The sequence below is a fragment of the Brevibacillus sp. NSP2.1 genome (genome assembly GCF_000470975.2).
GTDB classification, from domain to species: Bacteria; Bacillota; Bacilli; order Brevibacillales; family Brevibacillaceae; genus Brevibacillus; species Brevibacillus agri.
Map to the genome: position 1 here is coordinate 1103701 of NZ_CP048274.1, position 55618 is coordinate 1159318.

The following is a 55618-nucleotide window of genomic DNA, read 5'->3' on the forward strand; positions in this document are numbered from 1 at the left end:
GACATGGGTAAGCCGCCATTTGTGGGGAGTCCGGCAGATGCCGAATTGGTACAAGTACACAAATGGCGGGGCGTTTTTGCCTGCCTATCCGCTGGCGAAGCGCATCCAGGAAGCGTGTCTGGACGAGGGGATTATCAATCTGGCAAAAGCAGAGTTGCACAGTTCGATGATCCCGTCGCTGTCCGCAGAAAAATTGGGTGGGCTACAGCACATGAACCTGGAGCTTGGATACGCCCAGCCAAAAGGCGACCCGGCGCTGCGCGAGGTGCTGGTGGCGCATTTGGCGGAGAACTACGGGATCGAGGCATCGAGCGAAGAGATTTTGGTGACCTCGGGTGGGCAGCAGGCACTGCACCTGATTTCGCAATGCCTGCTGAATCCGGGAGATGCCATTGCCATGGAGGGGCCTTCTTACTCGTATTCGCTTCCGCTGTTCAGCTCCGCGGGCTTGCGCCTGTATCGCCTGCCGCAAGATGAGCAGGGCATCATCACAGAGGCGGTTTCGGCGCTGCACCGCGAGCAGCGCATTCGTATGGTGTTTGTCAACCCGACCTATCACAATCCGACCGGGATCGTGATGAGCGAAGCCAGGAGAGCGCAGCTTCTGGCCGTATGCCAGGAGCAGCGGATTCCGCTGGTGGAGGACGACGCCTACGGGGCGCTTACGCTGGCGGGCCAACCCCGGCCTCCCAAGCCAATCAAGGCAATCGACCAGTCCGGCAACGTGCTGTATGTAAACAGTTTGTCGAAGACGATCGCGCCCGGGCTGCGCATCGGCTGGCTCGTCGGGCCGCGCTCTGTGGTAGAGCGGCTGGCCGATGCCAAGCAGCAGATGGATTTCGGCACGAGCAGCATTTCCCAGCAGTTGGCGCGGCATTTTTTGCAGGAAGCATGCTGGCGCGGCCAGTTGCAAAAGCTATCGGCCTACTTGCTGCAGCAGCAAAAAGCGATGCACACCGTACTCGAAACCGAAATCAAACAGTTTGCGGCATGGAACAGGCCAGGCGGGAGCTATCACATCTGGTGCCGACTGCACGAACCGATCGAGGAAAAAGAGCTGCTGGATGCGGCGATCAGAGAAGGAGTCGTCTTTACACCGGGCGGCGTGTACGGCGCCGAGCCAGGCTGGCTGAGGCTGACCTATTCGTGGGAGGACGCGGAAAAGATCGAGGAAGGGATTCGCCGCCTGAAAAAAGTGCTGCAAACAAGCAGGCGTTAAGGAGCGCTTCCCTGGACCATACTAGGAAAATCACACCGGTATGGAAATGGGGGAGTTCCATGGGATTTTCGCTCATCATCGGTTTTATCGAATCCTGACCTCGTATTATTTGGCGCTTCTGCTTTGGTAATCGGACTGATCCTGCGTTTCGCTACTATATCGCCTACCGCAATCGGCAACTGACCCGCGATGCGGCCTTCGCAAAAGGGGGAGGCTACGCGCTCATCATCTTGTCAGGGGTCGTGATTATCCCCCATATGATCGTTATTTGCATTGGCCGAAGCGGCGGAGGTACGTTTGCACATGTACGCGGATTTCCGCCTGCGCGAACAAGTCATCCCACTCGTCTTTGTGCGCTTTCCAGTAAGCGTACTGATGCCTGCGAAATTCTTCGCCAAAGCCGAAGATGTCGGTCGCGTATTTTTTTTGCATCATGGCAATCAGATTTTCCGCCCGATGCTTGAGCGTGTGGTTAATTTGTTCTTCTTTCTTCCTGATTTTTCCAGAGTAGGGCGATGGTCGAAGCTGTTTTCGGCCACGTTGCCCTCGCCGCGAATCAACAGCGTAATTACCGGCTTCCCGTTTTCGACCGATGTTTTGACGGTAGAGCGGGCGCCCTTTACTTCCATCGTAATGAAATGGGGCCTCTTGTCTTTGTCCAGTTGCTTGACGATCACTTCATCGCCTGCCAAAAACGTTCCGTTAATCCAGCGGAGCGTTTTTACTTCCTGATCGCTCAGCCAGCCGATGAGACGATCTCCTTTCAGGATCGCGCCCCCTGCACAGGGCTGACGATGCCTGCTTCTACGGCAGCTTGTCCGATGACGAGACCGCCGACGATGCCGATCGTCTGGCCCATGATCTTAGGCAAACGCAGCCCGGCTTCCCACAACATTTCCAACGTTACCTCCATGAAGAATGCCTCCATAAGTGAAGGAAACGGCACTTCCGCTCTGGCGGAAGAGATGGTGAGCGCAAGCTGGGTCGGGATCATTCCCGGGTGGTAGGAAATAAGCGCAATGTACAAGGAAGGCAAAATGAGAGCGATACTGGCTCCGAAAATGCGGACGAGGCGGATGGCCGAGCCGATCATCCACCGTTCGTAATAATCGTCGGGCACCTGAAACAGCATCGAAAATGTGACAGGGACGATCAGCACAAACGGGGTGCCGTCTACCATGATGGCAATGCGCCCCTCCAGCAGCATGTGCAAGACTCGCGCCGGATTCTACGAGTATTGCGTCTGCGGAAAAGGAGTATACCAGCTATCCTCAATCCACTGCTCCACTGTTCCGCTGTCCAGCACCCCGTCGATCTCCATGGTCGAGAGACGGGTTTTCACTTCATCGAGAATGACCGGGTTGACGATGCCGTTTATGTACAGGAGCGCGACTTTTGTTTTCGTTCGCCTGCCGATTTGCCGAATGTCCACTTTCAGTTCCGGGTATCTGCGCCGGACGAGCGAAAGGTTGGTGCTCAACGATTCCACGAATGCGTCACGAGGGCCACGGAGCGTACTTTCATTTTCCAACTCTTGCACGCTGCGCTGCTCCATCCCGGTTCCGCTTGCCCGATACCATTTTTGATCTGCACGACTGTAGATCGCGACATTGCCGTATAAAACCGCTTCTATGGCCTCCTGGGCTGTTTCCAAAGAGCGAAAAGGAAACGGGCAATCCGGAACCGCCAGTTTTTCCACAATTTTATCCTGAATATAGTTGCTATCGACCAAGCACTCTAAAAAAATAAGCTGTAGTCATTTTCCCCGCACTGTAGCTGCCGCTTTACATAATCAAAGCTGCCATTCATTTTCTCTGTGATTTCTTGTTCCCAATTCAAAGCAAAACCTCCTGAAAAGGAATACGAGTAGTGTTTTAACAAGCGTCCAAATATATGCAGGAGAAGAAAAAAGACGCAAGCAGAAATGAACCGCAGCCATTGCAAAAGGCCACGATCGGAGTATAATGAGAAATATAATTTGCTAGGTAAATATTTGCGTCGAAGGCTCGTGCCTATATTTTTTTGTCGAAAAGTTGCCTTCGGGCAAAAAAAGTGACTTGATGCACAAATTGGGGTGAGGACATATGCTAACCAGATCAAATTCGAGCGAAGCGGCCCAAAATCAGCAAGGCTGGAGAAATGAGGCTGCTGCGCCATCGCTGCCGGAGGTCCACCGCTCCATGAAAATCCCGGCCAAAGGCTCCTGGATTCGCAAGTTCCTTGCTTTTGCCGGCCCGGGCTATCTCGTGGCAGTCGGCTACATGGACCCGGGAAACTGGGCGACGGACATTGCAGGCGGCTCGCTTTTCGGCTATTCGCTGCTGTCGGTCATCCTGCTGTCCAACCTGATGGCGATCTTGCTGCAGGCATTGGCCGGCAAGTTGGGGATTGTGACCGGACGGGACTTGGCCCAGGCGTGCCGCGATCACTACAGCAAGCCTGTCGCCATGGGGCTGTGGGTGCTGTGCGAGCTTGCCATTGCGGCGTGCGACCTCGCGGAAGTCATCGGCGCCGCGATCGCGCTCAACCTGCTCTTCGGGATTCCGCTCGTGTACGGGGTGCTCATTACAGCTCTCGACGTGATGATCGTGCTGTTTTTGCAAAACAAAGGCTTTCGCTACATCGAATCGCTCGTAATCGCCCTGATTGTGACGATTGGCGCCTGCTTTGCGTTTGAGATGATTTGGTCGCAGCCGGATATCGCAGGCATTTTCGGGGGCTTTATCCCGACGGCCGAGATTGTGAAAAATCCGGAGATGCTCTACATCGCCATCGGGATTTTGGGAGCGACGGTCATGCCGCACAACCTGTATCTGCACTCGTCCATCGTCCAGACGCGCCAGTACGAGCAGACGACATTGGGGAAAAAAGAAGCGATCAAATACGCGACGCTCGATTCGACGATTGCCCTTGTGTTCGCGATGGCGATTAACGCCGCGATTTTGATCTTGTCGTCCGCGACCTTTCACAAGGCAGGCATGACGGACGTGGCCGATATTGCCGATGCATACCATTTGCTGGCGCCGTTGCTCGGAACTACGCTCGGAAGCATTTTGTTCGGCGTCGCGCTGCTTGCGGCGGGCATGAACTCGACTTTGACCGGGACACTCGCCGGACAGATCGTCATGGAAGGTTTTTTGAACTTGCGGATTACGCCTTGGCTGCGCAGGCTGATTACCCGCCTGATCGCGATTGTGCCAGCCGTCATTGTCACCGCGCTGTACGGCGAGAGCGGGGCCACTGACTTGCTGATTTTGAGCCAGGTCATCCTCTCCTTGCAGTTGTCCTTCGCTGTTGTGCCGCTGGTCCAGTTCACTAGCGACAAGGCGAAGATGGGCGAGTTTGCCAACGCCGGATGGCTGAAATGGCTGGCCTGGATCGTGGCCACAGTCATCATGGGGCTGAACCTGTATTTGCTTTTTCAAACGTTTTTCGGATAAACAACGGAAATCCTCTCTGTTTGCCAGGGAGGATTTTCCTTATTTACGCAACCTTTTCCCGGCTGGCTCGTATGAAAAATAGAAGCATTTTTTGAAAGGAGTGACAGGATATGGACGTGCTTGAAACCGTCTACATGGTTTGCCTTGTGAGTGGCATTATTTATACCGTCATATCGCTTTTATTCGGCGATACGGTCTCGGATTGGCTCGACCAGCTTCATCTGCCGCTGTTTCAGCCAATCACTTTTGTAAGCGGCCTCACCGCTTTTGGCGGCGCCGGGTATATTATGTCCCGGTTTACCTCCTTGTCTGATCTGGTCGTGTTTGCTTTGGCCGTGGTCATTGGGGCGGGGCTTGCGGTCTTCGCGTACTTCCTCTGGGTGAAGCCGATGAGCAAGGCGGAAAACTCGACGGGCTATTCGATGGCCCAGCTAGGCGGAAAGCTTGGCGAGGTAGGGACGACGATTCCGGCAGAAGGCTTGGGCGAAGTGTTGCTGCCCATGATTAGCGGGACGACCTACCACATGGCAGCCAGTCTGGAAGGAAAAAGCATCCCGCAAGGAACCCGTGTCGTGGTGGTCGAAGTGCGCGACCATGTCCTGTACGTAATCCCTTTCTCTACTGACTCATAAAAAGGAGCTGAGCGAACATGTTTGAACCTGGCATTTTGACAACGGTCGGTGTCGTCGTCGCAGTCTTTCTCGTGTTAGGTATCGCGTTTTGGGCGCGGTATAAAACGGTTGGCGCCGATGAAGCCATGATCGTGACGGGAAGCTACCTGGGCACGAAAAACGTGCTGAGCGACGAATCCGGCCGCAAGATGAAGATCGTCCGCGGGGGCGGCGCGTTTATTCTTCCGATTTTTCAACAGGCCAATTTTTTGAGTCTTCTGTCTCATAAGCTCGATGTGTCCACTCCGGAGGTTTACACCGAGCAGGGCGTACCCGTCATGGCGGACGGCGTGGCGATCATCAAGGTAGGCGGCTCCATTGAGGATATTGCCACCGCAGCCGAGCAGTTCATGGGCAAATCAGACGAAGCGCTCCGCGCAGAGGCGCAGGAGGTGCTGGAAGGCTACCTGCGTGCGATTCTCGGCAGCATGACCGTAGAGGAAATTTACAAAAACCGTGAGCGCTTTGCCCAGGAGGTTCAGTCGGTCGCGGCGAAGGACCTGAAAAAAATGGGACTGTCCGTCGTCAGCTTCACGATCAAGGATGTTCGCGACAAAAACGGCTACCTGGCGGCGTTGGGGATTCCGCAGATCGCGGCCGTGAAGCGGGACGCGACGATTTCCCAGGCCGACGCAGACAAGGAAGCGCGGATCAGACAGGCCCAGGCGGAGGAAGAAGCGCGCAAGGCCGAGCTGTTGAAGGAAACGAACATCGCCGAAGCGGAAAAAGAAAAAGAATTGAAGGTGGCCGCCTTCAAGCAGGAGCAGGACAAAGCGCGTGCCAGTGCGGACCAAGCCTACAAGCTGCAGGAGGCTGTCGCCAAACAGCAGGTAACGGAAGAGGAAATGAAGATTGATCTCGTGCGCAAGCAAAAAGAGATCGAGCTGGAGGAAAAAGAAATTTTGCGCCGCGAGCGGCAATATGACGCGGAAGTGAAGAAAAAAGCCGATGCGGACCGCTACTCGGTGGAGCAGGCGGCAGAAGCGGAAAAGGCGAAAAAGCTGAAAGAAGCGGATGCGCTCAAGTACCGGATCGAGGCAGAGGCAAAAGCGATGGCGGAACAGAAGCGACTCGAAGGTCTGGCGATCGCGGAAGCCGAAAAGGCGCGAGGAAGCGCCGAAGCGGAAGTTACCCGTCTCAAGCTGGAAGCCGAAGCGGAAGGGAAGGAAAAGCTGGCGGAAGCATTCGAAAAGTTCGGGCATGCGGCCGTCCTGGACATTATCGCCAAGATGCTGCCTGAGCTGGCTGCGAAAATTGCCGAGCCGATGAAAGCGATCGACAAGGTGACGATTGTGGATGCAGGCGGCGGCCAGGGCGACGGCGTCAACCGGCTGAGCGGCAACGTCACCAAGCTGATGGCGCAACTGCCAGAGATGCTGAAAGACGTCTCCGGTCTAGACATGAACAAAATGATTAGCGATTTCATGCAAAAGGGCGGCTCTGCCCCAGCCAATCCTGCTGCCGCTCCTGGCCAGCCATCCGCTCCATCCGTCTCTAACCTGCTGGCGGGAAAAGCCGCAGAAGACAAGGCGCAAGCAGCCAAACCGACGGATCATCAAGCATAGAAACCAAGGCATAACCCAAGCATAGAGAGCCACATCAAAATGCATCAAAACGCATCGCAAAAATCCCCCTTCGCTTACAAGGGGGATTGCTGTTTTTAATCGGCCCTGTCCACCTGCTTCAAGTTGCCGGAGTGCTTCATCAGCTCACTGACGGTCACGAAGCGGTAGCCGCGTTTTTGCAGCTCGGGCAAAATCTGTTCCAGCGCCTGTACGGTCTGCTTCCGGTTTCCGCCGTAGTCGTGGAACAGGACGATGTCGCCATTGCGGGCGTTGCCCAGCACCTTGTCGACGATTTTTTTGACGCCGGGGTCTGTCCAGTCGCGCGTATCCTGGTGCCACGACCACATGACAATCAAAAAGCCGGCCTGCTTCGCGGTATGGACGACAGACTCGCTGTAGTATCCCCCAGGCGGACGGAACAGTGTAGGCCTGACTCCGGTTGCGGAGAAAATCGCCTCCTGCGTTTTTTCTACCTCGTCGCGCAGCCGTTCGGGAGTGAGCTTGCGAATGTCGGGGTGGTTGAAGGTGTGATTCGCGATCTCGTGCTGATCCTGGGCGAGCGAGCGAACCAATTCCGGGTATTGGCTGACGCGCGAGCCGACTACGAAAAACGTCGATTTTGCCTCATACTTTTTCAACAGGGCAGCGATCTCCGGGGTGTACCTCGGGTCGGGGCCGTCGTCAAAGGTGAGGGCGATCACCTTGCTGTTTGTCGGCACCTCCCAGACGATTTCGCCGCGCGTCTCGTAGTATTCGCGATTTTTTTCACGCAGCGCCAAAGCGGACTGGCTATAGGTAGTAACGAGCAAGACGGCACAGGTGATGAGCCAAAAGCGCATATGTTTTTTCATCGGTGGCACCTCTCATTGAATCTATCTCCCGTTACTATGCGCCAACCGTTCGGGAATATTCTTTTCAGTCCTCGCGGAAAAGACACTTGTACTTTTTGGGTGGATACATTAAGCTAGTAACAGACTTCCTGAACGAAAAAGAACGGACAAGAGCGGATAGATGGAGGAGTAGAGATGAAAGTAGCAAAATTTGGTGGCACTTCCCTGGCGAATGCCGAGCAAATAAAAAAAGTATGCAGCATCGTTTTGGCTGATCGAAAGCGGCGGATTGTCGTCGTTTCGGCACCTGGCAAAAGACATAAGGACGACACGAAAGTAACCGACCTGTTGATTCGCTACGCCACCCGTTTTTTGCAGGACGGACAGGCGGACGCGGAAAAACAGGCTGTTTTTGAGCGCTATCGGGAGATCGTGGCGGAGCTGGGACTGGGAGAGGAAGCCGGGCAGCAACTGGAAAGCGAGCTTGATGCGGTGCTGAGCAACCGAAAGGGGCTGTCGGCTGAACGGTTTATGGACGCGGTCAAAGCCGCAGGAGAAGATACGTGCGCGAAGATCGTGGCGCACTACTTGCGGAGCCTGGGCGAAGAGGCCAGCTATGTGAATCCGAAAGACGCCGGAATGCTGGTGACAGATGAAGCGGGCAACGCCCACGTCTTGCCGGAGGCGTACGAGCAGCTTGCCGCGCTGCGGGAGAGAAAGGGGATTACGGTCTTTCCGGGCTTTTTCGGCTATGCGGCGAGCGGGGAGCTGGTGACGTTTTCGCGTGGAGGCTCGGATATTACCGGCTCGATTCTCGCTGCGGCGGTGACTGCGGACGTGTACGAAAACTTCACCGACGTAGATTCGGTGTACGTCGTCAACCCCAATCTGATCGCCAATCCGCGAAAAGTGAAAGAAATCACGTACCGCGAGATGCGCGAGCTGTCCTATTCGGGCTTCAGCGTCTTTCACGAGGAAGCGCTCATTCCGGCGTACCAGGCGGACATTCCCGTTTGCATCAAAAATACAAACAACCCGTCTGCGCCGGGAACGATGATCGTAGCCGAGCGGCCCTACGCGACAAACCGGGTGTCGGGGATTGCCAGCGACAGCGGCTTTTGCAGCATCTACGTCAGCAAGTTTTTGATGAACCGCGAGATCGGCTTTGGGCGCAAGCTGTTGCAAATTTTCGAGGAGGAAGGCATTTCCTACGAGCATACCCCTTCTGGCATTGACAACATTTCCGTCATCCTGCGCGAAAAAGACCTGACGGAAGACAAGGAGAAGCGGATTATCGAGCGCATTTTCCGCGAGTTGGAAGCCGATGATGTCGCGGTGCAGCACAGCCTCGCGCTCGTCATGATTGTCGGGGAAGGCATGCGTCAATCGGTCGGCACGACCGCCAGAGCGACGACTGCGCTCGCGGCGGCGAAAATCAACCTGGAGATGATTAACCAAGGCTCGTCTGAGGTCAGCATGATGTTCGGCGTCAAAGCGGCCGAAGCGAACCGCGCCGTCATCGCCTTGTATCAGGAGTTTTTTGGAGACGACGCGGAGTCGGCAGACGAGGTGTCTGCCACTTCTGTTGCGTCCGTAAGCGTGTAGTCGCGCGCAACGAATCTGCCGTCCTGCCATTGATAGACGCGCCAATCGGGAACATCCGCGGCCAGGCCGACAATCCAGTAGGACAGCGATGGGTAGTGCCAGCCCGCCGCATCCCGCGCGGAAGGGATGGGAGCGGTGTGCGGATGGGTGTGCAGGACGCCCAGCCATTGCAGATGGCGCTTGCGAATGTCGCCAACCGCCTGGAGAAACGCAGGGCCATCCCAGGAAAAGGCGTGCTTGTCCAAAGAGATCGGCATGGAAATGAAATCGGTAATCGCTGCCCCTCTGCCAACGAGCAGGGCAGAATATTCATAGGGAAACGCCTCTTGTGCAGCATACAGGAGGCGTTTCGCTACTTTTCGCTCCAAACATATTTTGTTATCCTTAGACGCAAAGGGTTCACCTAACCAGTCCGTTGATTGCATGAGGAATCGTCCTCCTTCTGCTCTATTCCATTAAAATCCGGAGGTTTTTTGTGCCATGAGTACGATACATGTGGGAGTCTGCGGGTGGGGCGACCATGACACATTGTACGGCCAGGGTGTACGGAGCCGTGACAAGCTGGCTGTTTACGCCAGCCACTTTCCGATCGTGGAGGTGGACAGCTCCTTCTACGCCATTTTACCACAGCGCAATTACGAGTCGTGGGTCCGGGATACGCCGGACCGCTTTGGATTTATCGTGAAGCCGCATCAAGCGATGACCGGCCATCTGCGAGGGGATGCCCCTGTCAACCGCCGCGAGCTGTTCGCGCAGTTTGAAGAGAGCATCCAGCCGCTGGTGGAGGCGGGCAAGCTGAAGGCGCTGTTGTTTCAGTTTCCGCCGTGGTTCGATTGCACGCGCGAGCACGTCCAGTACGTCCAGGCTTGCCGTCAGGCGCTGGCCGCTTATCCGTTTGCCGTGGAGTTTCGCCACCAGAGCTGGTTTGAAGCGTGTTTTGCGGAGCGCACACTGGACTTTTTGCGCCAGATCCATGCGGTGCACGTCCTGTGCGACGAGCCGCAGGTGGGAACAGGTTCGGTCCCGATCGTGCCAGCCGTCACGCATCCTGCTCTGGCGATTGTCCGGTTCCACGGGCGCAACAAAGCAGGGTGGCGCGATCCGGGCGAAGGCCAAAACTGGCGCGACGTGCGCTACCTGTACCGCTACAGCGAGCAGGAGCTGACAGAGTGGCTCGTCCACATTCGCAAGATCGAGCAGGAAGCGGATGAAGTTTGCATTTTGTTCAACAATAACTCTGGAGGCGATGCGGCAGCGAATGCCAAGCAGTTTTCAGACATGCTCGGACTCGATCCGAGCGGTTTGAACCCTCGACAGATGGAGTTGTTCTAAAAGGAAGAAAGAAGGGGAGCCATGCTTGTAGCTATCGCTGCGTTGTTTTTGCTAATTGGGGTAGTCGCTGGCGTGATCGGCAGTATCGCCGGGCTGGGCGGCGGCATCTTTTTTGTGCCGGCGCTGATGTTTTTCGCCAACTGGTATGAGCCGGGTTCGATGCCTCCGCAGGTGGCGGCTGCGACTTCCTTGCTCGTGATTGCGGTGACGGCCTTGTCGTCATCCATCTCGTACATCAAACAAAAAAAGGTCGACATGCAGAGTGCCCTGCTTTTTTTTATCGGCAGCGCACCGGGTGCTATCGTGGGTGTCTACCTTAATACATTACTAGCAACAGAAGATTTTACACTGCTGTTTGGCCTGTTTCAGTTGTGCATGTTCGTGGTCCTGATGGTCAAGGACAAACTCCGGCCGCGCCAGATCAACTGGGAAGTGAAGCGGCAGTTCGTCGACAACGAAGGCAAGGAATACGAGTATGGATATAGCAGGTGGAGCGTCATTACGATCGCCTTTTTTGTCGGGATCACGTCCTCGCTGTTCGGCGTGGGTGGCGGCGTGCTGATGGTTCCGGCGATGATGCTGCTGTACCGTTTTCCTCCGCATATCGCCACAGCTACCTCCATGCTGGTCATTTTTTTCTCGGCGGTGGTTGGCTCGGTGACGAACATTTTCCACGACCATGTGAACTGGCTGTACGCCGCCATGCTTGCCCCAGGCGCATGGGCGGGCGGAAAGCTGGGCGCCATCGTGGCGAGCAAGCTGAAAGGGCGCACAATCGTCCTGTTTTTGCGCATCTTGATTTTGGCGATTGCGGTACAAATGATAATAAAAGCGGTTATCGGATAACGAAGAGAGACAAAGGGAGGGGAAAGTCGTGGCGGACACCTGTACCTTGCATTTGCTGCACACCAACGATTTGCACAGCCATTTCGAAAAAATGCCGCAGATTGCGACTTGCCTGAAAACGCGCCGCGAGCAGTGGGAGAGCCAGCAGGAGCATGTGCTGACCGTCGACATCGGGGACCATATGGACAGGATGGACGTCCGCTCGGAGGCGAGCTTCGGGAAAACGAATGTGAGCGTCCTGAACAGATGCGGCTACCAGTACGCGACGATTGGCAACAACGAGGGGATCACGCTGCCGAAAAGCAAGCTCGATTCGATGTACGAGCAAGCCGGCTTCACCGTCATCGTCGGCAACCTGCTGGACAGAGCGACGATGGCCCCTCCGGCCTGGGCTGTCCCGTATGCGATCCACACGTTTGGGGAGCTGCGCATCGCCTTGCTCGGCATGACCATCCCTTTTTCCTCCTATCAGAACATGGGCTGGGAAATCCGCGAGCCGCTGCCTGTTTTGCGTGAGCAAGTGGCCGCCTTGCGTTCTTCTGTCGATATCGTCATCCTGCTGTCTCACCTCGGCTACCCGACCGATTGCCGGCTTGCGCAAGAGGTCGAGGGACTGGATGTGATCCTCGGCGGACATACCCATCATACGCTGCCGCATGGCGAACGGGTGGGCAACACGCTGATCGCCCAGACGGGCCGCTTCGGCGAGCACGTCGGCCACATCAGGCTCGTCTGGGACCGCGCGGCCAAACAGATCGCAGACGTTTCGGCAGAGCTGTTTGAAACCGGGCAGTACGAGCCGGACCAGCGGCTGCTCGCTTTTTTGCAAAAAGAACACGAGTGGGCCCATGCGAGCCTGATTCGGCCGATTGCCAGGCTGGAGCGGGATTTGCGCGTCAACTGGACGGAGGAGACTCCGTTCGGCTCTTTTTTGGCAGCCAGCATTCGCAAGTGGACAGGGGCTGAAGTGGGAATTGCCAACGGCGGGCTTTTGCTGTCTGACTTGCAGCGCGGCAGCCTGACTTTTGCCCAACTGCTGAAAAGTGTGCCTCATCCGATCAACGCCTGCGCCGTGACGCTCACCGGCAGTCAGCTCGCTGCCGTGCTGGAGCAGGCGATCCAGCCGCAGATCGTGCATCGCGAGCTGCGCGGCTGTGGTTTTCGCGGCAAAATCGAAGGCTGGATGGCGGTGGACGGGCTGCGCATTCGGTATGAGGACTCCGAGGAGCCGCATATCGTGGCGATCGAGGTCAACGGCCAGCCGCTGGCAAGGGAGCGGGAGTATCGGGTCGGAACGGTCGACATGTTCATGTACAACCGCCTGTTCCCCGATTTGCTGCAGGGCAGGGAGATCGAGTATTTTCTTCCGGAAATGCTTCGCGAGGTGATCGCCAGCACGATTACCGACACAGCGCTTGTGCAAAACGCTTTTTTGCCGAGATGGGAAAAAGTGCCCTCGCCCGGTTCTGGGCATGCTATCGAGAGAAGCAAGGGGGATGAGCGATGAGGTTTATCGACGAAGTTTACGAACTGTACAAAGGACATTTCAATGGCGACGAGGAGGATATTACGGCAGTGGTTGTCGGCGTTTTGCACGAGCAGACGCGCGACGACCTGCTTGAGCTGGTGGAGGGCATGGACGAGGAAGAGCTGTTTCACATGCTGGCTACGTACATGATCGAAGTGATGAAGCGCAAGGTCGCGATGGAGGATGAACAGTTCCCGGCACCGCTCGTGCATTGAATGCGCCGCTTGGCGGCACACACTTTTGGCTCCTGTGTCATAGGATGGTAACGCAAAAGCAGGAGAGAAAAGGAGGGAGCGGGATGGTCGAAGTACAGCCTATCCACTTTCCGGAAGGGACGGCGATCGCAGTCACCGTGCGGCTGCCCAAGACGACATTGCTTGCGGTGACGACAGACAAAGGCTACATCATGTGCGGGGCATTGGACGTGGGCTTGCTGAATGAACGGCTGGCCAGCCGCGAAATTATTGCGGGCAGAGCCGTCGGCGTCAAGACGATCGACGAGCTGCTGGACGCGCCGCTGGAATCCGTGACGACGACAGCAGAGGCGCAAGGAATCACGGCCGGCATGATCGGGCGGGAAGCCGTCGTCAAAATGCTGTAGCATACACAGATAACGATACACGCTGAAACAAGGACGCCTTTGTCGATGAGACGAAGGTGTTTTTTGTGGGCGCGATTTCTTGGGAGCTAGAAATTTTTTCATGTAGAATTACGTCGAATCACGCTATAATAGGGGGTACTCTGATGAAAGGCGAAGGTTGGAAATGAGACTGAAATCCATTCATAAATGCCAGCCGGGCGACAAGCTTGCCCGTTCCATCTACGCAGAAAACGGAACGGTACTCGTTGGGGCGGGAGTAGAGCTGACCCAGCGAATGATCGAGCGCCTCAAGAGCAAGAACATCAACAGCCTGTACATAGAAGATACTCGCACGGACGATATCATGGTGGATACAGTCATTTCCGAAGGCACGCGCAGACAGGCGATGTCCATTATTCACGATACGTTTCGCAGTGTTCAGGAAGTGCCGCAAAAATGGCAGCAACTGTTAACGGACAAAAATCTGGGCCGCCAGTTGAGGCAAGTCATGTCGGCTGTCGCTGACGAACTGAAAGGCAGCAAATCAGCCATGAACCTGCTCGCCGACGCATGCGCCTTCGATAACTACATTTTCAGCCATTCCTTCAACGTCGCGCTCTACAGTACGGCACTGGCGATCAACACAGGCTGTACGGAAAGAGAGATTTTGGATATCTCCATCGGCGGCATGCTGCACGACATCGGCAAGATGCACATTCCGGATGAAATCCTGAAAAAGCCGGGCCGCTTGACGACAGAAGAGTTTGAAGTGATGAAAAAGCATGCCGAAATCGGCTTCGAGATGCTGCGCAGGCAGGACGACATCCCGCTGCTCGCCGCGCACTGCGCCTTCCAGCACCACGAGCGCTGGGACGGCTCCGGGTACCCGCGTCATCTGAAAAAAGAAGAGATTCACCCTTTTGGCCGCCTGATGGCCGTCGCTGACGTATTCGACGCCTTGACCTCGCATCGCGTCTACCGCCGGGGGATGCTGCCGCACGAAGCGATGGAAGTGCTCTATTCCGGGTCAGGCGTATTGTTTGACCAGTATTATGTCGAAGCTTTGCGCGACACGATTGCGCTCTACCCGGTAGGCTTGAGCGTGACGCTCAACACAGGCGTATCCGGCGTGGTTGTGGATTCCAACAAAGGCATGCCAAGCCGCCCCATCATCCGCATCTTGGTCAATGAAGAAGGGCAGGATCTGGCGCAGCCGTATGAATGCGATTTGTCGAAAATGCTTTCGCTGATGATCGTGGCGTGTGGCGACCTCGTCTAGCCAGTTCACAGCCACTCTTTTTTCTTGAACAGGATGAACATCGTCAAGCCGATCGCCGCCATGCAGCCAAGCACGATGTAGTAGCCGTAAGGAGAGTGCAGCTCCGGCATGAAGTCGAAGTTCATGCCGTAAATCCCCGTGACGATCGTCAGCGGCATGAAAATCGTGGTCAGGGCGGTAAACACGCGCATGATGTCGTTTGCCCGCCCGGCGAGAGCTGCCTGGTAGGCTTCGCGCAAGTTTCCGATCAAGTCGCGAAACGTCTCGAAGTTTTCCACGATCTTGCTCGCATCCTCCAAAATATCGCCAAAGTACTTCCGCAGCTTCGGCCGAATCAGCGGGAGTTCTTTTTTGTGCAAGGCATCAATCAAATCCCGTTGCGGCACGAGCATTTTTCGCGCGTACAAAATCTCGCTGCGCAGCCCGATGATCTGGTCGAGGTGGGATTTGCGGGTGTTCATCAAAATTTCCTCTTCCAGCGCTTCAATCAAGTCCTCGATTTTTTCCGTCACATCAAAATACCGATCCACAATCTGATCGACGAGATGATACAAAAAAGTGTCCGGGTGGTTCACTTCTTTTTCCCGGACGATGGGGAGCATGGAAGCGAACTCTGGCGCTTCCTGCTTGGTCACGGTAATGATCGCATGGCTGCCGAGAAAAATATTGATCTCCCGCAGGAAAATGTCCTGATTGTGGAAGGCGATGCCGTTTAGCACCATGAAATAATGGTCGTCGTATAGTTGCAGCTTGGGCCGCTGCTCTTCTTCGTCGATGCAGTCCTCGACCGCGAGCGGGTGAAGCCCGAACAGCGGCTGCAAAATATCGAGGTCGAAGGGAGAAGCGTCAATCCAATAGAAGCCTTTTCCGGGCACTGCGACAGCTTCCTCCACGTCATCTATTTCCGTTATGAGGCCGTTTTCGATCAGTCGTATCTTCATGCGTGCATCTCCTGCCAGTAGAGTGAGGGGATGGTGGCAGACGTGGCAAAATACGTGTGAGAATCAGCTCATAGGCAGAGCGCAGCGCTTCGCGGCTGGGGGGAGCCTGTGCGGCCCGCCGTTTTTTTGGCGTATCCACCCTTGTCTCGCCTCCTTGTTTGGCTGTCATTCTCATACGTATGACAATCGGCTCGTCTGCTTGCCAGAGACGGTCAACGTTCTTTGGAATAGTGTACCGCACTTTCCTGCATCTAGCCATTTTGGAAACGGGGCAGTTTTCGCAAAAATAACGGCATGGCCTGGCGATTTTTCTAACATACTACGAACGATAGCGAAAACGTAAAAAGGTGGATGCATATGTGGAAGGGTAAACGAGTAGGGATGGCAGCCGTGCTGGCGTGGGGGTTGATCGCGGGAGCAGCAGGGCAACCGGTTAGCGCTCGGGAAGCGCGCCAGGTTCAGCCGCCGCCGAGCGTGTATGAGGAAATTCAGATCAAACGGCAAGATGTCACAGGAGACGGGCGTCCGGATGTCGTGACGCTGCTCGGCCACCGCTTTGCCGCTGACAGCCCGTACTATGAAAAGCTGAAGGTGATGGTGCAAGATCCGGTGGCGAAAAAGACGGTGTTTTTTACGACGCCGTATGGCGGGTATCAGCCGGACGTGGCTTTTTGCGATTTCATCGGAAACGGCACGAAACAAATTTTGCTCCAGGCGCCGACGGGCGGCAGCGGCGGAACATCGGAGTTTTACCTGTTTGGCAACAAGGACAACAAGCCTGTCGTTTTGCCGGTGCCGCAGCCGCTGACGATCACCGGTTCGTACCAGGACAACTACAAAGTGCCGATTCACATCAAGGAGACGAACCATACCACCGTTCTCGACCTGACTGACCGCAAAAAAATATACGACGAAAACGGGGTGTACAAGGACGGAAAGCTGCTGACGCCGACCGAGGTGATGCCGAACAGCTTCAGCGTGCTTACGCCTGTGGACGAGAACCGCGACGGCGTCTGCGAGCTGAAAGGCGTGCAGCGGGTGAGCGGCGTAGCCAACGCCGACACGATTGCCTACGTCGAGTCGCTGTGGAAATGGGACAAGACGGGCTGGAAGCTGCAAAAGGCAGAAGTGAAAAAAGCAGAGATGTAGAGCGTGGAGGGGGCCTTCCTTTTCAAGAGAAAGGGCGCTCTCTTTGTTTGGGGCGTGGTTTACACGATAGAAGAATCGGGTATATAATTAAAAGGATATGCCAATTGGAAATTATTCGTTTACTCTACCTAATATGGTTAGTACAGCCATTTTTTATTCGGTAAAAAGGAGTTCGGCGTATGAGTACATGTCCATTTTCCAGCCTGTTTGGATTGAAAGGAAAAGTCAAAAAGGAGTCGTTTTTCCAGGAGCGCAAGGAACAGGGAAAAGTACAGCTTCACGGGCAAACCACCCTCTCCAGGCAACTGGCGCTGATCCATCTGACAGAGGAGGACTTGTCGATTGTCAAAGCGCTTCAACCGCTTATCGTTCGCAATATTGACAAAATTGTAGACTTCTTTTATTCGAATATTGAAACTGAACCACTGCTCATGAGCATTGTGGACAAAAACAGCACCATTGCCAGACTGAAGGGCACACTGACCCGCCATATCACAGAGATGTTCAACGGCTGTATCGACGCCGCGTACATCGAGCAGCGCAGCAGGATCGCCATCATTCACATGCGGATCGGACTGGAGCCGAAATGGTACTTGAGTGCGTTTCAAAATTTGTTCATATCCATTATGGATATTCTGCATAAAAACATCGCGGACAAGGATGAGTTCGTGCTGGCGCTCACTGCGGTGAGCAAAATTCTCAACATCGAGCAGCAAATCGTGCTGGAAGAATACGAGAATGAACATGAGCGTGTTCGTCGCGCCGAGCAGGCCAAAAAGGACGAACTGCGGGTTTTGCTGACCAATTCCGCGCATGAGCTGGCAGCCGTCTCGGAGGAAAACAGCGCGTCCGTCGAGCAACTGACGGAGCAGTCGCGCGAAGTGCTTCGCTACGCCGAAAACGGTACGGATTTTTCCAGCAAGGCGCAGGAGCTGTCCCGGGAGGGCAAGGAAAAGCTGGAGAAGCAGCAGGAGCAGATGGGGCTGATCCAGCAGAGCGTGAAGCAAATTTCCGAAGAAATGAACACGCTGGAGGACAACGCGGAAAAAATTCGCGGAATTGTCGACGTGGTGACGGCGATTGCCGAGCAGACCAATCTGCTGGCGCTCAATGCGGCGATCGAAGCCGCGAGAGCCGGAGAGCAGGGGCGAGGCTTTGCGGTCGTAGCCGACGAGGTGCGCAAGCTGGCCGAGCAGACGAAAAAATCGGTATTCGGCGTGCGGGAGCTGATCGAGAAAACGAATCAGCAAACGACTGTCCTGTCATCGGTCGTGCTGGAAATCCAGGGGCTCGTGAAGTCGAGCACAAAAATGACGGACGAGACGAATGCGTTTTTCGAGGGCATTATCAACGCTGTCTCCGACAGCAAGGAGCAGAGCTCGCACATTCAAAAAGAGCTGGAAAACTTCTTCAAGGTCATGGAGGATATGAACCAGGCTGTGGCGCAAGTAGCCAGCTCCGCGGACGAGCTGTCGGAGATCACGGAAAATTTGTAGGCGAAGAAAAAACAGTACGGCCGTCGGTGGGGGGCGTACTGTTTTTTTCATGAGCGTGTGTTCGTTGCGTCAGGTCGCAGAAGTGGTCGGGTGATACTGCCGGGAGTTTTGCAGCGGCGGCGTGTAGACGTTGAGCGAGTACACCGGCGCGTCTGTGTTGTTGCGGATGGCGTGAATTTCGCCGGGGGCGACGTAGTAGCAGTCTCCGGCGCTGACATGGGTTGTCTGGGCGCGAAACACCTCTCCCTCGCGATCGGCAGGAAGGTAGACGACATTGGTGAGCGTCCCGGAAATGATCCATTCCCAGCCAAAGGAATCGCCATGGTTGTGCGGGACAGACTCCTGCATGCTGGGCAGATGGATCAGGACGACTTCGACGTGCGGCGTCTGGTACAAAATTTTGCGTCCGTAGGGGAGCTGTTCAGGCTGGGGAATGTGGGACGCGATATCTTCTGGGCAGAGCGAAAGGGAAACGAGCGCCTGCCTCAGCTCAGCGTGACTGGGGAAAACGAGGGAGCCAAATGCTTGTTCCAAACGTTGCAAATTCATGACAAACCTCCTGAGGCGAAAAAAGATCTTCCCCTTACCATATGAGAAACGGTTGCAGTCTGACGTAGGGGAAGCGCGTTTTTTTGCGAAGGCCAGTCAAACGATTTGGCGTGACAAGGCAGCTTGCCTCGCTCTATCATGGGGATACGGCAGTTGGTGCCGCACGAAGACGGTGAGGGGACGGCCCCCGTCAAAAGTGATTGTCCAAGTTCAACAATGGTTTGTACCCAACTCAACACATGAGGAGGCATGCGCATGTCAACTGCCACAATCAGTGTACGCACCCTGTAGCGGGGGGCGTCTGTCCGAACCGCCTGCGACTGACAGGAGGTTTGGCACACATGAACGTAAAACATTACTTGTACGTCAATGCGCTGTCTTCGCTTGGCTCGCGAATGGATTTGATCGCGTGCAGCGCGTTGATTTTCACATTTGAGCATAGCGCCTTTTGGCTGACGGCCTTTTTTGTCGCCCGTCAGGTAGGCGGCATGCTGTTCAGCCCGTTTGCGGGCATGCTGGCTGACCGGATGGACCGCAGGCATGCCATGATCGCAAGCGATATCGGAGCAGGACTTGCGCTTCTCGCAATCATCGCTGCTCCGCATCCGTATGTCGTGGTTGCCGCAGCGTTTCTCAAAGGCATGCTGTACACGCTGTTTACGATCAGCTTTCAGGCTTCGCTGCCGCAGATGTTCGGGATGGAGCGGCTGGTGTGGGTGAACGGGCTCAAGGTGCGCCTGGAATCGCTCGTAGGCATGGCGGGCTTTGTGCTGGGGGGCTTTTTGACTGACCGTGTTGGCTACGCGCTCGTCATTGGCGCAGATGCAGCCAGCTTCTTCCTCTCGGCTTTGCTCTTGACCCGGATGCGCTGGGAGAGCCGGGCATGGCCGAAAAGCGGGGCGGCTGGCGAGCGCTCTGCCGGAGACAGCGGGGGGAAGCAAAAGGAGCGTGGCATGCGGGCAGCCGTCAGGTACTTGCAAAGAGCGCCCGTATTGCTTGCCATCAGCCTGCTGGCTGCGCCGCTGTCGATCAGCACGGCTTCGCATAACTACGGTTTGCCGTTTTTGGCAGATCAGATTAGCCACGGGGACGCGACCTTGCACGGGATGATATGGTCAGTCATGAGTGTCGGCGGCCTGCTCGGCGCTTATCTGGTGGCGCGCATTCCCGTTGCGCCTTGGCCTGGGATGCTGGGGGCGCATTGGCTCCTGGCTGTGTTCATCGTGCTTGCGTTTGCCGCCGACGGTGCGGTTTGGGCGCTGCTTTTGCTCGCGGGCGCGGGGCTTTTTGGCGGAGCGGCTCAAGTCTTGGAGAGCACGCTGTTGCAGCAGGCCAAAAACGAGGTGCGCGGCAAGGTGCTGGGGGTACAGGGCTTGTTTAGCCGCAGCGGGTTTTTTGTCGGATTTTTGGCGGCGCCCGCGATTTCCGCTGTCTTAGGATTGGCAGCGATGGTCGCCGTCGCGCAGGCGCTTTTGGCTCTGGCACTGCTCGGTCTGGGATGCTATGTGCGCAAGGCACAGCAAGCGGGTGGCGCTCGTCGCGGGTAGTCTTTTTTCCCGTCACTTACCATAGGATGTACCAATTGGGAGGTGACGGGAGTGGCTATATTTCGACCCCGTCGGCGTTGGAGAAACCCGCTTTCCCGAACGAAAGCGTTTTTGATCGCGCTGGTGATTTTTTTTGTGCTGTCGATTCAGACGCTCGTTTTTTTGCAGCATCGGCTGGAGCCGACACTGTTGATCCTGGCTACTCAAAAAGCAGAGCAATTGGCGAAGGAAGCGATTACGGATGCGGTCACCAAGCGGATTTCCCAGCAAGGCGTCGACTTCAACCAGATCGTGAAGATCGAAAAGAACAACGAGGGGCAAATTCAGGCGTATCAGTTCAACTTCAAGGAGTACGCAAGAATTGTCGGCGAAACCACCTCGCGCGTCCAGAACAAGCTCCAGGAGTTCGAGACGGAAAAAGTGGACCGCACGATTCCGCTTGGCCTGGCGACAGGGAATACGTTTCTGGCGCAAATGGGGCCGAACTTGCCCGTGACCTTCGTGCCGATCGGCTCTGTGAAAACGAAGCTGGAGACAGAGCTGAAGGAGGCGGGCATCAACATGGTGCTCGCCACGGTCTACATTTTCGTAGAGGTCGACTTGCGCATCGTCATTCCGTTTGCGACCGAGGAGCAGACGGTTACGACGAAAATCCCGATCACGCACTCCCTCATCATCGGCGACGTGCCGCAGTATTTGTACAACAATCCGGAAGGCAAGCCGGATGTGCCGCGTGCGCCCATGGAAGGTATGGACGACAGCCCGTAGAAGGCGCGGCGGAAACGAAAAAAAGCGGCAGCGTGCGAGCTGTCGCTTTTTTCATGGAGATGGCTGCCCTTGCTTACTGCTCCGCCCAGGTGACAGTCAGCTCGATGACGCCTTCCTGGCCGCTGAGCGGGCCGCCGATCATCGACCAGGACTGTTTTTTCTCGATGTTGCCTCCCTGAATAATGATGTTTTAGTCGTCGATGGTTTGCCCGGAGTCAGAGAGGTTTTGCGTCTTGAAGTAGTCTTTGTACAGCTTGGTTACGGCTGGCATGCTTTCCTTTGTGCTGAAAATGAGCAGGACAAACTTTTTGCCGTCTTTGATTTCGGAATGCGAGGTGCTAATTTCGGCGACCTCCGGGAGCGGGAAATCGGCTGGGAGATATTCCGGCCGCTTCTGTTCAGAGGCAGGCTGGGCAGCAGTGTCGCCGGAAGTTTGCTGGGTCGGCTGTTGCGCAGTCTGCTGTGCTGGTTGCTGCGCTGACTGTTGCGGTGTTTGCTGTTCCGCTTGCTGTGCCGGTTGATCCACTGAAGCTGGCTGGCTGCACGCACTGATCGCCACTGCTGCGAAGAGCGACAGAGCGACGTGCGCCCACGCTTTCTTTTTCATCACGTATCATCAGCTCCTCTTCATCATACGTAGAAAATATTCTATGTCATTTTTGGTTCTCCATATGGAAAAAGTCCTGTTTCCAGCATTCGGCAATCGGGGGAGCAGCTTGTTTGCTATACTGAAAAAAGCGGCTTGCGAGCGCAAGAGACGGGAACGGACCGAAGACGAGGGGGCTGGAAAGGAAATGAACAGACGCTTTGCAACAGGCATCATTTTTGACATGGACAATACGCTGCTGCACTCGAAGATCAATTTTGCGGAAATGAAGCGGGCAATTTTTCAGTTGTGGACGGAGCATGGTCTGATAGAGCCGACCTTCGACTGGCACAGCCATACCGCCTCGCAACTGATCGAGCTTGGCCGAAAGTCGGGCAGGCTGACCAGCCAGCTCGAACAGGAGATGTGGGGAGCCGTCACGGCAATCGAAAAGGCGGGAATGCACGAGGCTGTTCTCGAGAACCATGCCCAGGAAGTACTCGCGCAGCTCATGGAGCGGCATCATTTGTTCATTTTGACCAACAACGCCTACGCTGCCGCAGAGGAAGCGCTGCACCAAACCGGTATTGCGGGCTGCTTCGAGAAGATTGTGGCGCGCGAGCAGATGACGACCTTGAAGCCGCACCCGTCCGGGATTCATTACATTCGCAGGCAGTATCCCGATATGCCTGCTTCGGCCTGGACGATGGTCGGGGATTCCTGGATTGACGGAAAAGCCGCGCAGGACGGGGAGGTGGCGTTTATCGCCTACCAGGGACATGCGCAAGACATGGAGCGCCATGACGTGGCACCGCAAGCGTACATTGCGGATTTGCGCGAGCTGCTGACTATGTTGTAACAAAGCTTGCAGGCAGGAGAAAAACACTTCTGCCTAAAAAAATGACAGCGAACGTGAAAAATGTGCTATACTTTGCCTAACTGAATACCAGCCTTCAGGGTAGGGTGAAATTCCCGACCGGCGGTAATGACGAACGCACGTCTGAGCCCGCGACTCGCTATCGCAGTTGGATAGCGACTGACTTGGTGCAAATCCAAGGCCGACGGTAAAGTCCGGATGGGAGAAGGTATTGGCATAACCTCAGAGCTGTTTTTTCAAAAACAGGCATTTGCGAGGTTTCTTTCCCTACGCCCTGAGCATGTTCTCACGGGCGTTTTTTATTCCGCAACTTCATAGCGAAAATCTTCAGGGCAAGGTGAAATTCCTGACCGGCGGTAATGGCGATGGCGAACCATCGTCTGAGCCCGCGACTCGTGGACCGTGACGGTTTGCGACTGATCTGGTGCAACTCCAGAGCCGACGGTAAAGTCCGGATGGAAGAAGAGCTGACTGCGCTTTTTGGCATCGTTATTTTTGCAAAAAACGAATGCGAGAAGGCTTCTTTCCCTATGCCCTGAAACGCTTGAGGTTTCGAGGGCTTTTTGTTTTGGCTGGAATCCAGGCAGGAAAAAGGAGGTTTTACATGGAGCAGGACAAGCGGTTCATGGCATTGGCGCTGGAGCTGGCGCGCTCGGCCCACGGCCAGACCAGCCCCAATCCACTGGTCGGTGCAGTCCTGGTGAGCAACGGAGCAGTTGCAGGCATGGGCGCGCATTTGCGTGCCGGGGAGCCGCATGCGGAGGTGCATGCGCTGCGCATGGCAGGGGAAAAGGCGGCTGGCGCTACTTTGTACGTGACGCTGGAGCCGTGCAGCCACTTCGGAAAAACGCCCCCTTGCGCCGATGCGGTAGTGGCGGCGGGGATTCGCCGGGCTGTGATTGCGACGCTGGACCCGAATCCGCTCGTGGCTGGAAAAGGCGTGGAGAAGCTGCGCGCCGCAGGAGTGGAAGTGCTCGTCGGGGTAGGCGAAGCGGAAGCGAAAAGGCTCAACGAGGTGTTTTTCCACTACATCACGACGAAGCGCCCGTTTGTGACGGTGAAAACGGCGAGCACGCTGGACGGCAAAATCGCTTCGGTCACAGGACACAGCCGCTGGATCACGGGCGAACGGGCGCGCGCGGAGGTGCACGAACTGCGGAGACAGCACGATGCGATTTTGGTCGGGGTAGGAACCGTTTTGGCGGACGATCCGCTTTTGACGGCCAGACAAGGGGAGCAGTTGTATGGACGGCAGCCTGTGCGGATCGTCCTGGACAGCGAGCTTCGCACGCCACTTGCAGCGCGCGTGATCGAAAATGCGGATGCGCCGACCTGGATTTTCACGACAGAGGCGGCTCCGCCAGAAAAGCGTGCGGCATTGGCGGCAAAAGGCGTCAGGCTGTTTGTGGCAAGCGGACAAATTTCGGTGGAAAACGTACTGGATACGCTGGGCGAGTGCGGGATTACTTCGCTGCTGGTTGAAGGCGGGCAGGCAGTGAACGGGGCGTTTTTACAGGCGCGCGCGATCCAGAAGATCGTCAGCTACGTGTCGTTGAAGCTGATCGGCGGAAGCGGCGCGCCCACGCCATTTGGCGGACCGGGCTTCGCCACGATGGATCAGACTGTCCGGCTTGCGGATGCAACTGTCGAGCTGCTGGATGAGCAGGACGTGCGCATAAGCGGTTATCCGCTATGGGAAAAGTAGCTGGAAGCAGGTTTTCCGTTTTCTGCGCATTCGCGCCAGAGAGCAGCAGTCGCCAGACGACGGGAGCAAATTTTTGTTCAGCAAGCACAAAGAGGAGGAAAAGGCCGATGTTTACCGGACTGGTGGAGGAAGTCGGAACGTTGGAATCCAGCACAGGCAACGGGCAGGCGAGTCGGCTGGTCATTCGGGCGCAGCGGGTGCTGGAAGGCGTCAAGCTCGGCGACAGTATCGCCGTCAACGGGATTTGCCTGACGGTCACGTCTTTTTCGGCTCGGCATTTTAGCGTAGATGTCATGCCGGAGACGATGAAAAAGACAACCCTCCGTCACCTGCGCACAGGCCAGCGGGTCAATCTGGAGCGGGCGATGCGGCTGGGCGACCGCTTTGGCGGGCATATCGTCTCCGGGCATATCGACGGAACGGGCACGATTTTGTCCCGAGAGCCGCACGCCAACGCTGTGCTGTTTCGCATTGAAGCCGCGCCGGAGCTGTTACGATACGTCATCAGGCAAGGCTCGATCTGCGTCGATGGCATCAGTCTTACGGTCGTGGACGTTGCCGATGCGCATTTTTCGGTGTCGATCATCCCGCATACGCTGGCAGCGACCAGCCTGCACGATCGGCGCGCGGGCGATCAGGTGAACCTGGAGACAGATATTATCGGCAAGTACGTCGAGCGGCTTTTGGGCTATCGCGGCAAGCCAGCAGGCGGCAATCAGACCGAAGCAAAAGGCGCGAAAATCAGCATGGCTTTTTTGCAGGAAAACGGATTCGTTTGAACGAGGAGGGACAAGCCCATGTTTCATCGCATAGAAGAGGCGCTGGAAGATTTGCGCCAAGGAAAAGCCATCATCGTCGTGGATGACGAGGATCGGGAAAATGAAGGGGACTTCGTCTGCCTGGCGGAAGCGGCTGCGCCGGAGATGATTAACTTTATGGCGACGCACGGGCGCGGTCTTGTCTGCGTCCCGGTGACGGAGGAACAGGCCGCGCGGCTTGCGCTCACCCCAATGGTCAGGCACAACACGGACAAGCAAGGGACGGCGTTTACCGTGTCGATTGACGAGGTGAGCACGCATACAGGCATCTCGGCGCAGGAGCGTTCGCAGACCGTGCTGGCGATGCTGGACGAGCGGAAGACGGCAGAGGACTTTCGCAGGCCGGGGCATATTTTTCCGCTGATTGCGAGAGCCGGGGGCGTTTTGCGGCGGGCGGGCCATACCGAAGCGGCGGTGGACCTCGCCCGGCTGGCGGGGAGCGTGCCCGCAGGTGTCATTTGCGAAATCATGAACGAGGATGGCTCGATGGCGCGGTTGCCGCAGCTCGTGGAGATCGCTCGCCGCTTCGACTTGAAGCTGATTACGATTGCCGATCTGATCGCCTACCGGATGCGCACCGAATCGCACGTGCGAAAAGAAATCGAAGTGAGCCTGCCGACGAGCTATGGCGATTTTCGGATCGCCGCCTATACGAACGAGCTGGACGGCAAAGAGCACGTGGCGCTCATCAAGGGCGAGATTGATTCGGCCAAGCCCGTTCTCGTCCGGGTGCATTCCGAGTGCCTCACAGGAGATATTTTCGGGTCCCACCGCTGCGATTGCGGCCCGCAACTGCATGCTGCGCTGGAGCAGATCGAGGCGGCGGGCTCCGGCATCCTTTTGTACATGCGCCAGGAAGGCCGCGGCATCGGGCTTATTAACAAGCTGCGCGCCTACAAGCTGCAGGAGGAAGGGCTGGATACGGTGGAGGCGAACGAAAAGCTCGGATTCCCCGCCGATCTGCGCGATTACGGCATCGGGGCGCAAATTCTCCGCGACCTGGGCGTGCAAAAAATGCGGCTTTTGACCAATAACCCGCGCAAAATCCGGGGGCTGGACGGCTACGGGCTGAAGGTGGAGGAACGGGTGCCGCTGCAAATGCAGGCACATCCGCACAACAAACGGTATTTGTCGACCAAACAGGAGAAGCTGGGACACCTGCTTCATTTCAAAGGCTAAGGAGAGTGGAGAAGATGAGAACATTTGAGGGACATTTGGTAGGAACGGGCTTGCGCGTAGGGATTGTAGCAGGAAGATTTAACGAGCTGATCGTCAGCAAGCTGGTAGGCGGTGCGCTCGATGCGTTGAAGCGCCACGGCGTAGAGGAAGACAACGTAGACGTGGCCTGGGTGCCGGGCGCTTTTGAAATTCCGTTGATCGCGAAAAAAATGGCCGAGTCGGGGCGCTATGACGCGGTTGTGACATTGGGCGCGGTCATCCGCGGAGCGACTCCGCACTTCGACTACGTCTGCAACGAAGCAGCCAAAGGCGTCGCCTCGCTGTCGCTTTCCACCGGGATTCCGGTCATTTTTGGCGTGCTGACGACGGACAACATCGAGCAAGCGATTGAGCGCGCCGGCACAAAAGCGGGCAACAAAGGCTGGGAAGCGGCAACGGCAGCGATTGAAATGGCGAACCTGTCCAAACAGTTCGCCTAAACGATACGAATCGCTTGTCTAGGTGAGGAAGCGGGGGCTGCGGCTCCCGTTTTTTCGTTTGCCCGAAAGCACACATAGATCCCATTCTTGATTCATGTTATTTGGCTGATATTTTTTGTGAATGAAGTGCTAAACCAATGAAGGAAAGTAAAGGGAATGCCTGGTAGGAAGAGTAATGTAATTTTTTTTGTGTAAATGGGTTTTTAACAGGTGAATAGTTACGTCAACGGCTTTACATGGAGGAGCGGGCATGATAGATTCGTTAGCCATGCTATGCATGGTTGACTGGCATCGCCCAATCGCAAGGAATCATGCCCGCAGAGGCTCCATGTCAGGCCGACCTAACAGCCTCTTTATGCGGACAGTTCCCCTTGCAAGCGGCTTCCAAAATGGATGGCCAGTTGCGATATACATTCTTTCCAGCACCGAAGTGGCATGGTTCATTTATTTGATGCCTCCATGGTTGCCAGTTAGATAATTTTCCGTAAGGCATCGTCAGCATTATGTTTGGCATAGCCTAAATGATCGTCCATTTCCGCTTCAAACAACTGCTGGATGGTGTCACAAAAGAGGTTCTTGAGCATCTCATGAACGTCCTCGATGGCTCGGCAATCTTTCGCTAATGCTTTGATCGTCATGGTTAACGCCCGATGTATTCAAAAATAATGATATAGAGGACAAGGAGAAGTAAGAAACTAATTATGGATACTGTTTTAGCGGTTTTAAATCTTGTATTGTTTTTTTCAGTTAATGCTTTCATTACTTCAATAAGATTCCATATGAATGATAACGCTACGATAACCATTATTGATAGGTAGAATGATAAGTAGAAAATTTTCAAAAGTAATCACTCCCCAAAAAAGTTGGCCAATTATTGTTTCTGATTGTAATAAATTCACCATAACTAAAACTAGATCCTCTCTTACTTTGGGGAGGATCTAGTTTTAGTTATATAGATTAGTATCGAAACACAATACCGAAGTCTTCAACCTTAGTAACTGATGCCGGTTCAATAGCAAAACCTGCTGGATAGACAGCAAAGGCAACAGATCCCAAAGTCCAAGTTTGATGACCATATTCAAATTTTATGTTTACTGTACCAGACTCATTTTTTTCGACGTATACATATTGTGATATATACCCTTTGTGAGCATTATTACTTGGCATTGCTTCCAAATCAATTTTCGATCCTACGCCAACACCAGGATCCCAATCATCAGGGGTAGTATAGGTTGAACAACTCCATTTAGCTGAAGTATTGTTGTCAGGTCTATAACAATATCTGTATTCATGCTGCTGAACTTTTCCACGTGATGACATCGGGAGGAAGCATTTTGATGTAACTGGAAAACCAATACTCAAGCCGTCTGTAAGTTCCCATTCAGGACTTTTTGACCATTCGTAACTTCCCACTAGCGTTGCATTAATCTTTTCCCATCATTCAAAATACACATAATCTTTGGTATTTGGTTGTCTAGGGAACAAAAAAATCCTTTACACTGGAAAGGTCAGGTAGTTCCTGTCCAAATCCAACGCAAAGGATAGCTCATGGACAAGAATACCCTATTTTCTTCATTTGGTAAATGGGTTGCACCCATCAATATTATGAAACTTCAACAACGAATTGACGAAACGGATCAAGACAAGTACGTGAAGAAGCTGACGACAAAAGCGTATCTTCTCCTATTTTTACATGCCCAACTTCAGCAACGCGAAGGGCTTCGAGCCATTGCTGACGATGTTCTATCAAAGAAATTTCAGCAAGAATTAGGACTGTCATCGATCAGCCCCGCACAGCTTAGTCGAAAAAACAATCGGGTAGAACCTGCTTTGCTTGAAGAAGTTTTTGTCGACCTTGTCCAGCAAATTCAACGCGTTTCTGGAAAAGCCTGCTCTCTTCGAAAACACATAAAGATCATTGATTCCACTACAATTGGATTATGTTTGCAAAAGTATAAGTGGGCAACCTTTCGCGAAACAAAGGCAGGAATCAAAATTCATCTTCGTCTCGTTTTCGCAAGCCAGGAGGATGTCTATCCTGAAAAGATTTCCCTAACTTGTGCCAAATCCAATGACCGCACCCAAATGGAGTCGCTGATTGATGAGATCGGAGCCATGTACGTCTTTGATCGAGGGTACGTGGATTATGAAAAGTTCGATGAGTATACCGATCAGGGCATCTTTTTTGCTTCACGTCTCAAGGATAACGCGGAAACTCGTCATTTGTATACTTTCAAAGTACCACCAGAAAGCTCCGTTTTATCTGACTCCATGATCCTTCTTGGAACGCCACAAAAACGGGTGGATAATGTGTTACGACTGATTGAAACGCATGATTCGAAAGGAAATCGTATTCGAATCATCACCAATCGGTTCGACTTAGAAGCAGAAGAATTGAGCGACATCTACCGTTGGCGCTGGCAAATAGAACTGTTTTTCAAATGGATGAAACAACACGCAAAGATCAAGACGTTCTATGGAACAAGTGAAAATGCGGTCTGGAATCAAGTTTTTCTCGCTCTCATTGCTTACTGCTTGTTGCTTCTTGTAAAGCTGGAAAGAAACAGTCAGCACAGTCTGCTGCAAATCAGTAGATGGCTCAAAGTGTTTCTCTGGCAGACCTTTGAACAATGGATAGGCAGAATGGATTACCAATCCAAACGAACATCCAGAGGGCGACAGAAAAGGAAGTAAGTGTTGTTTGTTGTTGTCGATGTTGTAATAAATGTATAAAACTACCAAATGGATAGTGGCTACCTTTTGCTTGGCTGTTCTCGTTTTTGGTTGTGAAGTTGAAAATGTCATTCAGAATAATTTGACAATAGATGGATTCATTTTTTATGCAACGCTAATGGTAACTTCCATATAAATAAAACTTTTTATAACCAGTCATGTCACTATTTACCGAAAATGCGGTAGCGTTTAAATCTAGTATTCCACCATCTAAAGCTACTTGAGGTGTGATTGTATTCTTATCCATAAATTCTTCTTCTCTTACAGTTTTACTATTAGATGCCAACTTTTTAGCGTTGTTTTCAAGTAATTCTTTGAGTACATCATCTGGGAAATTCGCAAGTTCTTCTTCATGTTAACCCTATATCGTCAACTATACGATTGATTTCTTTTTTTGTTAAAGTAGTTTCTTCTTCCCATGACGGCGTTTGTTTAGCAGTAGAAGGAGCAACGAAAGTTAATAGGGATAAGCTCAAAGCCAAAACACTTAAGTAAAACTTTTTCACTTCCAACACCTCCATATTTGTAATTTGTTTGCAATATAACAAATATAGGTAAAAATTGCAATTTAAAGATTCATCACCATAAATCCGTGATAGACATTGAAAAAACGTAGATGTTCCTCCATCGTGGTTGTTGTCGAGACAAACCATTGAAAGAGAGGAAATCTAACGTTGTCTAACAAGTTTACCACAGGAGCGTCTTGCGCCTACCATGGTCTGCTTGGACGAATTTGCTCTACCAATAGGACACAAGTACGGTGTCAACCTCATGGATGCACAAAGTGGACATATCTGACAGGTCACAGAAGGTCGTTCACGTAAACAGGTTCGTAACGCTCTCATGAACTGGCCCTTTGCTACGCCTCCACAAGTTGTTGTGACCGACTTGGCTCATAGAATGGCTGAGATAGTTCGAAGCGTTTGGAAGGATGCAACTGTAGTAGCAGACAAGTTCAATGTTATTCAACTTTTCTCCAAATCACTAGAAGCTACGCGAAAACGTACCCATTCGCGGGCAACTCATCGCCGGGGTAGACATGAACAACGTCTGCTCCACACATCTCCCGATAAACGAAAACCTGAGGAACAAGAGGAATTGAAAGCCTGGTTCAGTCGATTGCAAAAACAATTGTCCATTGGCGCGAGCCGATTCAGAATTATTTTTCGTTTCGGATCACGAATGCCTCTTACTCCACTCCCTTCAAAAGCACACGCCAATGGATAAAATCACCACGTATCGGTCAAAGTAAGAAGGATTTTCCTGCAGATCGAGGGGATTCAACATGAGGCCGACAGATTGGTGGAGAGAGCAAGTAACCAAGAGAAGGCACGAGCAGCCGTCTGGTCGCGGCGAACGCATCACGCCGCACATGGTAAAAGAACAATTGGCGAACGTGGATGACCTCAGCAGTCTGTCCTTGACGATCAATGAGGAAGAGGTACACGTTTTTTTTCTAGATACGATGGTAGATTTGACGCAAGTGTACGAAACCGTCTTTTTGCCGTTGCAACGCTCGGATGGAAAAGACCCGTTGCGGGTGTTGCCTTATGCGCAGCCGTGCCAGTCCGATGACATGGGCAGGCTGATGAACAATTTGCTGCGCGGCCATACGATCCTGTTTTTCCTGGACAGGGAGCTGATTTTGCACGTCAATACGTTTCAGGTCGAGCATCGCTCCATCACGAAGTCGGAGAGCGAGGCGACTGTGCTCGGGCCGCAGGATTCGTTTGTGGAGATGCTGGAAATCAATCTGTCGATGCTGCGGCGCAGGCTGACCACGCCGAATCTGAAAATACTCGCCTACACGATCGGCACCGAGACGAAGAACAGGGTAGCCGTGCTGTACCTGGAAAATATCGCGAATGACGAAAACGTGGAGCGGGTAAAAACGCGGATTCAAAACGTCGAGTACCAGGGCTTTGTCGGGATGCCCGTGTTGAAGCAGATGCTGGAGGACAAGCCGTACTCGCCGTTCCCGCAGTTCGGGCTGACGGGGCGGCCTGACAATGTGACAGCAGCGCTGTTGGACGGCCGCATCATCATTATGCTCAACGGCAGCCCGGATGCGGCGATTTGTCCCGCCTCCTTTCTGGAGATGTTCAGCAGCCCGGAAGACTTTTACAACCGCTGGTCGACCGCCAGCCTGCTGCGGATGATCCGCTTTTTCGGACTGTTTGTCACGATTTTGCTCACATCGAGCTACGTATCTGTCCTGACCTTTCATCCGGAAATGCTTCCTCCCGCTTTGTTGACGATTTTGTCCCAGTCGCGCAGCCAGGTTCCGTTTCCTCCTGTGATCGAAGTGCTGTTCATCGAGCTGGTCATCGAAGTTTTGCGGGAAGCCGGGATACGCATGCCGACGAAAATCGGGCAAACCATCGGTATCGTCGGAGGTATCGTGATCGGGACGGCCTCTGTGCAGGCGGGTCTGGCGAGCAACATTCTGATCGTTCTCGTGTCCATCTCAGCGCTGCTCTCGTTTGTGCCGCCGAATTTTTTGATGAGCAACGCCATTCGGCTGGTGCGATACGGCTTTATTTTGATGGCTGGCTTGATGGGGATGTACGGGCAGATGCTCATGCTGGCCTTTTTGTTCGCGCATCTGCTCAACCTGACCTCGCTCGGCACTCCGTACATGGCGCCCGGCGTGCCGCGTCAGTGGACAGACTTGTTGAACGGCCTCGTGCGCGCACCGATGAAGTTCATCGTCTATCGCAACCGCATGTCCCGAGCAAAACGCAAACAGACGCGTCCCATTGGTGAGGAGTAGATAGATGGACAGAGGAAAGATTCACAGCCTGCGTCCGGTTCTTGTTGTAGGACTGGTAATCAATACGATGGTGGGGGTCAATTTGCTGTCCCTTGCCCATTATGCCAGCAAAATGGGATACAACCTGTGGTGGTCGCCGATTTTGATGGGGCTGATCGTCACGCTCACGATTTTTCCGATGATCGCTTTGTGCAGGCGCTACCCGGAGGACACGCTTTTTCGGATTCATGAAAAGCTGCTCGGCAAGTGGCTGGGCAGAGGGATCAACGTCGTGGTGATTGTCTACGCCATCTTGAACGCCTCTACCGCGAACGAAGGCTATGTGCGGCTTTTGCAGACGTCGATGCTGAACAACCAGACGATCACCGTGCCGCTGCTCGGCCTGACGCTCGTGATGTTTTACATTACCAACGGCGGAATCAAGCTGGTCGCCAGGTTTTGCCTGCTGGCGCTGTTCTTTACGGGCTGGATGCTCTTGCTGCTGCAATACGGCTTTCAGGAAGGGGGAATCACGCACATCTTTCCGCTGTTCAATACGGATCTGGCCAGCGTGCTGGACGCGCTTAACCAATCGTTCGGGAGCATGCTCGGATATGAGGTGCTGCTGATTTACTATCCGTTTATTGTCGAAAAGAAAAAGGCGTTGAAGCACGTGCTGATCGGCGTATGGTCAGTGGTTTTGTTTTACGTGTTGGTGCTGATTACGAGTGTGGCCTACTTTTCCGAATGGCAGATGGCGAATCTCGTCTATCCGATCCTGAATCTGTTCAAGGCGGTGGAGCTGTCTTTCATGGAGCGGATCGAAAATCTCGGCATCGGCTTGTGGGTGTTTCTCATTCTCAGCACGTCCACGACGTATTTGTGGATGGCTCGCACGGGGATAGAAGACATGGCAAGAAAACAGCGGCTCTGGCATCTTCTGTTGCCGACGGCGATCTCCTACTACATGATTCGCGGCCCGCTTGCGGTGGAAGACCAACGGTTCATTTATGACTATGTGACCGTTTATTTGGGGTATGGCTTGATTTTGTGGCCGATCTTTTTATTGCTGCTGCACGCCCTGCGTTCGGGAAGGGGAGAGGGAGCATGATGAGGTGGATCTGCTGGTATTTGATATCGACGGTTTTTTCCCTGGCGCTTGCCGGATGCACGGGAGAGTTCGAGCGGCCAGCCCTCGAAGACATGGCGATGATCGGCGTCATGGGCTTTGACTACATCGACGACAAGCAAATGAACGTCGTTGTCGCCATCCCCGTTCCCGCCAGAGGAAAGGAATCGACACAAGTTTACTCGACCAAAGCTTCCATGACGAGCGAAGCGATGTTGAAGCTCGCCACAAAATCCGAACGGACGATGACGCTGTCACAGCTTCGCGTCATTTTGTTCAGCGAGGAGCTGGCGCGCAAAGTCGGCATCGGCAAAGTCGTGCTCGACCTGTACCGGAATCCGATTGTGGGCGAGAACGTATTCATCGCAATTGTCAAAGGCAAAGCGGAAGATATCATCAGGGGCGAGTACCGAAACAAGCCGGAAGTGAACACGTATTTGAACGATTTGCTGCGTCCGCGGGTGGAAACGGCTTTTTCGTCTTTTTCTACGATCCACGACTTTGTGTTCATGATGACCAGCAAGACGGGCGATCCGAACTTGCCCTATTTAATCAAGCAAAACGGAAACATTCAGATCGCCAAAGTCGCTCTGCTGCGCAAAGACAAGCTGATCGGCTTCTACTCGCAGCGCGAAGGCAAGCTGGTGCAATGCTTGCTCGGACAAAAGCGGCTTCCCCGCGTCAAGTTTGAGCTGACGGAGCAGACGAACGAAGGCGAGCGTCTGGAAGAGATCATTTTCGATTTTGTCTGGTCCAAGTCAAAAGTGCGGAGCAACGGCAACCAGAAAAAGCCCGTCATTGACATCAACCTCGAACTGCGGGGAGTGGTGGTAGGCTACGATGGCAAGAAAAATTTGGACAAACGACCGCAAATGGAAAAGCTCGTGAAGCAGATGGAAGCGCTGATTAAACGGGAGACCACTGTGATGCTGAAAAAATTTCAACAAGAGGGCGTTGATCCGGCCGGAATCGAAGAGAGCCTGCGCCAGAAATACTACGGAAAATGGACGCGGGAAAAAGGGCTCGCGCTCTATCAGCAGGCCGGATTCAACATCAAGGTCAAGCTCGATATACTCGGCTACGGCACGATCAAGTAAGCGTGGCCGCTCGCGTTATCGCAACCGTTTCAGCTCCCGCCAGATCGCTTTCAGCGTCGGGCGGTCCCATTTTGGCCGCTTTCCGTACAGAAAACGGGTCAAGCCGCTGAACATCAACTGCTGGTCTTCTGTGTACGGGTACCAGTTGAACTCGCGTTTTTTCGAGCCGGGGTCGTGAATGACCGAGATGCTGTGCGTGAACGCTTGCAGCCCGGCTGGCCCGCGGTAGCGGCCGATGCCGCTCTCTTTGACCCCGCCGAACGGGAGGTGCGGATTGGCGTAGCTGATGATGACGTCGTTAATGCACACGTTGCCGCTCAACAGCTTTTCTGCTACGCGCTGCGCTCTTTGTTTGTCAGACGACCAGACAGACGCATTCAGGCCGTAGGGCGACTCGTTTGCCAGGCGGATAGCTTCTGCCTCGTCGGAAAACGTCATGATCGGCAGGACAGGGCCGAATGTTTCTTCCCGCATGATCTTCATGTCCGGCGTGACGTCTGTCAGGATGGTCGGGGGGATGAACATGCTGTCGGTTTGCGGCAGCCCGCCTGTGACGGCTTTGGCTCCGGCGGCGAGCGCTTCCTCGATATGCGCCCGGACGATGCCGAGCTGCTCACGCGAAGTCATCGAGCCGACTTCCGCCTGAGCGGGAAACCGTTGGCGCAGCGCTTTCGTTTTTTCCGTGACCAACCGCAAAAACTCGGGGTACACACGCTCGTGCACGTACAGCCGCTCAACGGACATGCACACCTGGCCGGAGTTCGTAAAAGCGCCCCAGATCGCTCCGTTTGCCGCCCTCTCCAGATTCGCGTCTTCGAAGACGATCATCGGGTCTTTTCCGCCCAGCTCCAGCGAGACCGGAATCAGATGCTCCGCTGCTGCGGCCATAATTTTTTTGCCTGTGGCGGCCGAGCCTGTAAAAAAGATTTTGTCCGGGCGGGCCGCCACCAGCCGACTGCCGACCTCGCGTCCCCCGTGCAGGACGGTGACGACTCCTTCCGGCAGCCCGGCAACGGCAAACAGCTCTTCGATGAGCAGGCCAGTAGAAGGGGTGACTTCGGACGGTTTGAGAATGACCGTATTTCCCGCGACAAGCGCGGACAGCATCGGGATGATCGCCAGTTGAAACGGATAGTTCCACGGCGAAATGACCGCGATTACCCCCATCGGCTTGTAGTGAATGTACGATTTTTTCGGCCAGAGCACGAGCGGGGTCGGCACGGGCTGGGCAGCCAGCATTTGCGGCGCGTGCTTCTCGTAAAAGCGGATCGTATCGGCAGTGACAAAAATTTCGGTCATGTACGCTTCGATGGTCACTTTTCCGGTGGCCTGGCTGATTTTTTCCGCCAGTTCTTCGCCGTGCTCGACGAGATAGTGGCGCAGGCGCGTCAAGTAGCGCAGCCGTTCGGACAGGGAGGTAGCGGACCACGCTTCAAAGGCGAGCCGGGCTTTGGCGACTGCCGCGTCTACCTGGGCGGGACTGGCTTCAGTCACGGAGCCGAATGTCTCGCCAGTGGCCGGATTGCGCAGAGGGAGTACGGACATTATCAATCACCTCGTTCGACAGGATGGGTGGCAGGTGAACCAGAAGAAAAAAGCGACTCGAGAACATGGTGGAGAGCAAGCTGAAAGCGGCTGATCGCTTCTGCGGCCGTCCGGGATTCGTCCAGCAAGCTTTGCAAGATCATGCCGTCGATCACGGAATAGAGGATCGAGCTTGCCGCGCTCACGTCCACGGCAAGCGCGGCTCCACGCTCCGTCTGCAGCCGCTTGAGCATGCGGGCAATCAGGTCGTGCAGCCGGTTTCGCGTGTGGTGCACCTGCTCCAAAAAGACAGGGGTGTACAGCGCCTGCGCCTGCAAATCGTACCAGAGCCGATGCAGCTTGCGGTCTTCCAGCAGACTGCGGCCGAGAACGGCAGCGAGAGCCGGGAAAAAGTTGTCCAGGGGAGCGGCAACCACTTCGCGCTCCAGCTCGGCGATGAAGCGTTCCTTGTAGCTGGCGATCACTTCGAGCAGCAATTCTTCCTTGCTGGCAAAATAATAGTGCAGAATGCCGAGCGAGACGCCGGATTCCTTGGCGATATCGCGCAAGGAGACGTGGGCATAGCCTTTTTCCGCGAGGCAGATCGTCGCCTGCTCGATCAAAAAGGCCCGCTTCGCTTCGGCTTTCGCCTGGCTTTTCGAAGGGGGAGTCATGCTGTGCACCTCGTTTTTGGACGATCGTCCAAATTTTGATTTGATTGTAATGCGTCCGTCTTGCTCCTGTCAACGCCCGAATGGGCACACAAAAAAGAAGCGGCTGTGCTACCGCTTCCTTTGTCGTTCCCAGCGCTTTAGATACGGGTAAGGGTCGAAAGCCCAGTCAGCTCCCCCAGTCTCCCGATACATGCCGTAGTGCAGGTGGGGCGGGAATTTTCCGGCGGTGCCAGGCTTGCCGTAGCCGGAGCTGCCGACGTATCCGATCACTTGCCCCGGCTCCACGATGTCGCCGGGCTTCAGTCCCTTTTTGAACGACGACAGGTGGGCGAAGTAATGATACACATTGCCCATGTCGCGCATGCCGATCCGCCAGCCGCCATAGCGGTTCCAGCCGATGACCTCGATCACTCCGTAAGCTGTGGAGAGCACGGGCGTCCCGTGTCGGGCGAAAATGTCGGTGCCTTCGTGAATCCGCCGCCCTCCCCAGCCGCGCGCGTCTCCCCAGGTGCTGCGGTAGCTGTAATCGTACCTCGCCGGGATGGGAAAATGACGCTCGTCCAACTGTAGGTGCTGGTATTTTTCGTACACCTGCGCGAACTGCCGGATCGTTTTCACCGAGCGATCCCGCTGGTAGTAAGACCAGACGCCGATTTGCCAGTCATCCGCAGAAAAGCCGTACTGCGCCAGGTAATGAATGAGAGAAGTGAGTGCGTCGAGATCGTTGTTGCGGTCGGCGAGTCCATCCCCGTCGCCGTCCATGCCCATCCCGCCGAAAAACTGGATCGACACCGGATTCGTGTCCTCCTGGTCGGGGTTCATGCTGCCCGTCCAGCGATCACTCGGGATATCAACGGCAGTCAGCCGCGAGGACGATGCCTGGTTGTCCGTTTGCTTTTTGCGTATTTTCATCGTGCGCTCGTACTGATCGATAGCCGCCAAATAGTTCCAGGGAATGCCGTACAAAGACTCCATGCGCCAAAAAAGCTGCAGCCGTTCCCGCAGGAGAGGGTCTGCCTGGTTGGCAGAGGAGCCTTTGGCGAAGGCAGATTCCAGCGGCGAAATGACTGCTGCCACGCATAAGCTGATCTGAATGATGAGGCGGAAAACTCGCATGCCGACTCCCTCCAGCCCGGGTAGTTTCCGTTGTAGTTTCTGCCAGTCTCTGCGGATTATCCGCGAGACTTTTTGGAAGCGGCCGCTGAACTTCTCCGCGCAGCGCAAGCTTCTGGTGTATGATGCAAGGAAGAAATGCTTTTTCAAAAACGGAGGGAGAAAAAATGAAGCTGGTCATTCGGGCAAATGGCCCGCTCTTCCTGGAGTCGCTCGTGAAGCCGCTGCAGCGCATTGCAGGCAGACAGTGTGCGGGATCGTCTGCGTGTTCGGCAGGTGACGCGGTGGACGCCGGGCGCATTTTGGACATGGCGGAACCGTATCGCCCGTATATGGAGGAGGAGCGCTGGCAGCGGGAGACGGCTGCCTTGCGCGAGCTGATGGCAGACCATGGCGCCGGCTCGTGCGGGGGAGAGCTGTATGTGCAGCCGCTTGCGGTGCCATTCGGCCTGTCGCCGCAAGTTTTGTCGCTCGCATCCGGGCTTGTCGTGCGGGAGACGGATGGATTGGACGCAGCGCGAGACTTTTCGGCAGTCGCCATGCTCTGGCTGCAAGTGATGGGCGCAAAGCCGCTGCGGACGCTGGAAGGCGAGCTGCTACAGGTGGAGCATGACGAAGACGGCACAGCGGTGCTTTTGCTTGCGTCAGACGGCAGGAGTGAGGGCGAGGACGCGATCCCCGTTTTTCGCGAGCGCAGGCAGCATGCCGATGAGCATATCGACGAAGGCATGCTGCTGCTGCAAGCGAATGTGGACGACGCCAGTCCGGAGTGGCTCGCCTACCTCATGGAGCAATGCTTCAAGGCAGGGGCCAACGACGTTCATTTTTTGCCAGTCACGATGAAAAAAAGCAGGCCGGGGACCATGGTGCAGGTCATGTGCTATGCAAGCCAGTTGGACGCGATGAAAACGCTGTTGTTCGAGGAAACGACGACGTTTGGCATCCGCTACTTCCCTGTCGCCTGCCATCGCCTGGCGCGACGCCATGTCCGCGTAGAGACGAGCTGGGGCGAAGTCGCGGTCAAGCTCGGCTACCATCGGGGTCAGCGGGTGCAGGTCGCGCCGGAGTACGAGAGCTGCGCGGCGGTTGCCCGAGCCAATGGCGTTTCGTTGAAGCAGGTGCATCAGGAAGCGCTGGAATTGGCGACCCGTAAAAGTTCTGTTAAAAAATGGACAGACAGGCAGGAGCGAGACGTGCCTCCAAAGAATTGAAAACATGGAGTATCCAACCAAACATGTATGGAGGAGGCTCGTGTGATGAGCAAAAAAGTGTTGATCGTGACAGGGGATGCCGTAGAAGCACTGGAGGTGTTCTATCCGTATTACCGTTTGCTGGAGGAAGGCTACGAAGCCGTGATTGCCGCGCCCAGCGTGAAGACGCTGCACACCGTTTGCCATGACTTTGAAGCACACAGCGAGACGTACACAGAAAAGCCTGCTTATCAGTTGCCTGCGCACGCCGCGTTCTCCGACATCAATCCGGAAGCTTTCGACGCCTTGATTATTCCCGGCGGGCGAGCGCCTGAGTACATCCGGCTGAACGAAAGCCTAAAGCCGATCGTCGCCCATTTTTTTGAGGCGAACAAACCAGTTGCGGCGATTTGCCACGGCTCGCAAGTGCTTGCGATCGTGTCCGAGCATCTCGCCGGTCGCAAGCTGACCGCCTACCAGGCGTGCAGACCGGACGTAGAGGCGATGGGCGCGATTTACGAAAAAGAAACGCTCCACGTAGACGGCAATCTCGTGTCTGGTCATGCATGGCCGGATTTGCCCGGCTTCATGCGCGAGTTTCTCCGCCTGCTGCGCTAACGGATAGACAAACCAAAAACTTCCGCCGAATGTCGACGGAAGTTTTTTTACGTTTAGCGGCGTCCGACCAAGAGCCGCAGCACATTCGGCTGGTCGGGCAAGTCGCGGGTTCCTGCGCCGTAGCCGATAGCCTCGACGGTCATGGACGGCAGCGGGCCGAACTGCTCGACCAGCGCGGCGGCAACACCCGCTCCGGTCGGAGTGGTCAGCTCCTTGTCGATCCGCGTCTCGCGCAGCGGGATGCCGACCAAAAGCTCCATGGTAGCGGGGGCCGGAACCGGATAAAGACCGTGGGCGCAGCGCACGTAGCCGTTGCCTGTCGGGATCGGCCCGCAATGCAATTGCCCGATGTCCAGCTCCTCCAGTCCGAGCGCGATGCCTACGACGTCGACGATCGAGTCGAGCGCCCCTACCTCGTGAAAATGGACAGTATCGACTGGGACGTTGTGAATTTTCGCTTCGGCGATCGCGATTTTTTCAAAAATAGCCAGCGAGCGGCGCGTTACGCGCGGGGCCAGCCCGGCTGCCTGAATCATGTCCACGATGGCTTTGTGGCTGCGGTGCTCGTGATCGTTGCCGAGCACCTTCAACGGCTTGAGCGGAAGGGCAGGAGCCTGGCTCTCGTCCACGACGTCCAGCTTCAGCGCGGAGACGCCTGCTTTGACGACCTTTTTCCACTCCAGACGGAAATCTCCTACGGGAAGCTTCCGCAACTCCTGCTCGATCCGGTCGCGATCAGCCCCGGCGTCGACGAGCGCGGCCAAAAGCATGTCGCCGCTTATTCCCGAAAAGCAGTCCAAATACGCAATGCGCACGAGAAACACTCCTTTTCAACCAGTCATTTCCTCTGTATCATATAGGGAAAGTATGTTCGTCTGTTTACTGATTCGTTGTCCAAAGTGTACCATTTGCCGATTCGGTTTGTCATGCGAGGAGTTGATCGGTTCGTGTTGTCATTCATTCATACGGCGGACGTCCATCTGGACGCGCCTTTACATATGCTGGCGGATCTTTACGAGCTTCGGCAGGATGATTTTCGCCGCACCCTGCAAACGATTCGCGATCTGGTTGCAGAAAAGCAGGCCGACTTTTGGCTGATTGCCGGAGATTTGCTGGAATATCACGGGGGCAGGCGCTCCACGGCCATGTTTTTGCGCGACCTGTTTGCGAGCATCGCCCCGATCCCGGTCTGCATCGCGCCGGGAAACCACGATCCGTGGCGGCCGGATTCGTTTTACCAGACGTTGGAGTGGCCGGGCAACGTGTACTGGTTTACGCCGGAGTGGGGCGCTTTTGAGTTTCCGGAAAAGTCATGCGTCGTCTACGGCTGGGGATTTGGGCAGCCGCATGTCTACGAGTCGCCGCTCGCCTCTTTTCCAGGCAAGCTGGACGGCTATCGGCACCACCTGATGGTGCTTCATGCCAGCGTCCTGAACAGGGCAGGGGACGAGCACCAGCCGTACGCTCCGGTTACGTTGCAGGAGCTGGTCGAAACCGGAATGGATTACGTGGCGCTCGGCCATATTCACAAGCCGGAGCAATTTGTGCACCCGCAAACAAGGCAGCCGCTCGCCGCCTATCCCGGCTCGCCGGAAGGGCTGACGAGCAAGGAAGCGGGAGAGCGCTCTGTGCTGTACGGCGAGCTGGATGACGCCGGGAGGTTGACGCTGCAGGCGCTTCCGGTCTGCCAGCGCCAGGTTCGCAAAGTGACGATTCACGCCGCCGGGGCGGAAACGACCGAGCAGCTCGTCGAGGTGATGAACGCGCAGCTTGCGGAAATCGCCAGCACGGATCTTGTGTACGTGACCTTGACCGGAGAGCGGGCCGCTCATTTTGTGCCGGCGATTTCCGTCTTGGAGCAGCGCTTTTCGCGATTTTTTTCACTGGCGATCACAGACGAGACGTGGCCTGACATCGACGCAGACAAGCTGGTGGCAGAAGGCGGCGTATGGGGCAAATGGCTCGCCAAGCTGGCGGAGGCCGAGGCGAGCGCCAGAAACGACGAAGAGCGCGAAATTGCCCGGCTGGCGAGGCAGGAGGCGCTCGCGCGGATTGGGGGGAGCATGCGTTGAGGATCGAGGAAATATCGCTTACGGGGTTTGGAAAATGGCAAGGAGCTGACTTTCGCTTCGCTCCCGGACTGAACCTGTTTTACGCTCCCAACGAAGCGGGGAAGTCGACGCTGTTGCAAGCCATTTTCGCCGCCCTGTACGGGATGAAGCGCGATTACGTCAAAACGGCGCGCTATTTGCCTGCCTATGAAAAATACCGCCCCTGGCACCAGGGGGACTACGAGACGATCGTCACCTATCAGCTCGGGGGCAAGACGTACCGCTTGCACCGGACGCTGGCGAAAGAAAGGGAGCAGGCACGCCTGTTTCTCGACCCGGAGTGGACGGAGCTGACAGACGTGTACATGGAGGATCGGCGCAAGGAGCGGAACTTTCTGGAAAAGCATCTGGGGCTTACCCGCAGCCTGTTTACGGATTTGACCTGGATCAGACGGGAGCCGCTGGAAGCTGCCGAGCATCTCATGCCTGCTTTTGCAGATGCACAGGAGGCAAGCCCGCACGTCCACGCCGTTTTGGCGGAGCTGGACCGGGAGCTTGTAAGCATCGGCAAAAAGGAGCGGGCGGAAAACACGCTGTTGGGCAAAGCGGCGTCGCGCGCAGCGAGCAAGGAGCAGGAGCTGGCTCACGCCGAAGCGGCATGGCGCCTGATCCGGCAACTGACGCAATCGATCCAGCTCTGGGAGGAGGAGCGCGAAAGACTCGAACAGCGGCGCATCCGGCTGCGGGAACGTATGCAGAAGTGGCAGGAGCAGGACCAGCTTTGGCAAGAAAGCTGGCAGCGAAGCTATTCGCCCATCGACGCGCAAGATTGGCAATGGTGGCTTGCGCGGGCTGCGAGCGAAGAGGAGCGGCAACTGCACGAAAAAGCGCGCAGCTCGATCATGGCATGGGACGAGCAGACGCCAGACGGTGCGCAGGGAACAGCGGCGAGTCAAGCGCTGGGCGAACTGGAAGCGGATTACGAGCGCGGCACTTCGCTGCGCAAAGCGCGGGAGCAGCGGCATATGCGGCTGGCCGAGCTGGCTGTGCTTGCCCTGTCCACCGGGACGCGCAGCCAGGCGCGGACGCAGCGGCAAGGGAATCGGGCCAAGCGCAAAAAGGGAGCCGTACGCCTGTGGGGCGGCGCTGGGCTATTTGCTATCCTCGGCGCCGTCGGCCTGGCGACGGGGCATCCCGTCCTTGGCGGCAGTTCGCTCGGCTTGAGCTTGCTGTTGCTCGCACTCGGGATTTTCGTGCTGCGGGCAAAAGGGAGCGGACATGCTGTTGCGCCTGTTGCCGCCAGCGAGCAGTTGCAAGAAAGCGAGCGGCTGCAGCAGGAGATCGCCGCCATCGACGCTGAATGGGCGTCCCTTTTGGAGCGCTGGGATGTTCGGGATTGGGATACTTTTCTGGCAAAAAGGGAAGAGCTACAAAGAAGCGCGCAGGAGCAGCGGGCCGTCCGGCTGGAGAGCGATCTGGCCAAAGCAAAGCGGGAGGAAATGCTGCAAGCCGACTGGGGCGAGGCGGTGCGAGCGATTTTGCGGCAGGAAAAGCGGCAGCGCGAGGAAGCAGAGAGCGACTGTCTGGCGCAGTTGTCCCGGATGGAGGACGAGCTGCAAGAGCTGCGGGAAAAAATCGCCCGCGCCTACGGAGAGATGGCCGCCCATGAAGGCGTGTCCGTAGCGAGAGCCAGAGACGAATACGAAGAGGCTGCTATTGCGCTGCGTCGGTTGTTGCAGCGCCGGGACGCCCTCCAGCTTGCGCGGGATGCGTTGCAGGAGGCGCAAGGCGAATGGAAGTGCGACGTTTCCCCGGATGTGAACCGGACGGCTTCCGAGGTGATGGCGCAAATTACGGGGGGAGCCTACCGCGACGTGCGGCTCGACCCGACAGAGGGCTTCGCGGTGCGGCTGCTGGAGCCGACGCGCAACCTGATCGTCAGCCACGAGCAATGCTCCACGGGAACGGCCGATCAGCTCTACCTGGCGCAGCGGCTCGCCCTGCTGCAGCACATAAGCAAACGGACAGAGCCGTTGCCGCTGTTTCTGGACGACCATTTTGTCCACTACGATGACGAGCGCCTGCAGCGGACGCTGGCGTACATCGCCAAGCTGGCGGAGCAGCATCAGGTCTTTCTGTTTACTTGCCACGAACGGGAGCAGCGCTTGCTTGCGCCGCTCTTGCGCGGATCGGATTGGCACAAGGCGCATCAGCTCGGGTAATTGTTACCTGACTTGTGAAAGAGGTTGCCCCTTGTAATTCCAACCTCTATAATGGAGTTTGATTATGTCTCGTACCAAGATACATGAGGAGTGGGCCCTATGACGCAACGCAAGCCGGAGTGGCTCAAGATCAACCTTGTTTCAGGACCAGAACTCGCCAGCTTCAAAGAGCTGAAGCAAACCATGCGCAGCAAGACACTACATACCGTTTGCGAAGAAGCAAAATGTCCCAACATTCATGAGTGCTGGGCCAGCGGTACAGCTACGTTCATGATTTTGGGTGATATATGTACCCGTGCCTGTCGGTTTTGTGCCGTAAAAACCGGATTGCCGACAGAGCTTGATGTGGCCGAGCCGGAACGCGTGGCAGAAGCTGCCGAGCAAATGCGTTTGCGGCACGTCGTCGTCACATCCGTTGCCCGTGATGATCTGAAAGACGGAGGCGCGCAAATTTTTGCGGAGACGATTCTTGCGATTCGCCGCCGTCTGCCGTTTGCCTCTGTGGAAGTGCTGATTCCGGACTTCCAAGGGAATTGGGATGCGCTCAAGCTTGTGATGGACGCGAAGCCGGACGTGCTGAACCACAATATTGAGGCAGTCCGCCGCCTGTCTGACCGCGTGCGGGCACGCGCCAAGTACGACCGGACGCTGGAGCTGCTGAAAAAGGCGAAGGAATTCCAGCCGAACATTCCGACGAAGTCCAGCCTGATGATCGGAGTCGGGGAGACGCTTGAAGAAGTGATCGAAACCATGGACGATTTGCGTTCCGTGGATGTCAACATCATGACGATCGGCCAGTACCTGCAGCCGACGAAAAAGCATCTGAAGGTCGAGCACTACTACCATCCGGACGAATTTGCCCGCCTGAAGGAAGAAGGCATGAAGCGCGGTTTCAGCCACGTGGAAGCAGGGCCGCTCGTGCGCAGCTCGTACCACGCACACGAACAGGCGAATGCCGCGAAGGAAACGATTGCCAAGGAGGCCTTGCCACAGGCGCAAGGTCAGTAATAAGAAGAAAAACCCCCTCATTGCATGCGAAAAGGAATCGCTGCAAAAGGGGGTTCTTCTCTATACAGGGGAGATTCGCCTTAGCGACTGGTTGTACCCATTTTCGCTTTTTGAGTCGCATTCGCGTTCTTTTGAGTGTTCATGCTTTTTGCTTGCTCGCCGTCTGTTACGCCGCCCATGCGCTTGATGAGCGTATCGATGCTCGCAGCATCCTCGGTACGCGCTGTATGCACATTGCTGGAACGGCTGGCGACACGGACAATTTCCTGAATGTCATTCGGGTTGTCCGTCACATACACCTTGTAATAGCGTGGCGAGATCGACTGCGCATTCATTTTCGCCTGGTTTTTGGCTGTGCGCGGGTCTACTCCCTGGGTGTTCAGACCGACGAAAATTTCTTCATCCGTCACCAGGACAGTAGAACGCTGAACGCCAGGGCAGCTCGTGGTGACGTTGCCGACTGCTTGCGCCAGAGCGTCGCGGTCTACGTAGACGTTTTGGGCGCCAGCGGTCTTCATGCCTGCCCGGTTTGTCTGGACGTAGCCCATTTTCGGCATGCCGGTTTGCATGATGCCGGCTCCTGCGCGATTCCAGGCCCGCTTTTGATAAATGGAATGGTTCATTCCATTCGGCGTGCCCAACACTCCGTCGTTATGGTCGGTAAAGGCGTTGTAAGGTCGCATGCCACTGGTGTAGGCGTTGTAGTTGTTGACGTTCGCCCGTGGATACGTCCCATTCGGGTACAGGCCGTTATCGACGCCCGGCGTGTTGTTCAGACCGACACCGTTGCGGACGTGCAGTCCGTCAAAGTTTGCGGAGCGCACGCCGTCGTAGTTGCGGACATGCAGCCCGTCAACGTTTGTGACGTGAGGAGCGGTCTGGTTTGGATGCGTGTAGTTCGGCGCAGCGTTGTTCGCACATGCGGAAGCCAAGAGAGCAATGCCTGCAATCGCAGGATACAACCATGTCTTTTTCAATGGTAACACCCCCTACACGATAGAATGTCCAGGGGGCTTGCGCAGTTTTCGTGGGAATTTTATCTCTTGCTGTTTGAAATGTGATAAGATGGACGAAAGTACACAAGTGTAAGGAGGAAGCGGACTTGATTCGCACGCAAGCCGGTACTTATGAAGTCATGGAAGAAAATCGCGACGGCTGGAATCCGGAAGCATTCAGGGAGCGTTACAGCGATATCCTCGACAAATACGATTACATCGTCGGAGACTGGGGCTATGGACAGCTTCGTTTGCGGGGATTTTATACAGATTCCAACCGCAAAGTACCGTTCGAGCAGCGGATCGCCGCTTTGGATGAGTACCTGCACGAGTTTTGCAACTTTGGTTGCCCGTACTTTGTCTTGCGCAAAGTAAAAGCGGCGGTCGGCAACAACGGCCCGGAACAGGACGGCCAGGACGAGAATCAGGATAACATTCTCGATATCCGCCAGAACGCATCCCGTGGCGACAATTCTCCGCTGATTGTCGAGCGCAAGGAGCGGCGCCGTTTTCATCCGCGCCAAAACAGGCAGGAGCGCCAGGAACGAAACAACGGAGGCGCCAACGAGCGGTCCGGAGGCCGCAATGAGCGCTCGGACAAGCCGAAGTTTCACAAGGATAAGCCGGAGAAAAACGGCAAGGACTCGTCCTCGCGGGAGAAGCGCCCGAACCAGTCGCGTCCCAATCGCGAGCGCGACAAAGTTCCAACCGGACAAGGCCAAAGCACGCCGAGGCGTGACACATAAGGAAGACAAACAAAAAAGAAGCTGGGAAAAACAACGCGTTTTTCTCCGGCTTCTTTTTCATTTGAGGAAAGCGGCTTTGTTTTTTTGATTCGTAGACTGAACAAATATTGCAAAACGCCAGTCGTTTTATGTAAAATATTTACATGCATCTGCTCGTTTTTTGTAAAATGTAGTAAAATTTGTATATTCGTGCGAAGAAGGGGGGAGGAAATATGGGGGAATGTAAGACCATGATATTTTACGTTGTCTGGTTTTAGCCACTATCATGAAGAATGACAGCGATTTCATTCGTTGTGTGACACTATTCGAAGCTTTCCGACCACACGCAACAGATCAACAAAAAACGGAATACAAGCAAATCATGGAGGGGATACGAAATGAAGAAGTCGATTTTGCTAGCAATCGTTTTAGTTTTGGGACTGTATAGTAGCGTTACGAGTGGACAAGCACCAATCCCAAAAGGAACCGTTATCCAATATGAACACGGTGTTGGCGGGTAAACGCGGATAAACATGGAGAAAAATCATCCTCAAAAGAGGATGATTTTTTTTACTATTCAAATTTTTTCAACCGCCAACTTTCTGAATGTCGATGTATAGTTATAAATGTGCTTTTCTGCAAGAAAAAGGGAGTGATAACCTTAGGGGTTATTTCATATAAAAATGACGTTCCATCAACGCAGGACACAAGAGAGTAAAGGGGTATTTTCCCGTACTTACCAGCCAAAGGGGCCGTCTCCAAGTCGATTTTTCGGCTTTGGAGATGCCCCTTTTCCATTTCAAAAACCTTGGTCGATCATGCTGCTGATTTTGAGAAATGAGCGGATTTTCCCCTTTGGAACAACCCCTTTTTATACCATCTCAGCTCTTAGCGTTAGAACCCGTATCCGCCGAAAAACGGATAGGGCTGGTACGGATATGGATAGTACGGATACGAGTATGGATACGGGTACGGATAGTAATAGGGCGGATAGAAGCTATAAGGGAGCGGGATGATGAGAGGGAACCCGCTGTCGTTTCTTCTTCTGCGAAAGAAGACGGGGTGCGCCTGATCTTCCGGAATCGTCTGGTATTGGTCTTCCGCCTGGTGAGCCTGAAGTTGTTGATCGTCAGCTTGATAAGATTGCATGGTGCGACTGCACTCCTCTCGTTTGTCTGTACGTGCAGTAGCATTATACGAGACATCCGCCTGTGTGGAGAGTTGTCCTCATGGATTTGGGCACAAAACAGCCCATCCCGAAAGGCTCGTTTCGAGATGGGCTTGGGACATGCAGAAGACGGATGTTAAATCACAGTTTCCAAAAAGGTTTTCAGCTCTTCCGCTTCCTGCTCGTTCAAGTTAAAGGCAAATTCGAGATAGCCTTCTTCCTCCAGATCGTCGTGCCCGATAATGGCAGAACGGCCGTTTTGGATGTTAATGACGAGCTTTTTGCCGTAAAAACGGTTGGTCGTCGTGATAGCCAGGTCGAAGCGGGTCGCTTCGCCTGTGAAGCTGACAAATCGCGTTTTGGTGTCCTCCGATTCGTCGTACAAATAAAACAAGTCATTCGCCATAAATACGCTCCTCTACTTCCATGCCAGATTTGGTTTGTGCTCGATATTGTGCAAAGCGCGGACAAAACGGATCGTTTTCGTCTGGGCGCGCATGACGATGGAGTGCGTCTCCACCATGTCGTCGCCCAAGTAGCGGACTCCCTGCAGCAGCTCGCCGTCCGATACCCCTGTTGCCGCGAAGATGGCGTCGTCTCCTTTTACCATATCGTGCAACGTCAGCAACTGCTCCGGATTGGCAAGCCCCATCTTGATGCAGCGCTCCCGCTCGCTGTCGTTTTGCGGCTTGAGCATCGCCTGCATGTCGCCACCGAGACATTTGATCGCCGCCGCGCTGATGACGCCTTCCGGTGCGCCGCCGATTCCGAGAAACAGGTCAATCCCTGTATGCGGCAGACAGGCGGCAATCGCTGCGCCGACATCGCCGTCGCCGAACAGCTTGACGCGCGCGCCTTTTTCCCGGACGGTGTCGATGATGTCCTGGTGCCGCTCCCGCTCCTGGATGATGACGGTCACATCCTGAACGCGTTTGTTGTTCGCTTTGGCTACTACTTCTATCATTTTATCCACGGGATCGAAAAGGTTGATTTTTCCCGCAGCCCGCTTGCCAACCGCCATTTTCATCATGTACATGTCGGGGGCATGCAGCAAGGTTCCGCGGTCACCGACAGCGATCACCGACATGGCATTGTTGTGTCCCTTGGCGACGATCGTCGTTCCCTCCAGCGGGTCTACGGCGACGTCTACCTCCGGGCCGACCGCATCCGGGTGGCCGAGCTTTTCGCCAATGTACAGCATCGGGGCTTCGTCCAGCTCGCCTTCGCCAATGACGACCGTCCCTCTCATGTTGATCGTGTCAAACATGGCGCGCATGGCGCTGGTCGCTGCTCCGTCCGCTTCATTTTTCTTTCCTCGTCCCATCCAGTGTGACGAGGCGAGGGCAGCCATTTCTGTCACCCGCACGATTTCCAATGCCAGTTCGCGTTCCACAGTTGTGTTCCTCCCTTTATGCCGGCAAAAAATTCACCCCATCATTGTAACATAAAGTACAAGCTGATTCGTGACAGCCGGGACAAATTTGGTATACTGTTGGAGGAAAAGAGGTGAAAGCCGTGAGCAATTCCTATTTGCAGGAAGGGGAATTGGTCCTTCTCGTCCTGGTGCTGACGTTTGTGTTTACTACCTATTATGCAAAACGAAAAGCAAAAAAGCGAAAATAAGGAGAATCTCATGTACGACGTGAATACAAAGCGAATTGACCAAGTATTGGCCTATATGTCTCGCATGCTTGATCTGCTGGACAAGCTCAGGGAACGGGGAGCCGAAGCGGTTTTGTCGGACGAAGTGGCTGTTGCAGCGATGGAGCGAGCCCTGCACTTGTCCATCGAAGGAATTGTCGATGTCGGAAATGCGCTGATCGACGGCTTTATCATGCGCGATCCTGGCAGCTACAGTGATATTGTAGAAATTTTGCGCGACGAGCAAGTCGTTACCGATGAGCAGGCGGCGATTCTGACCCGCGTTGTCGATTTCCGCAAGCATCTGGTCATTGACTATACGAGCGTTCCGGCGGAGGAAATGTTCGCGCTGGTGAACGAAGCCGTGGCAGCGATGCGGCAGTTTGACCCGCATGTGCGTGCGTTTTTGCAGAAAGAATTGTTCTAGAAAATGGAGAAGCGGATTTTTTATACAAAACACTTTCGTTTGTTTACTAAAGCGTGCCGATCCGCTACAATAAGTAGAAAGGACGGTGATACGTATGACAAACGAGGGGACGTCCACTCGTGACCAAATCCTGCACATGCTCAAGGTAAAAGGCTCACTCTCTGTCAGCGACATGGCCGTCGATCTTGGCATTACAGAAATGGCGGTAAGACGCCATCTGAACACCCTGGAGAGAGACAATCTGATTAAGTCTACGCTTGTGAGGCAAGCGATGGGACGACCAACCAACGTATATTCCTTGTCGCAGGAAGCAGATGAGCTGTTTCCGCGCAATTATTCTCATTTAACGCTCGACTTTTTGCAAGACTTAAAGGAGATTGACGGGCCGGGAAAAGTCGAAATGCTGTTCCGCCGCCGTGAAAATCGCCTGGAGGAAACGTATCGCGCCCATATGCAAGGAGACTTGCGGGACCGCGTGGCCAAGCTTGCCGAACTGCAAAACGAAAAAGGCTACATGGTCGAGTGGGAAGCGGATACGGATGGAAACACGTATCGCATCCAGGAGTTCAACTGTCCAATCGCCCAGGTCGCGCGCGAATTCAATCAGGCCTGCACCTGTGAGCTGTCGCTGTTTCGCCGGGTGCTGAAAGCCGACGTGGAGCAAACGTCCTGCATGGCAAAAGGCGGAGACAAGTGCGTGTTTGAAATCAAAAAAGCGTAAAAACAGTGTCAATGATCGCCACTTTTGTACGATTCGGTGCAGGGTGGCTTTTTTGCAACAAGATGTGCAGCGGCAAGAAGAAGTAAAGGCAGATGCGAGCGCATTCCAGGATTCGTCCATTCGCGAGCTGTTTCTGCACGCCAAGGCGCATCCGAAGCAGATTGACGGCTTGCTGGGTTCGATTGCGGATTTTTTGGACGGGGAAGCGGATACGTATAAAAAAGGACTGGCCTGCATTATCGCCGGGACGTTGGTTGAAAAGGGAGGCGACCCGGCCGGGATCGTCGGGGCGGTCGTCCGGCAACTGGAGCGCCACCTGATTTTGCTGGAAGCGTATTTTCAACAGGACGACGAGCTGTCGCTTGCCGAGCGGTTCCAGACAGCGCCGGATACGGTCAAGGCACAGGTGACGTCGGACTTTGTGGTTTTGGCGACGATGACGATGATTTGCCGCGACAAGCAGGCGAGAATCGAGCTGAGACAAAATCAGCAACTGCTTCGACTGATCGAGGAGCTGGAGGAACAGATCGACAATCTGCATTTTGTGAACATCGTGCTGGGCAGCGAAGACGATCTGGAGGTCGTGGCCCTGCACCCGGAGACATCGACGGGGATCAGGCTGCGGCTGTCGATGGTGCAAAACAACTTTCATCTGTTTACGCGCTCATGGGATTTGTCTTTTTGCGTTCCGGTTCACAATGCGCTGACCCCGCAAGCAGAACTGGTCGAAGTGCTGTCTTGCGAACAGGTAAAAGCATGGACCGAGAAGATCGTAGAGCAGTGGAAAAAAGCCAGGTAGCGAGACGAAGGCAGGAAGCGGCAGAGCCCGTTTTCCTGCCTTTTTTGGCGGGCAAAAGCAGACGGGCGGCTCGTCAAATGGCGCAAAAGCGGGTATCGTAAAGGAAGGCCAGAAGTTTTGGCAACAGAGATAGATCAGACTGGATGGAGGAGAAGCAACATGAAACCGTACAAAGGCTACCTGATTGATCTGGATGGAACCATTTACCGCGGCAATGAGCCGATTCCCGGCGCTGCCGAATTTGTCCGCTACTTGAAAGCGAACCGCATTCCGTACCTGTTTTTGACCAACAATTCGTCCGCATCGGCCGAGCGCGTGGCAGCGCGACTGAGCGGGATGGGAGTTGAGGCAACCGCACAGGATGTATATACGACCAGCATGGCGACTGTTGAATATTTGCAAGAAAAGGCGCCCGCAGGGGCAAGCGTGTATGCGATTGGCGAGGAAGGCTTGCTGTCACAACTGGAAGCGACAGGCTTCAGGCTGACAGCAGACGATCCTGCCTACGTCATCGTTGGAATCGACCGTGCCTTCACGTACGAAAAGCTGACGATCGCTACCCGCGCCATCCGCGCAGGCGCTACTTTTATCGCGACCAATGCAGATGCCGCGCTGCCGACAGACAACGGACTGTTTCCAGGAAACGGCTCGCTCGTTGCCGCCGTGTCGGTCGCATCCGCTACGAAGCCGATCGTCATCGGCAAGCCGGAGCCGATCATCGTGCGCTACGCGCTTTCCGTCCTCGGCACAGAGGCATCCGAGACGTTGATCGTCGGCGACAACCTGTTCACCGACATTGAAGCTGGAGCAAACAGCGGCCTGGACAGCCTGCTCGTCCTGACAGGCTATTCGACGCGGGAAGAAGCTGCCCGCCACGCGGTGCAGCCGACGCATATCGCCAAAGACTTGCCGGAGTGGCAGCTACGCATCTCGCTCTAGGCACTCTTCCTGCTGCTTCTGGCGATGGGCAATCCGGCTGGAAGCAGCAGCGGCAATCGCTCCGACGAGGTCGTCCAAAAACGTGTGGACGCCGAAGGGAACGGTTGACACGTTGGTGTATAGATTGTCTCGTTGAGGGAGAGTCTTTCTTGTCTGCATTGGCGAATTTACTGTGTATGCGCACTTCCGTAAACCGCTGTTCATTTATCTTCTAAAGCATTTAGTCATAGAAAAAAAGCATCTCTAGTCATTTCTGTTTCTAAACAATAGGGAGAGCTACTATCCTTCAGTTGGGTTTAGGTGAAATTTACTGTTAGTATTAGAAAATCCAGGGTATGAACATAAAAGTAGCACTTCTAAAATACATAAAATGGTAAAAATGTAACTGTCAAAGGAGTGTTGCCTTTGATAAATTTTACTTAAGTATAACTTGTTGGAGGGATGAAGATGAAGAAAATCTCTGCGCAACAGCATCCATTAGCGGGGTCTCTTTAAATGGTTTAGGGCTTTCTGTAACCTATTCCAAAGTAAATAATCGTTACAATAGAACAAGTGCAGGAGAGACGGTAAATTGAGCCGAAAATTGACTTACTTGTTATCCCTCATTGTACTTTCCCTGATTGTATTTTTGGGTGTCAGCGGGATACTAAAGACTGATGAGCCTTACTTGAGCTTAATGGCAACGGTTATTGCGGTTCATTTAGTATTAGACAAGTTATTGAAGGAGTGACTATATTTTATTCTTAGTCATAAGCACGGGCATATTGCTCGTGCTTATTTGGTATCGGCACAGAGGCATCCGAGACGTTGATCGTCGGCGACAACCTGTTCACCGACATTGAAGCCGGGGCAAACAGTGGCCTGGACAGCCTGCTCGTCCTGACAGGCTATTCGACGCGGGAAGAAGCTGCCCGCCACGCGGTGCAGCCGACGCATATCGCCAAAGACTTGCCGGAGTGGCAGCTACGCATCTCGCTCTAGGCACTCTTCCTGCTGCTTCTGGCGATGGGCAATCCGGCTGGAAGCAGCAGCGGCAATCGCTCCGACGAGGTCGTCCAAAAACGTGTGGACGCCGAAGCGTTTGTCGTTGAGCTGGGCCAGCTTGCCGTGTTTGAGCTTGTCGACGTAGCCGAAGTTGGTAAAGCCGATACTGCCGTACAGATTGACGATGGCAAGCGCCATTACCTCATCCACGCCGTAAAGCGGCTCGTCCGTTTCGATAATTTTTTGAAGCGGCGGCAGCAGTTGTTTTTGCTCCGCGAGCATGTCCAACTGGATGCCAGTCAGAAGCGCATTTTGCACCTCGCGCTTTTTCAGCACGGCCTTCACGCTGTCCAGGCACAGCTCCATCGTCAGGTCGGGGACGTATTTCGTTTGCAAGAAAAACACAATCTCGGCGATGTCATCGAGGGAAACGCCGCGTTTTCCCAAAAGCCCGATGACCACCTCCAGGCAGCTCTCGCTGTTGAGCGGATGCTCGATCATCTAGGTTTTCCTCCTTTTCCGGCGATCATGAGTTCTTCTAGTATCTGCATCCAGATAGGCACCTATCCCGGTTTTGCGACATACAATGCGCCAAGAGAAGGTGTGCAAGGAGGATGGACCCGTATGGAGGAAAAAGAGCTGCTGCAGGAGCGATATGGCTTCCAGTTGCAAAACTACCGCGTGACGGGCGCCAGCAAGGTGCTCGAAACCGACCAGGGCCTGTATTACATGTTCGAAGCGCCTGCCGGCTATCGGTACAAAAGCAAGTTCGTCGAGCGCGTGCGCAAGCATTTGAGCCAGCAGCAAGACATCCGCATGCTGAAGCTGGTCAAGACCACTGGCGGACAGTCCCATTTTGTCGAGGACGACCAGCTTTACTATTTGTATCGCGGAGTGCGCGAGGCCGTTCCGGACAATGCGCCCTATGCAAGCGGCCAGTCGCTGGCGCAATTTCATCAGGCTACGAAAAATTTTTCCGGAGACAAACTGTTTATTCCGTACAGCTCGCTGGGGAACTGGCCGAGCACGTGGCGCAGAAAGCTACGGCATTACAACGAGTACCGGGATGAATTGGACGAATCGGACGTCGAGCTGACGCCGATGGATGAGCTGCTTTTGACCTGCTATACGTACGTGCATCAGCTCGGGGAAATCTCGGTCCAGTACTTGCAGGAAGCGGGCTACGACAAAGTCGTGAAGGAAACGGCCGGGCTTGGAAAAGTAGCCTACCAAAATTTTGACCAAGGGTATATGCTATGGAATGAGAAGGATGTACGCCTGATGGCGGGGGAATGGAACTGGGTTCTCGACATGCGGGCTCGCGATCTGGGGCAATGGCTGAAAGCCGAAACGAGACGCAACGGCTGGAATGACGAAGCCACGATCAACTTTTTCGAGGGCTACAACAGCGTTGCGCCGCTGCTTTCCGGGGAGTACGCCGTGATCTACGCGCTCATGCTCTATCCGGGCCGCTTTTTAAAGCTGGTGGAAGCCTACAAGGAGCTTCCGCTGGAGGAGAAGCAGGAAGTGAACGTGGAAGCGTGGCAATCCCAACTGGAAGACGAGCTGGCGAAAATGGAAGAAGGACTCCGGCACTATCCCCGTCTGGTCGAAGAGCATTACGGCGTGTCCATTCCACAAATTGATTGGCTGTGGAGGCAAAACAATGAGCAAGCCACAAGTATTCGTCACGAGGAAACTGACCAATGAAGTCATAGCCATGCTGGAGACAGTAGCCCATGTCAGCGTGTGGGAGGGAGATACTCCAGTGCCGCGCGCGAAGCTTTTGGAAGAGATCGAGCAAGCGGACGCGGTGCTGACCATGCTGACAGAACGGGTGGATGAGGAGCTTTTGCGCCGTGCGAAGAAGCTGCGCATCGTTGCGAATATGGCTGTAGGTTATGATAATATCGACGTGGCCGCCTGCAAAAGACGAGGGGTCACGGTGACCAACACGCCTGACGTGTTGACAGAGGCGACGGCGGATTTGGCGTTTGCGCTGCTCTTGGCGACTGGCCGCAGATTGACGGAAGCGAACCGTTTTTTGCTCGCCGGAGAATGGACCTCGTGGAGCCCGTACCTGATGGCCGGGCAAAGCGTGTACGGAACGACCTTGGGC

58 protein-coding genes, 5 pseudogenes and 2 riboswitches (2 of these 65 running past the window's edge) are annotated in these 55618 nt (G+C 54.8%); of the genes and pseudogenes, 40 read left to right on the top strand and 23 right to left on the bottom strand.

The genetic code is table 11. The features are described 5' to 3' along the window. Positions 1-1219: the 3' portion of an aminotransferase-like domain-containing protein gene (locus tag M655_RS05350; RefSeq protein WP_026558095.1), read on the top strand. The gene continues 218 nt to the left of window position 1, outside the view; the window shows 1219 of its 1437 coding nt (coding positions 219-1437); its start codon lies off the left edge, out of view; the stop codon is at positions 1217-1219. Between the two features lie 264 nt (positions 1220-1483). Here the strand turns inward: M655_RS05350 and M655_RS05355 are convergent, their stop codons facing one another. The 3 genes and pseudogenes from M655_RS05355 to M655_RS05365 form a co-directional block, all read right to left on the bottom strand. After that, positions 1484-1717 carry a Ger(x)C family spore germination C-terminal domain-containing protein gene (locus M655_RS05355; protein WP_081414766.1) on the bottom strand — a complete coding sequence of 78 codons (234 nt, stop codon included), beginning with the start codon at positions 1715-1717 and terminating at the stop codon, positions 1484-1486. Beyond that, positions 1660-1989 carry a Ger(x)C family spore germination C-terminal domain-containing protein gene (locus M655_RS05360; RefSeq protein WP_081414767.1) on the bottom strand — a complete coding sequence of 110 codons (330 nt, stop codon included), beginning with the start codon at positions 1987-1989 and terminating at the stop codon, positions 1660-1662. Before M655_RS05360 ends, M655_RS05355 begins: the two co-directional genes overlap by 58 nt. Next, a pseudogene (locus M655_RS05365) lies at positions 1983-2918 on the bottom strand (spore germination protein). The gene M655_RS05360 and the pseudogene M655_RS05365 overlap by 7 nt, the downstream one beginning before the upstream one ends. Positions 2919-3399: 481 nt before the next feature. Here M655_RS05365 and M655_RS05370 point away from each other — a divergent pair. The 3 genes from M655_RS05370 to floT all read left to right on the top strand — a co-directional run bounded on the left by M655_RS05370 (position 3400) and on the right by floT (position 6895). Beyond that, a complete protein-coding gene (locus tag M655_RS05370; RefSeq protein ID WP_005829368.1) occupies positions 3400-4659 on the top strand; it encodes an Nramp family divalent metal transporter in 1260 nt (419 codons plus the stop codon). Positions 4660-4769: 110 nt separating this feature from the next. Next, on the top strand, positions 4770-5291 hold the full coding sequence (locus M655_RS05375) for an NfeD family membrane protein (RefSeq protein ID WP_005829372.1): 522 nt from the start codon (positions 4770-4772) through the stop codon (positions 5289-5291). Between the two features lie 17 nt (positions 5292-5308). Then, positions 5309-6895 carry a flotillin lipid rafts scaffold protein FloT gene (gene floT, locus M655_RS05380; RefSeq protein WP_005829374.1) on the top strand — a complete coding sequence of 529 codons (1587 nt, stop codon included), beginning with the start codon at positions 5309-5311 and terminating at the stop codon, positions 6893-6895. 95 nt (positions 6896-6990) lie between these two features. On the opposite strand, the gene M655_RS05385 is transcribed toward floT, so the two are convergent. Next, positions 6991-7746, bottom strand: a complete 756-nt coding sequence (locus M655_RS05385) for a polysaccharide deacetylase family protein (protein WP_025844120.1) — start codon at positions 7744-7746, stop codon at positions 6991-6993. Between the two features lie 174 nt (positions 7747-7920). Here M655_RS05385 and M655_RS05390 point away from each other — a divergent pair, with 174 nt between their 5' ends. Further along, a complete protein-coding gene (locus tag M655_RS05390; protein ID WP_005829378.1) occupies positions 7921-9330 on the top strand; it encodes an aspartate kinase in 1410 nt (469 codons plus the stop codon). Here the strand turns inward: M655_RS05390 and M655_RS05395 are convergent. Further along, positions 9255-9698 (bottom strand): M67 family metallopeptidase, encoded by a 444-nt coding sequence (locus tag M655_RS05395; protein WP_238502922.1) that lies wholly within the window; start codon positions 9696-9698, stop codon positions 9255-9257. The genes M655_RS05390 and M655_RS05395 overlap by 76 nt on opposite strands. A 112-nt stretch (positions 9699-9810) precedes the next feature. On the opposite strand from M655_RS05395, the gene M655_RS05400 reads away from it, so the two are divergent. The 6 genes from M655_RS05400 (at position 9811) to M655_RS05425 (ending at position 14895) form a co-directional block, all read left to right on the top strand. Continuing rightward, positions 9811-10662, top strand: coding sequence for a DUF72 domain-containing protein (locus M655_RS05400; protein ID WP_007787458.1), 852 nt, complete (start codon positions 9811-9813; stop codon positions 10660-10662). 21 nt (positions 10663-10683) lie between these two features. Then, a complete protein-coding gene (locus tag M655_RS05405; protein WP_005829385.1) occupies positions 10684-11508 on the top strand; it encodes a sulfite exporter TauE/SafE family protein in 825 nt (274 codons plus the stop codon). 28 nt (positions 11509-11536) lie between these two features. Further along, on the top strand, positions 11537-13015 hold the full coding sequence (locus M655_RS05410) for a bifunctional metallophosphatase/5'-nucleotidase (RefSeq protein ID WP_026558100.1): 1479 nt from the start codon (positions 11537-11539) through the stop codon (positions 13013-13015). Next, a complete protein-coding gene (locus M655_RS05415; RefSeq protein ID WP_005829389.1) occupies positions 13012-13251 on the top strand; it encodes a DUF6154 family protein in 240 nt (79 codons plus the stop codon). Before M655_RS05410 ends, M655_RS05415 begins: the two co-directional genes overlap by 4 nt. Before the next feature lie 83 nt (positions 13252-13334). Next, positions 13335-13637 carry a YunC family protein gene (locus tag M655_RS05420; RefSeq protein ID WP_005829391.1) on the top strand — a complete coding sequence of 101 codons (303 nt, stop codon included), beginning with the start codon at positions 13335-13337 and terminating at the stop codon, positions 13635-13637. Positions 13638-13800: 163 nt separating this feature from the next. After that, positions 13801-14895 carry an HD-GYP domain-containing protein gene (locus M655_RS05425; protein WP_005829393.1) on the top strand — a complete coding sequence of 365 codons (1095 nt, stop codon included), beginning with the start codon at positions 13801-13803 and terminating at the stop codon, positions 14893-14895. A gap of 5 nt (positions 14896-14900) precedes the next feature. Here M655_RS05425 and corA read toward each other — a convergent pair whose 3' ends face one another. After that, entirely contained in the window at positions 14901-15836 is a 936-nt protein-coding gene (gene corA / locus M655_RS05430; protein WP_005829396.1) for a magnesium/cobalt transporter CorA, read from the bottom strand. Positions 15837-16193: 357 nt separating this feature from the next. Between corA and M655_RS05435 the strand changes: the two genes are divergently transcribed. Together M655_RS05435 and M655_RS05440 are read left to right on the top strand one after the other, a co-directional pair. Then, complete coding sequence (locus M655_RS05435; protein ID WP_026558101.1) at positions 16194-16985, top strand: YybI family spore inner coat protein; 792 nt, start codon at positions 16194-16196, stop codon at positions 16983-16985. A gap of 179 nt (positions 16986-17164) precedes the next feature. Then, the gene (locus M655_RS05440) at positions 17165-18481 is read left to right on the top strand and encodes a globin-coupled sensor protein (RefSeq protein ID WP_005829401.1); all 1317 of its coding nucleotides are present in this window, start codon (positions 17165-17167) and stop codon (positions 18479-18481) included. Between the two features lie 69 nt (positions 18482-18550). Here M655_RS05440 and M655_RS05445 read toward each other — a convergent pair whose 3' ends face one another. After that, positions 18551-19030, bottom strand: a complete 480-nt coding sequence (locus M655_RS05445) for a cysteine dioxygenase (protein ID WP_025844114.1) — start codon at positions 19028-19030, stop codon at positions 18551-18553. A 341-nt stretch (positions 19031-19371) separates the two neighbouring features. Between M655_RS05445 and M655_RS05450 the strand changes: the two genes are divergently transcribed. The 3 genes from M655_RS05450 to M655_RS05460 are packed head-to-tail and all read left to right on the top strand — an operon-like array spanning position 19372 to position 21524. Continuing rightward, positions 19372-20577 (top strand): MFS transporter, encoded by a 1206-nt coding sequence (locus M655_RS05450; RefSeq protein ID WP_026558102.1) that lies wholly within the window; start codon positions 19372-19374, stop codon positions 20575-20577. A gap of 42 nt (positions 20578-20619) precedes the next feature. Next, on the top strand, positions 20620-21345 hold the full coding sequence (gene yunB, locus M655_RS05455; protein ID WP_035316748.1) for a sporulation protein YunB: 726 nt from the start codon (positions 20620-20622) through the stop codon (positions 21343-21345). Between the two features lie 32 nt (positions 21346-21377). Further along, positions 21378-21524: a hypothetical protein gene (locus M655_RS05460; protein WP_157179491.1), complete on the top strand. Its 147-nt coding sequence runs from the start codon at positions 21378-21380 to the stop codon at positions 21522-21524. Between the two features lie 11 nt (positions 21525-21535). Here the strand turns inward: M655_RS05460 and M655_RS05465 are convergent, their stop codons facing one another. Then, entirely contained in the window at positions 21536-21952 is a 417-nt protein-coding gene (locus tag M655_RS05465) for a hypothetical protein (RefSeq protein ID WP_025844111.1), read from the bottom strand. Positions 21953-22139: 187 nt separating this feature from the next. On the opposite strand from M655_RS05465, the gene M655_RS05470 reads away from it, so the two are divergent. From M655_RS05470 to ribH, 5 genes are all read left to right on the top strand, one after another. Continuing rightward, positions 22140-22790, top strand: a complete 651-nt coding sequence (locus M655_RS05470) for an HAD family hydrolase (protein WP_007777814.1) — start codon at positions 22140-22142, stop codon at positions 22788-22790. Between the two features lie 86 nt (positions 22791-22876). Then, a riboswitch (FMN riboswitch) is annotated at positions 22877-23022 on the top strand. 105 nt (positions 23023-23127) lie between these two features. After that, a riboswitch (FMN riboswitch) is annotated at positions 23128-23279 on the top strand. 133 nt (positions 23280-23412) lie between these two features. After that, complete coding sequence (gene ribD, locus M655_RS05475; protein ID WP_005829412.1) at positions 23413-24513, top strand: bifunctional diaminohydroxyphosphoribosylaminopyrimidine deaminase/5-amino-6-(5-phosphoribosylamino)uracil reductase RibD; 1101 nt, start codon at positions 23413-23415, stop codon at positions 24511-24513. A 107-nt stretch (positions 24514-24620) separates the two neighbouring features. Beyond that, the gene (locus tag M655_RS05480) at positions 24621-25292 is read left to right on the top strand and encodes a riboflavin synthase (protein ID WP_005829414.1); all 672 of its coding nucleotides are present in this window, start codon (positions 24621-24623) and stop codon (positions 25290-25292) included. Between the two features lie 18 nt (positions 25293-25310). Continuing rightward, positions 25311-26510 (top strand): bifunctional 3,4-dihydroxy-2-butanone-4-phosphate synthase/GTP cyclohydrolase II, encoded by a 1200-nt coding sequence (locus M655_RS05485; RefSeq protein WP_005829416.1) that lies wholly within the window; start codon positions 25311-25313, stop codon positions 26508-26510. 14 nt (positions 26511-26524) lie between these two features. Then, entirely contained in the window at positions 26525-26989 is a 465-nt protein-coding gene (gene ribH / locus M655_RS05490) for a 6,7-dimethyl-8-ribityllumazine synthase (RefSeq protein WP_005829418.1), read from the top strand. A 353-nt stretch (positions 26990-27342) separates the two neighbouring features. Here ribH and M655_RS28290 read toward each other — a convergent pair. From M655_RS28290 to M655_RS05500, 3 genes and pseudogenes are all read right to left on the bottom strand, one after another. Next, positions 27343-27489 (bottom strand): annotated as a pseudogene (locus M655_RS28290) (IS256 family transposase); the annotation flags it as partial. Continuing rightward, positions 27484-27627: pseudogene (locus M655_RS05495) on the bottom strand (IS256 family transposase); the annotation flags it as partial. The pseudogenes M655_RS05495 and M655_RS28290, both read right to left, overlap by 6 nt. Positions 27628-27946: 319 nt before the next feature. Further along, positions 27947-28402: a hypothetical protein gene (locus tag M655_RS05500; protein WP_286085971.1), complete on the bottom strand. Its 456-nt coding sequence runs from the start codon at positions 28400-28402 to the stop codon at positions 27947-27949. A gap of 135 nt (positions 28403-28537) precedes the next feature. Between M655_RS05500 and M655_RS05505 the strand changes: the two genes are divergently transcribed. Further along, positions 28538-29683 (top strand): IS4 family transposase, encoded by a 1146-nt coding sequence (locus tag M655_RS05505; protein WP_025845287.1) that lies wholly within the window; start codon positions 28538-28540, stop codon positions 29681-29683. Positions 29684-29837: 154 nt separating this feature from the next. Here the strand turns inward: M655_RS05505 and M655_RS05510 are convergent, their stop codons facing one another. After that, a complete protein-coding gene (locus M655_RS05510; protein WP_286085972.1) occupies positions 29838-29969 on the bottom strand; it encodes a hypothetical protein in 132 nt (43 codons plus the stop codon). A gap of 103 nt (positions 29970-30072) precedes the next feature. Next, the gene (locus tag M655_RS05515) at positions 30073-30228 is read right to left on the bottom strand and encodes a hypothetical protein (RefSeq protein ID WP_165328979.1); all 156 of its coding nucleotides are present in this window, start codon (positions 30226-30228) and stop codon (positions 30073-30075) included. A gap of 337 nt (positions 30229-30565) precedes the next feature. On the opposite strand from M655_RS05515, the gene M655_RS27995 reads away from it, so the two are divergent. The 4 genes from M655_RS27995 to M655_RS05530 are packed head-to-tail and all read left to right on the top strand — an operon-like array spanning position 30566 to position 34700. Further along, a complete protein-coding gene (locus tag M655_RS27995) occupies positions 30566-30949 on the top strand; it encodes a transposase (RefSeq protein WP_122903161.1) in 384 nt (127 codons plus the stop codon). Between the two features lie 58 nt (positions 30950-31007). Further along, entirely contained in the window at positions 31008-32495 is a 1488-nt protein-coding gene (locus tag M655_RS05520) for a spore germination protein (protein WP_026558104.1), read from the top strand. A gap of 4 nt (positions 32496-32499) precedes the next feature. Next, complete coding sequence (locus M655_RS05525) at positions 32500-33585, top strand: GerAB/ArcD/ProY family transporter (RefSeq protein ID WP_025843844.1); 1086 nt, start codon at positions 32500-32502, stop codon at positions 33583-33585. Beyond that, positions 33582-34700: a Ger(x)C family spore germination protein gene (locus M655_RS05530; protein WP_241752940.1), complete on the top strand. Its 1119-nt coding sequence runs from the start codon at positions 33582-33584 to the stop codon at positions 34698-34700. The genes M655_RS05525 and M655_RS05530 overlap by 4 nt, the downstream gene beginning before the upstream one ends. A gap of 15 nt (positions 34701-34715) precedes the next feature. On the opposite strand, the gene M655_RS05535 is transcribed toward M655_RS05530, so the two are convergent. The 3 genes from M655_RS05535 to M655_RS05545 all read right to left on the bottom strand — a co-directional run bounded on the left by M655_RS05535 (position 34716) and on the right by M655_RS05545 (position 38014). Beyond that, entirely contained in the window at positions 34716-36245 is a 1530-nt protein-coding gene (locus M655_RS05535) for an aldehyde dehydrogenase family protein (protein WP_026558106.1), read from the bottom strand. 2 nt (positions 36246-36247) lie between these two features. Next, the gene (locus tag M655_RS05540; RefSeq protein WP_025843841.1) at positions 36248-36898 is read right to left on the bottom strand and encodes a TetR/AcrR family transcriptional regulator; all 651 of its coding nucleotides are present in this window, start codon (positions 36896-36898) and stop codon (positions 36248-36250) included. A 108-nt stretch (positions 36899-37006) separates the two neighbouring features. After that, positions 37007-38014, bottom strand: coding sequence for a M23 family metallopeptidase (locus M655_RS05545; RefSeq protein WP_005829427.1), 1008 nt, complete (start codon positions 38012-38014; stop codon positions 37007-37009). 164 nt (positions 38015-38178) lie between these two features. Here M655_RS05545 and larC2 point away from each other — a divergent pair, with 164 nt between their 5' ends. Both larC2 and M655_RS05555 read left to right on the top strand, forming a co-directional pair. Beyond that, the gene (gene larC2 / locus M655_RS05550; RefSeq protein ID WP_026558107.1) at positions 38179-39222 is read left to right on the top strand and encodes a nickel pincer cofactor biosynthesis protein LarC2; all 1044 of its coding nucleotides are present in this window, start codon (positions 38179-38181) and stop codon (positions 39220-39222) included. A 45-nt stretch (positions 39223-39267) separates the two neighbouring features. After that, the gene (locus M655_RS05555; RefSeq protein WP_005829432.1) at positions 39268-39819 is read left to right on the top strand and encodes a DJ-1/PfpI family protein; all 552 of its coding nucleotides are present in this window, start codon (positions 39268-39270) and stop codon (positions 39817-39819) included. Between the two features lie 53 nt (positions 39820-39872). Here M655_RS05555 and larC read toward each other — a convergent pair whose 3' ends face one another. After that, complete coding sequence (gene larC, locus M655_RS05560; protein WP_026558108.1) at positions 39873-40634, bottom strand: nickel pincer cofactor biosynthesis protein LarC; 762 nt, start codon at positions 40632-40634, stop codon at positions 39873-39875. A 132-nt stretch (positions 40635-40766) separates the two neighbouring features. Here larC and M655_RS05565 point away from each other — a divergent pair, with 132 nt between their 5' ends. From M655_RS05565 to lipA, 3 genes are all read left to right on the top strand, one after another. Then, entirely contained in the window at positions 40767-41891 is a 1125-nt protein-coding gene (locus M655_RS05565) for a metallophosphoesterase family protein (protein WP_005829437.1), read from the top strand. Continuing rightward, complete coding sequence (locus tag M655_RS05570) at positions 41888-44092, top strand: ATP-binding protein (protein ID WP_026558109.1); 2205 nt, start codon at positions 41888-41890, stop codon at positions 44090-44092. The genes M655_RS05565 and M655_RS05570 overlap by 4 nt, the downstream gene beginning before the upstream one ends. 99 nt (positions 44093-44191) lie before the next feature. After that, positions 44192-45100, top strand: coding sequence for a lipoyl synthase (gene lipA, locus M655_RS05575; RefSeq protein ID WP_026558110.1), 909 nt, complete (start codon positions 44192-44194; stop codon positions 45098-45100). Between the two features lie 80 nt (positions 45101-45180). Here lipA and M655_RS05580 read toward each other — a convergent pair whose 3' ends face one another. After that, complete coding sequence (locus M655_RS05580) at positions 45181-46086, bottom strand: YhcN/YlaJ family sporulation lipoprotein (RefSeq protein ID WP_286085973.1); 906 nt, start codon at positions 46084-46086, stop codon at positions 45181-45183. Between the two features lie 116 nt (positions 46087-46202). On the opposite strand from M655_RS05580, the gene M655_RS05585 reads away from it, so the two are divergent. Beyond that, positions 46203-46841 carry a YutD family protein gene (locus tag M655_RS05585; RefSeq protein ID WP_007777835.1) on the top strand — a complete coding sequence of 213 codons (639 nt, stop codon included), beginning with the start codon at positions 46203-46205 and terminating at the stop codon, positions 46839-46841. Positions 46842-47714: 873 nt separating this feature from the next. On the opposite strand, the gene M655_RS05590 is transcribed toward M655_RS05585, so the two are convergent. The 3 genes from M655_RS05590 to glpX form a co-directional block, all read right to left on the bottom strand. Beyond that, the gene (locus M655_RS05590; protein ID WP_007777841.1) at positions 47715-47969 is read right to left on the bottom strand and encodes a hypothetical protein; all 255 of its coding nucleotides are present in this window, start codon (positions 47967-47969) and stop codon (positions 47715-47717) included. A gap of 155 nt (positions 47970-48124) precedes the next feature. Continuing rightward, a complete protein-coding gene (locus tag M655_RS05595; RefSeq protein ID WP_005836598.1) occupies positions 48125-48394 on the bottom strand; it encodes a DUF3055 domain-containing protein in 270 nt (89 codons plus the stop codon). Positions 48395-48406: 12 nt separating this feature from the next. Next, the gene (glpX, locus tag M655_RS05600) at positions 48407-49381 is read right to left on the bottom strand and encodes a class II fructose-bisphosphatase (protein WP_005836600.1); all 975 of its coding nucleotides are present in this window, start codon (positions 49379-49381) and stop codon (positions 48407-48409) included. 113 nt (positions 49382-49494) lie between these two features. On the opposite strand from glpX, the gene M655_RS05605 reads away from it, so the two are divergent. The 5 genes from M655_RS05605 to nucF all read left to right on the top strand — a co-directional run bounded on the left by M655_RS05605 (position 49495) and on the right by nucF (position 52515). Further along, a complete protein-coding gene (locus tag M655_RS05605) occupies positions 49495-49611 on the top strand; it encodes a hypothetical protein (RefSeq protein WP_007777847.1) in 117 nt (38 codons plus the stop codon). A 10-nt stretch (positions 49612-49621) separates the two neighbouring features. Beyond that, the gene (locus tag M655_RS05610; RefSeq protein WP_005836602.1) at positions 49622-50056 is read left to right on the top strand and encodes a DUF86 domain-containing protein; all 435 of its coding nucleotides are present in this window, start codon (positions 49622-49624) and stop codon (positions 50054-50056) included. 94 nt (positions 50057-50150) lie between these two features. Next, entirely contained in the window at positions 50151-50777 is a 627-nt protein-coding gene (locus M655_RS05615; RefSeq protein WP_005836603.1) for a helix-turn-helix transcriptional regulator, read from the top strand. Between the two features lie 52 nt (positions 50778-50829). Next, positions 50830-51576 (top strand): hypothetical protein, encoded by a 747-nt coding sequence (locus M655_RS05620; protein WP_026558113.1) that lies wholly within the window; start codon positions 50830-50832, stop codon positions 51574-51576. A gap of 159 nt (positions 51577-51735) precedes the next feature. Beyond that, the gene (gene nucF / locus M655_RS05625; protein WP_025843830.1) at positions 51736-52515 is read left to right on the top strand and encodes a 5' nucleotidase NucF; all 780 of its coding nucleotides are present in this window, start codon (positions 51736-51738) and stop codon (positions 52513-52515) included. Here the strand turns inward: nucF and M655_RS05630 are convergent. After that, a pseudogene (locus M655_RS05630) lies at positions 52498-52611 on the bottom strand (phosphatidylglycerophosphatase A); the annotation flags it as partial. The gene nucF and the pseudogene M655_RS05630 sit on opposite strands and share 18 nt — an antisense overlap. A 687-nt stretch (positions 52612-53298) precedes the next feature. Here M655_RS05630 and M655_RS05635 point away from each other — a divergent pair. Further along, positions 53299-53496 (top strand): annotated as a pseudogene (locus M655_RS05635) (HAD hydrolase-like protein); the annotation flags it as partial. Here M655_RS05635 and M655_RS05640 read toward each other — a convergent pair. Continuing rightward, on the bottom strand, positions 53479-54000 hold the full coding sequence (locus tag M655_RS05640; protein WP_025843829.1) for a phosphatidylglycerophosphatase A family protein: 522 nt from the start codon (positions 53998-54000) through the stop codon (positions 53479-53481). The pseudogene M655_RS05635 and the gene M655_RS05640 overlap by 18 nt on opposite strands. A 123-nt stretch (positions 54001-54123) precedes the next feature. On the opposite strand from M655_RS05640, the gene M655_RS05645 reads away from it, so the two are divergent. Both M655_RS05645 and M655_RS05650 read left to right on the top strand, forming a co-directional pair. Next, on the top strand, positions 54124-55209 hold the full coding sequence (locus M655_RS05645; protein WP_026558114.1) for a YutH/CotS family kinase-like spore coat protein: 1086 nt from the start codon (positions 54124-54126) through the stop codon (positions 55207-55209). After that, on the top strand, positions 55166-55618 hold the beginning of the coding sequence (locus tag M655_RS05650; RefSeq protein ID WP_026558115.1) for a 2-hydroxyacid dehydrogenase. The gene runs 507 nt beyond the window's last position; only the first 453 of its 960 coding nucleotides appear in the window; it begins with the start codon at positions 55166-55168; the stop codon falls past the right edge of the window. The genes M655_RS05645 and M655_RS05650 overlap by 44 nt, the downstream gene beginning before the upstream one ends.

Bases quoted from the DNA above. Each gene is read 5' to 3' on its own strand.
- M655_RS05615 (WP_005836603.1), top strand. From the start codon at position 50,151: ATGACAAACGAGGGGACGTCCACTCGTGACCAAATCCTGCACATGCTC.
- M655_RS05440 (WP_005829401.1), top strand. From the start codon at position 17,165: ATGAGTACATGTCCATTTTCCAGCCTGTTTGGATTGAAAGGAAAAGTC.
- M655_RS05485 (WP_005829416.1), top strand. From the start codon at position 25,311: ATGTTTCATCGCATAGAAGAGGCGCTGGAAGATTTGCGCCAAGGAAAA.
- M655_RS05465 (WP_025844111.1), bottom strand. From the start codon at position 21,952: ATGAAAAAGAAAGCGTGGGCGCACGTCGCTCTGTCGCTCTTCGCAGCA.
- M655_RS05545 (WP_005829427.1), bottom strand. From the start codon at position 38,014: ATGCGAGTTTTCCGCCTCATCATTCAGATCAGCTTATGCGTGGCAGCA.
- M655_RS05425 (WP_005829393.1), top strand. From the start codon at position 13,801: ATGAGACTGAAATCCATTCATAAATGCCAGCCGGGCGACAAGCTTGCC.
- M655_RS05510 (WP_286085972.1), bottom strand. From the start codon at position 29,969: ATGGATAAGAATACAATCACACCTCAAGTAGCTTTAGATGGTGGAATA.
- ribH (WP_005829418.1), top strand. From the start codon at position 26,525: ATGAGAACATTTGAGGGACATTTGGTAGGAACGGGCTTGCGCGTAGGG.
- corA (WP_005829396.1), bottom strand. From the start codon at position 15,836: ATGAAGATACGACTGATCGAAAACGGCCTCATAACGGAAATAGATGAC.
- M655_RS05530 (WP_241752940.1), top strand. From the start codon at position 33,582: ATGATGAGGTGGATCTGCTGGTATTTGATATCGACGGTTTTTTCCCTG.
- M655_RS05535 (WP_026558106.1), bottom strand. From the start codon at position 36,245: ATGTCCGTACTCCCTCTGCGCAATCCGGCCACTGGCGAGACATTCGGC.
- M655_RS05375 (WP_005829372.1), top strand. From the start codon at position 4,770: ATGGACGTGCTTGAAACCGTCTACATGGTTTGCCTTGTGAGTGGCATT.
- M655_RS05480 (WP_005829414.1), top strand. From the start codon at position 24,621: ATGTTTACCGGACTGGTGGAGGAAGTCGGAACGTTGGAATCCAGCACA.
- M655_RS05640 (WP_025843829.1), bottom strand. From the start codon at position 54,000: ATGATCGAGCATCCGCTCAACAGCGAGAGCTGCCTGGAGGTGGTCATC.
- M655_RS05590 (WP_007777841.1), bottom strand. From the start codon at position 47,969: ATGCAATCTTATCAAGCTGACGATCAACAACTTCAGGCTCACCAGGCG.
- M655_RS05415 (WP_005829389.1), top strand. From the start codon at position 13,012: ATGAGGTTTATCGACGAAGTTTACGAACTGTACAAAGGACATTTCAAT.
- M655_RS05390 (WP_005829378.1), top strand. From the start codon at position 7,921: ATGAAAGTAGCAAAATTTGGTGGCACTTCCCTGGCGAATGCCGAGCAA.
- M655_RS05405 (WP_005829385.1), top strand. From the start codon at position 10,684: ATGCTTGTAGCTATCGCTGCGTTGTTTTTGCTAATTGGGGTAGTCGCT.
- M655_RS05525 (WP_025843844.1), top strand. From the start codon at position 32,500: ATGGACAGAGGAAAGATTCACAGCCTGCGTCCGGTTCTTGTTGTAGGA.
- M655_RS05610 (WP_005836602.1), top strand. From the start codon at position 49,622: ATGTACGACGTGAATACAAAGCGAATTGACCAAGTATTGGCCTATATG.
- larC2 (WP_026558107.1), top strand. From the start codon at position 38,179: ATGAAGCTGGTCATTCGGGCAAATGGCCCGCTCTTCCTGGAGTCGCTC.
- nucF (WP_025843830.1), top strand. From the start codon at position 51,736: ATGAAACCGTACAAAGGCTACCTGATTGATCTGGATGGAACCATTTAC.
- M655_RS05450 (WP_026558102.1), top strand. From the start codon at position 19,372: ATGAACGTAAAACATTACTTGTACGTCAATGCGCTGTCTTCGCTTGGC.
- M655_RS05385 (WP_025844120.1), bottom strand. From the start codon at position 7,746: ATGAAAAAACATATGCGCTTTTGGCTCATCACCTGTGCCGTCTTGCTC.
- ribD (WP_005829412.1), top strand. From the start codon at position 23,413: ATGGAGCAGGACAAGCGGTTCATGGCATTGGCGCTGGAGCTGGCGCGC.
- M655_RS05520 (WP_026558104.1), top strand. From the start codon at position 31,008: ATGAGGCCGACAGATTGGTGGAGAGAGCAAGTAACCAAGAGAAGGCAC.
- M655_RS05540 (WP_025843841.1), bottom strand. From the start codon at position 36,898: ATGACTCCCCCTTCGAAAAGCCAGGCGAAAGCCGAAGCGAAGCGGGCC.
- M655_RS05645 (WP_026558114.1), top strand. From the start codon at position 54,124: ATGGAGGAAAAAGAGCTGCTGCAGGAGCGATATGGCTTCCAGTTGCAA.
- M655_RS05400 (WP_007787458.1), top strand. From the start codon at position 9,811: ATGAGTACGATACATGTGGGAGTCTGCGGGTGGGGCGACCATGACACA.
- M655_RS05420 (WP_005829391.1), top strand. From the start codon at position 13,335: ATGGTCGAAGTACAGCCTATCCACTTTCCGGAAGGGACGGCGATCGCA.
- M655_RS05445 (WP_025844114.1), bottom strand. From the start codon at position 19,030: ATGAATTTGCAACGTTTGGAACAAGCATTTGGCTCCCTCGTTTTCCCC.
- M655_RS05370 (WP_005829368.1), top strand. From the start codon at position 3,400: ATGAAAATCCCGGCCAAAGGCTCCTGGATTCGCAAGTTCCTTGCTTTT.
- M655_RS05555 (WP_005829432.1), top strand. From the start codon at position 39,268: ATGAGCAAAAAAGTGTTGATCGTGACAGGGGATGCCGTAGAAGCACTG.
- M655_RS05595 (WP_005836598.1), bottom strand. From the start codon at position 48,394: ATGGCGAATGACTTGTTTTATTTGTACGACGAATCGGAGGACACCAAA.
- M655_RS05435 (WP_026558101.1), top strand. From the start codon at position 16,194: ATGTGGAAGGGTAAACGAGTAGGGATGGCAGCCGTGCTGGCGTGGGGG.
- floT (WP_005829374.1), top strand. From the start codon at position 5,309: ATGTTTGAACCTGGCATTTTGACAACGGTCGGTGTCGTCGTCGCAGTC.
- M655_RS05505 (WP_025845287.1), top strand. From the start codon at position 28,538: ATGGACAAGAATACCCTATTTTCTTCATTTGGTAAATGGGTTGCACCC.
- lipA (WP_026558110.1), top strand. From the start codon at position 44,192: ATGACGCAACGCAAGCCGGAGTGGCTCAAGATCAACCTTGTTTCAGGA.
- M655_RS05470 (WP_007777814.1), top strand. From the start codon at position 22,140: ATGAACAGACGCTTTGCAACAGGCATCATTTTTGACATGGACAATACG.
- M655_RS27995 (WP_122903161.1), top strand. From the start codon at position 30,566: ATGAACTGGCCCTTTGCTACGCCTCCACAAGTTGTTGTGACCGACTTG.